Here is a 56,465-nt window from a genome sequence, read left to right on the forward strand (position 1 = left end):
AATTGGTTATTCCGTATGAGCACAGCCGCTTCAGATGATTGGCTTGTTGCAGCACTGACGACTAGAGAACAGTTTCACGAGATGCTGCTGGACTGGCTTAAACAGCCTGCAGGGGAAGAGGAAAGGTGATGGTAAATGCGCATTCGTGTGGAACCGGATGTGCTTCGGGCACTGAGCAGGCAGATTCAGTATGCGGCGGAGCAAATACAGCAAAAGATGACAGTATTGGATCAGGCAATTCATTCGTTAGACTGGGAAGTTGAAGCTCGTGCTGCTGTGATGAGTGAATGGAACCACAGTAAGCGGGTCGGCGAAGATGCAGTGCGTCGTTTCATGGACTTAAGCGTGCAACTGGGACGCAAGGCCGTGGTATTCCAACAGGTTGATATGGAGTACCGCACGGTGCTGGGTCATGTGAACACAACTTACAGCAATGCGGTTAATATGCTCCATGTGCTTGAGAACAATCATGCAGGAGAGATCTTACCCGATCATTCCGCAACTACTGCTATTGTATCCGATCCCCTTTCCGCGGTGGCGGCAGTGTATCGTGTACAGGATGCCGCTCCACCAGCTGGTTCCCCAGCGACATTAATTCAGGCTATGCAGCCTGAACCTGTAGCATGGAGATTCACAGATCCTTCCTTTCGAGGAAGGAGAGGAACCGAACCTGTTGTTTCTTAGGCTTGTAGGATAGAGAGTCCCGAGAACAGCACAGTAGAAAGTGAATTGTTTATGTAAATAGTCTGTTAGGGGAAGTTTCATTGCCTGAAAATGGGGTAAATAGGAGTAGGTCCTTCGGCTTTTGTCCGATCGATCTTGGTATAGTACAATTTGAACAAGCAAAAATTTAATTGCACAAACCAAGGAGGAATTTACACATGGCAGGACGTATTTTAGTTACCCCAGAACAGCTTGATCAGGTTTCCAATCAATTTAAACAAAGCGGTGAGCAAAGTCAGCAAATCGTATCTACATTGACTCAATCCATCACTAGCATGGAAGGACAATGGGAAGGTATGACGAAGCAACGCTTCTTCCAAGAATTCCAAGAAGCAAGCAAACAAATGCAATCTTTCGTTCAAACGCTTAATAGCATTAGTGCGGAACTGACAGCTATTGCTAACAAATTCCGTACGGCTGACCAAACTCGCTAATCTGCTATACATAGATCAGGCCGAAACGTTGTCTGAGTTCGCCCTGAATATATGCAGGCAGCTAGTTGAAGATGTGAAACTGCAACAAAAACCGGGCGTTTTACGACACCCGGTTTTTGTTGCACTATGACAGAAATGATAGAGAGAGGGATGAGCATGTCTTTTCAACCGAATCCCGGGGATGAAGTTGTAATCAATGATATAGCCTATACGATTGGACAGCATCCTGCTGCACCAGGTTTGGCTTATGCACAAGCCGGAAGGCAAGGGATTGTCTACCAATTGATTCCCCGTAATGGTTCTATACATGGGGCCAAAGCACTAAAAGTGTTTTTTCCAAAATTCCGTATTCCAGCTATGGTCTATCAGTCTGAGCATATGGAGCCTTATAGTGAACTGCCAGGTTTGCAAGTATGCAAGCGTGATGTGCTCACTCCGGAAAGAAACGGAGCGCTCATTGGAGAACATCCTGATTTGTTGTATGCGGTATTAATGCCGTGGGTGCAAGGTCTGACCTGGTTTGATGTAATCAGTGATCAGAAAGAGCTAACCGCAGAGGAAAGTCTGAAGTTAGCGAGAGCACTAGCAGGAACAGGTTCGGCCATGGAGCAGCGTGGGCTTGCTCATTGCGATTTGTCCGCACCCAATGTGATGATTCCGTTTTTTTCCGAAGTGGAGAACCTGGGAGGATCAGCCGTTGAGCTTGTTGACGTAGAACAGATGTACAGCTCCAAGATGGATCGTCCGGATGCGCTCTTGGCAGGCTCACCTGGTTATGCAGCACATCGGACAGTGCATAGTGGATTGTGGAGCTCCTATGCGGATCGCTTTGCTGGGGCTGTTATTATTGCAGAGATGCTAAGCTGGTCTGATCCGATAATCGTCGAGAAGGCATGGGGCGAAAGTTATTTTGATCAACATGAGATGCAGACAGTCAGTGAGCGTTATTACGCGATGCGAGACTCATTGAATAAGCGTTGGGGCTCCAAAATGGCGGATCTATTCGTCAGAGCATGGGAAAGTCATGATCTTAGCAGTTGTCCCACATTCGGAGAATGGTATGTCGCACTAGCTGCTCTAGATGCAAACCAAGTACCTACTATACCTACCGTTGTGGAGGAAGATGCTGCTGATCAATCTCATTTGCCAAATGATCAAGAGACAACAGTGGCAGGTGGCATAAGTGGAACATTGGCATCTGACGGAGGCTCTGACCAAAATTCAGAAGCATCGACTCCGCCACCTGGTCAAGAAGCAGTGGTTCAACGTTTATTTCTTCAGGCACGAGCATTAGAAGAAGATGGTAAGCCTGCGGCTGCACTTGAGGTGTATCGTTCATTGCACCACTTTATACCGAACAACAGTGCTATGCAGATCGAGGTTGCGGCAGCCATCAAAGAGTTGGATGAACGTTTGAATCCTAAGGATGACGAAGGACAGCCTGTTCGGCTCCCTTTTTATAGATCCAAAAAATTCATGATCTCTTCGGCTGTGCTCATTGTATTGCTGGCGGGCTCTGTACCAACGGTCAAAATATTGGCTGATCAAGCAGAGGTAAAACAACAGGAGCAACAGGAGGCAGCTAGACTCGCAGAGATTAAGGCGGCGGAAGAAGCCGAGGCAGCAAAGGCTGCAGCGCTCAGGCAACAGGAAGAAGAGAAGAAACAACAAGAAGCTGCTGCAGCAAAACTAGCGGCTGATGAGAAGAAAAAGCAGGAGGAAGCAGAGAAGCAACTTGCTGAGGCCAAGAAGAAGGAAGAAGAGCGTAAGGCGCTCCAAGCCAAGTATGATAAACAGGCCAAGTACGAAGCGTATCTTGCGAAGCAGGAGCAACAGAAAAAAGAAGCTGAACGTAAGGCACAGCAGGAGAAATATGATAAACAAGCGAAATATGAGGCTTATCTAGTTTGGAAAAAAGAGCAGGAGGCTCTAGCTGCCAAGCAAGAAGCTGCACGTAAAGCCGCAGCTGAAGCTCAGCGCAAACAGGAGGCTGCCCAAAAAGCTGCGCTTAAGAAAAAGCGTGCTCAGAACGTAGTCACACTGATTGCACACTACAACAAAGCGTATAACGCACAAATTGGTAAAAAGACGGATAATGCTCTATCCTATGCTCGGGATTTCAAAAATCTCTATAATACCGATGCTGCCTACTTCAAAGGGGTAGGTAAAGTTGCAGCTCGAATGAGCGCGATTAACAAGTTCCTCAGCAATAGCGATTATAAGCTACCAAACCTGTAATTATAAATGTGAACAACGACGGAGGTGACCTCATCCCAGATGAACTATACAATTCAAGCATCCCAGCGCACACCTGCATTGATTATCTATTTAATTGATATTAGCGCCTCCATGAACATGGTTCTGGAAAATCGTAGACGGATTGATGTGGTCTATGATGCATTGGCTCTGGCCATCCGCCAAATGGTCTTTCGTTCGACCAAAGGCAATCGATTGACACCTCGTTACCGTATTGCGATCCTTGCGTACAGTGATGATGTATATGACTTGCTTAACGGTATTAAAGGCATCGACGAAATCGCTGCCGTTGGTTCGTTGCCTGACCTTACACCTAAGCGGTTCTCGGATTCGGCCAAAGCTTTTCTACAAGCGGAGAAGATTCTTCAGGCTGAGATTCCTAATATGCAGGACTGTCCAGCGCCGCTCGTTTGCCATATGACAGATGGCGTGGCGACAGGTGAAGATCCTGAGCCGATCGCTAAACGAATCATGGGCATGAGTGTTCCGGATGGTAATGTGTTGGTGGAGAATATCTTCATTTCCGATCACTTGCTGGAAACTCCGATCTCGGAGCCAAGACGTTGGAAAGGAATCTCTTCAGAAACAGTACTGCAGGATGAACATGGGGAGAAGCTACGGAATATGTCTTCCGTGTTGCCAGAGAGTTACCGTGAGATGCTAGTTGAAGCCGATTACCTGCTTGCCCCTGGTGCGTTGATGATGCTTCCAGGTACGTGCGCAGAACTGGTATCCATCGGCTTTCAGATGTCCGCTGCTACGCCTGTTAGATAGGAGGGGGTTTCATTTGAGGACGATGCGTTTGGCCACACTGCCCGAAGGAGATCAGAGAGTGCAAGCGAAGCAGAGGCGCGGCGACTTTCGTTATGTGAGTGTTCAGACAGGAGAACAGCCGTTAACCCGATATCAAGGTGTTCTTCAATGCCGTTATGGATATGGGAGAGCGGCTGAAACCGTGAATCAAGGAGATACAGGTCAAGATTTTGCTGCTGTTCGGTTGAACGGCAATGTATGTAACTTTGTTTTATGCGATGGCGTGGGTATGAGTTACCTAGGTGATTTCGCTGCAAGGTTTCTAGGTAATTCGCTGCTCGATTGGTTGGAAACCACATCTGTGCCGAGTGCAGAAGGGATCGAGAAGCTTCTTCAAGATCTCACGATCCCTGCATCGGAACAGTTAGAGAAATTGCAGCCCCTAGATAATTCGCCATTGCTTCTACGTGAAGTGTTAATGGAGAAACGAAGCAGGGGTAGTCAGGCTATGTATGTGTGTGGTCGAATCATACTTTCTGGTGCTTCCAGAAGGAGTCGTGTCTGGATTGCCTGGCAAGGGGATTCGCGTATTCGTCTGTGGCGAAACGGACAAGAGCAATCGGCTACTTTTCAGAAATACTGCCGTACCAATGAACGGTGGTCTACACGTGAAGGGACAGTGGGCGGCAAACCGCATATTTTCGAGGCCAAGATGTCTGGGAGTGAAAAGGTTCGCCTACAGCTCTATACGGACGGTCTAAATGATCTTGATGCGATACAAGCCTATATTCCGGATGAGCATATTCAAGTGTTGCTTGATTCCAGGCATACCGGAGGGCTTGAAGATGATGCCGCTTTCATAGAGCTAGAATGGTAACGAGATGAATGAATGAAGAAGGATCGATGTGTGACATGATTTTCTTCTGCATGCTGATATGTAAAAAAATAGGTCATGCTTGATTTAAAAGACGCTCTTTTTGGGTAATCTTGTGAAGAATATGCTTCATGATCATTATGAAGCAACACGTACATTCTTACATAATTGCTGAGAAAAAAAGGAGTGGAATAGATAATGACACAACATAACGGTAAATCACGCTTCGCTGGCAAGGTCGCCATTATTACGGGAGCAGGTTCAGGGATTGGAAAAGCTACAGCACTTAAGCTTGCTAGCGAAGGGGCTCACGTTGCCTTATTTGATCTGGTCAATGATCGCATTTCGAAGACAGAAGATGAGATTAATTCAGTCTACAAAGGTGCAGCACGAGCATTCGATGTCGATATTTCTGACGCATCCCGTGTGGAAAAGGCTGTTCTGGAGACCGTTGAATTATTTGGAGGTCTGGATATCGTATTTGCCAACGCTGGCATTAACGGTGTATCTGCACCTATTGAAGAAATTCAGGTTGAGGATTGGAAACAGATCATTACAACGAATCTGGATGGCACGTTCTTCACAATTAAATATGCATTACCACATCTGAAGAAACGTAGCGGAGGCAGCATTATTATTACGAGTTCCATTAACGGGAATCAGCGTTTCTCAAGCTTCGGGATGTCGGCTTATAGTACGTCCAAGGCGGGACAAGTCGCTTTTGCCAAGATGGCTGCCTTGGAACTCGCTAAATTTAAGATTCGTGTAAATGTCATTTGCCCGGGTGCAATTGCAACCAATATTGATCAGAGTACGGTCAAAACCGATGATTTGCAGCAGATTGTCATTCCTATTGAGTTCCCAGAAGGGCAACAGCCACTTGCAGATGGACCGGGTCAGCCGGAACATGTTGCCGATCTGGTTGCTTTCCTAGCTTCAGCAGAATCAAAGCATATTACAGGTGCAGAGATTGTGATCGATGGTGCAGAATCACTGCTCAGCTAACAAAGAAACATTGTAGATGAGCTATGAATGTAATCAATGGTTAAGGTTAAATACGGTTTGTATTAGGGTCGTTCCTTGGGAACGGCTTTTTTTGTTATAATGCGACTATGTATATTTAGGTGAGACATATTTACACGGATATTTATGAGGGTATCTCTACAGAACATCTTAATCTCCTCGATCAATAGAAATCGAACTTACTAAAGTGATATGAGACGGATGGATAGGAGCAAAAGAGCAGGATGGCTTGGTTATGAGAGTGATCTGCATAATGTGATGCTCATGGTCTGTAGTCCGTTCAATATGTGTGCAAAAGTTAGTGTGACATCAAGTGGGAGCGATGATATGAAGATAGAATTACCGATACAACAGATTATTCCTGAACTGAAGCAGCAATTGCGGGAACAGGATACGGCTGTTCTGATTGCAGAGCCGGGAGCCGGTAAAACAACCGTTGTTCCGCTCGAACTCTTGGGTGAGCCATGGGTTAATGATCGGAAAATATTGATGCTGGAGCCTCGCCGTCTGGCAGCTCGATCTGCGGCAGCTCGGATGGCGGCTTTTCTCGGGGAAAACGTGGGGGAGACCGTTGGATATCGGGTACGCATGGATACACGAGTAAGTCAGGCTACCCGGATTGAGGTTGTAACAGAAGGTGTATTAACACGTATGTTACAGCAGGATCAGGGGTTAGAGGATACAGCGATGATTATTTTCGATGAGTTCCATGAGCGGCATTTACATGGGGATCTGGGTCTTGCACTGGCGTTGGAATCCAGAGCGATGTTGCGTCCTGATCTGAAGTTACTTGTGATGTCGGCTACGCTTGATCCGGTGCCTATCTGTACATTGCTTGGTGAAGGGACGAGCTGGTTGGATTGTCCTGGCCGTACCTTTCCAGTGGAAACACGATACGTCCATAGGCCAGCTTCTGCGCAGCTTGAGGAATTCGTTGCGCGTGCGATAGCTAATGCTGTTGCTGACCAAGAAGGTGACATGCTGGTATTTCTTCCTGGGGCGAGAGAAATTTATCGAACTGCCCGAGCACTCGAAAGCATGATGCTTCCTGCTCATGTGTTAGTTCAATCGTTATATGGCAGCATGCCATTAGAACGACAGGATGAAGCGATTCGCCCTGCAGCGCAGGGCATGCGCAAGGTTGTGTTATCCACTTCTATAGCCGAATCAAGTCTTACGATTGCAGGCATTAAAGTGGTTGTGGATGCCGGGCTTAGCCGGGCATCCGTATTCTCGGCACGCACAGGGATGAGCCGTCTGATGACGATGCCGGTATCTAAGGCATCGGCAGATCAACGGCGGGGGCGTGCAGGGCGAACTGCCCCAGGGGTGTGTTACCGGCTATGGAGCGAGGAGGCTCATGGTGCGTTGCCTGAGGCAGCGCGCCCAGAGATTACCTCCGCGGATCTTGCGCCGCTGGCGCTGCAGCTTGCCGCCTGGGGAGTCCAGTCCCCTGCAGAACTGCAGTGGCTGGATACCCCGCCTGCCGCTGCCTTCGGCCAGGCACAGGCGCTGCTGCGCCAGCTGGGCGGCCTGGATGACGCAGGCCGCATCACGCCCTTTGGGCGGCGGATGAACACGCTGGGTGTTCATCCACGACTGGCCAGCATGCTGCTCCGCGCGGCGGAGCTTGGGCTGGCCAGCTACGCCAGCATGCTGGCGGCGCTGCTGCAGGAGCCTCCGGGCCTGCGCAGCAGCGGTAGTGCCAGCGCGGGCACGGATCTGCGCCCGCGCGTAGAAGCGCTGCTGATGGCTGACAGCAGCGGCATGCCGCAGGCGGCAGCGTCTGTCGCAGACGCAGCTGCCGTGCGGCGCATGCTCCAAGAGAGCCGCCAGCTTCGCTCGGCGCTCGACCCGGCGCAGCATTCGCTCCGGCCGGATGAGGACAGTTGCGGATTGCTACTGTCCTTTGCCTACCCGGACCGAATCGGGCAGCGCCGGGAGGATGGCCGCTATCTGCTGAGCAGCGGCCGGGGTGTGCGGCTTGCAGCGACAGAATCGCTGAGCCGTTCAGCCTGGCTGGTCGCAGCGGAGGCAGACGACCAGGGTGCAGATGCACGCATCCTGTTAGCTGCGCCAGTGCCGGAGCAGCTCTTGCTGGATCATGCTGCACATTTGTTGCATGAGGAAGATCGCATCGTGTGGGATCGCAGCACACGAAGTGTAAGAGCACACCGTTCCCTCCGAATTGGCGCAATTGTTGTGAAGGAGAGTGGCATTACTCATCCTGCGGAAGATCAGGTCATGGAGGCGATGATCAGTGGCATTCGTTTGGAAGGCTTAGCTTGCCTCCCTTGGAATAAATCTTCTCGGCAGCTTGCAGATCGATTACGCTTTTTGCATACACACTTACCAGGTTGGCCTAATCTGTCTGCTGACGAACTAACGACTGATTTTGCAGCAAGGCTACGACCATTTTTGAGTGGAATGCGATCTGTCACAGATCTCAAAAAATTGTCGCTCCAAGATGTACTGCTAAGTGAACTGAGCTGGGAGCAGCGTCAGCAAATGGATCAAGAGGCGCCTACACATATTCAGGTTCCAAGTGGATCTCGGATTCCGATTGATTATAGTCGTCCTGAAGACCCTACGTTGGCAGTTAGACTCCAAGAGATGTTTGGGCAACAGGAGACACCTCGGATCGGTGGTGGACGTGTACCTCTTACTGTGCATTTGCTATCACCAGCGCAGCGTCCTGTACAAGTGACGCGGGATTTAGCAAATTTCTGGCGTGAGACCTATTTCGAAGTGAAAAAGGATCTCAAAGGTCGTTACCCGAAACATTATTGGCCAGATAACCCTTTAGAAGCGATGGCAACCAATCGAGCTAAGCCTCGCGGCAGTTAATCGTTCAAAGTCTCATCAATGGGAAGTGGTTGATTGTATTTTATTATACGAACACATATTATTTCGGACAGAAACGTTTGAAAGAACTGAAGACGGGTAATAACATAGCGAACCACTCAAACCAATGAGGAGGGATTCACTATGCAGAAAAAAATCGTAGGTGTTTTTGATACAGAACGTGAGGCATCGCAGGCTATTGAGAGTCTGAAAGCTCAAGGATTCAGTTCAGATGAAATCTCAGTTGTTACACAGGATCGAGATGACCTGAAAGCTATTCGTGAAGAGACTGGCACTAAAGCGCCAGAAGGGGTAGCTGCAGGAGCTGCAACAGGTGGCGTACTCGGTGGTGTCGCTGGATTGCTCGCAGGTATTGGAGCGCTCGCCATACCAGGGATTGGACCAATACTGGCAGCGGGACCAATTGCGGCGGCATTTACGGGTGCGGCTGTTGGTGCAGGAGCCGGCGGGCTTGTAGGTGGACTTGTCGGACTGGGTATTCCAGAAGAGGACGCCAAACAATACGAGGAATATGTGCAAGGTGGTAAAATCCTGCTTCTCGTTGACTCGTCGGATCGAGACGAGCATGTCTATGATGTATTCAGTAACCACAGCCAGTTGAACCGCGACAGATACAGTGCGGATCGAACGGATGTGCCTGCTGAACGAGCAGATCTTGATATGGAAGAGCGTAGACTCGAAGCTCAGACGAAGGCAGCACGCTTCGGCAATAATACATTCCTATAAGAGGTTGAATTGAATCTATCATTCATGACGACTTCTAAGATTCATAAGATAGGCATTAGCCGGTTTCCCTCAAGGAAGCCGGCTTTTGAACCTGTATAGGGAACGCAGGGGCTGGACTGAAGGATGTGAACACTATTCACTAGGGAATAACAATACATACAATAGAACGGCCAAGGCGAGTCCGATGACGAGTATGGTAATGGTTAAGAATTGAATTAAGTGCGTAGTAGCTTGGAACGTTTGTTGATTTATTTGTTTGCGTTTGCGATGATAGGAGCTTGCTGAAGTGAGAATAATGAGGATACCGCTCACCAGAGACGTCACTCCTGTAATGATTGCGGCAATATGAGCAATCTGATCATAGAGAGATGAGCTGAAGCCAAATCCAGCAGCAAGAAAGCCAATACCAACTAGGGCAATCCCCGTTCGCACCCAAGCTAGAAAAGTCCGTTCATTCGCTAGATGCTGCTGTACATATTTCGAATCAATTGTAGTTTGTTCTTCCTTAGAATCCATGATGTGAATCACCCCGATCGGCACGAAATGTGTACTGCCATATTGTACATATTTTTTAACGTAAAACCAAGAAAGGCGGCTGAACGTTATGCCTCGAAAAGAACGAATTGTGGAAATTGAATCCCTTCGGGGGATGGCTTTTGCGGCCGTTGTGTTACAACATTCGATTGCACACTTTTCAATTGTTCCAGAAACCAAGCTAGAGGATGGCGTGTTATTAGCAATCCTATTAATGCTTACAAAGTTCGCAGTGCCTTTATTTATTTTTATTACAGGCATGGTGCTCTTCTATAACACAGGAGATCAGTTGAACTACAGTCGTTTTATGCATAAACGATTAACGGATGTGATCATCCCATACGTGATTTGGACACTGATTTATTTTGTCCTTACGCCAAATGGAATTAGAGGAATCGGGTGGCAGCAACTACCGGAGCTGGGGTTGAAATTGCTAACAGGAAAAACGACCTCTCATTTCTGGTATATTATTATGCTGATTCAATTCTATGTACTGTTTCCACTATTCCTGCGCGCCATTCGTTATGTATACCATCGATTTGGATCGAGAGGAAGGGGGATAGCACTACTTATTACTGGCGCGGTATATCTTATCCTTACGGATCAACTTGGCAACATAGGTGCCTTCATGGAGAGACTGCACATTCCTGTATTGACCGAAGCGTTTACGACCTATGCAGACCGAAATTTCTTATATTTCTTTTTCTATTTTGTACTAGGTGCGGTGGCTGGACTTTCAGTGCAACACTGGAATATGTGGATATCACAGTTACGCTGGGTGTACTGGATCGTGTTTATTGTACTCGGATTACGGTTTACATATCTATTAATGCTAGAATATCAAAAACCGGAAGGCATTCGTATCACTTTTTACACCGTGAGTCTAATCAGACCTGACATGGCAATATTCCTCATTGCTTCGATAATGGTAATGTATCAACTGGCGGGCAAGCTGCGTAATCCTTTTGCTGTTCGGTGGCTTGGATGGATTGGTGGGGTATCCTACGGCGGTTATCTGATGCACATGCTTATGCTACGATACAGCTACATTCCGGATGAACTACTTTATGTTGCTTGGGGGATCAACCCGACCATTCGTATGATACTTACATGGATTCTCGCCCTGGCGTTATCTTGTGTACTGACATGGCTTATTTCGCGAATCCGTTGGGGGAAATGGATTGTCGGCACCGTACCAGGTGGTAAGAGTAATATCCGAACAAAACAACATATGAAAAATTCATAATAGTTTCAATTGGACTAAACCGTGGAGAATTCAAGTGAGCAATCTGTGCCCTATTTACGTTTTTTGGATTTTCCACCATCGGTTTAAGAGATCCAGATTTCAGGTACATTAAAATCAAAATTTTAAAAATTCAACATCTGAAAAATTCACAATAATAAACCCGTTCCTTCCAGCCGCTGTCCTCTCTATTTCTTCATGATTCGTTCTTCCAAGTAATCGTTAGACTAAAGGAGGGTCGAATAAAGTCCAACAGGATAGAAGAGTCGAGAAAAACGGAGAGAGATGGCAGAAACCGAACATAAGTTTTATAATACACACAGAGAGGTTAATGGATAGGAGGGGAACCAACGTGGCCTTTATGATTGCACAGCGAGCATTTATCAAACTTTATCTAATAACGATGGTAGAGCAGCATAGAGGATATGGGTATGAGATGTTAGAGGAAATGAAGCAAGAATTCAAGGATTATGGTTATGTACCACCTCAGAGCGAGATATACCGGGCACTACATGAACTGGTGCAACAGGGAATCTTTTATCGAACGAAAAAGCTCAAGGGCAACGATCCCAAAGTCGACTTTCAAGAGATTGTCTTGTATCACTTTACAGATGACGGAGCAGAAAAGGCCGAGTTGTACAAAAAACAGGTCAAAACAGACTTGGATCGGTGTCTCGGCATGCTCCATAAGGCAGAGCAGGATAACTACGGTACGAAAGGAAGATAAGCATGAGCAGACTATTACAGTGGGGCATTCTGGGTACCTCGACGATTGCAAGAAATGCGGTTATACCGGCAATACAGCAGTCTGAGCGTGGCGAAGTGCTTGCCATTGCTAGTCGTAGTAAGGAGAAGGCTGAGGCCATTGCAGAAGAATTGGACATTCCTAGATCCTACGGTAGTTACGAAGAGCTTATCGCGGACCCTGAGATTGAAGCAGTGTATATTCCACTTCCGAATCATATGCATAAGGAATGGACAATCCGAGCAGCCCAAGCTGGAAAGCACGTTCTATGTGAGAAACCTGCAGCATTGAATGCGGATGAGAGCTCCGAAATGATACAAATATGCAAAGAGTATGGCGTTATCTTCGCTGAAGCGATTATGTATCGCTACCATCCTAAGCACAGACGGGTAGAGGAGATCATTGCCAGTGGTGAGATTGGAACCGTTCGAGCCATTCATGGTAATTTTACGTGCAATACCGCAGATGATAAGGAAAATGTGAGATTCAAACGTGAAATGGGCGGCGGATCATTGTTTGACCTAGGTGTTTACCCAATCTCCGCAGCACGTATGTATCTTGGACAGGAACCAGAGGCGGTTACGGTGCATGCGCTATTTTCCGATGAACATGATGGTGTAGATATGATGGCCTCAGGCTTAATTGAGTTTCCTGAAGGTGTAGCCTTAACCTTTGATTGTGGAATGTGGGCTTCTGGTCGAGCTGAAATGGAGATTCTCGGTACAGATGGGCGTATTGAACTACCGAAGGTGTTTGGCTGGGAGAACAGTGATATTCCACCACAGATCATTGTGCATACCGATTCCGTAAGCCGGGAAGAACGTGTATCCGTATCTAATTCGTTTGTTCTGCAAGCAGAGACTTTTGCTTCGGCTGTGCTTGAGGGTACGCCTTTACCTTTTGAACCCGAAAATACAGTGAATAATATGCGTGTCATTGATGCTTGTCTGGAATCGGCAAGAACACGTCAGCGGATAGTGATTAACAAAGTATAGATTTCCATACCTGCCACCTTTTGCGATATTAACTTGGCACTACCATATAGCTCAATACAGGCTCCATCCTTCGGGATGAGGGTCTTTTTTGTATGTTTATTGACGCTGGGTGTAGAGAAGTAATAGGGAATTGTTGCTGGAGAAGAGTAGTGTAAACAATCGTTTTAAATACTAACGATAAAATTATTTTCACGAAGGGGTTGTTTTTCGTTAAAGATTCGTTAAAATAATATTAACATTAAAAATATTTTAACGTTGAAGGGCGGGCTAACAATGAGTGAAGGTATAGTGGTACGCAAGCAGGGAATTGGAGAATTGTTACGGATCAGACCGTACGTGCAGTTTATGCTAGGCAAGGTTATCGCTAGGTTTGGTGATTCGATTGATTCAATCGCTTATAGCTGGATGGTGTATATGTTAACGGGTTCGAAGTTGCTAATGGGGACACTGCTCGCGGTTAATTTCTTGCCTAATATTCTGCTGGGTCTGTTCGCAGGAGCACTGGTTGACCGAATGTCGCCTAAAAAAGTGATTGTACTCACCAATGCGGGGCGTGGATTACTTGTTGGTATAACAGCGTTGTTGTTCAGTTTGGGTCAATTGCAAGTATGGCATCTGTTCGTTGTAACCATCTTGATCTCACTTCTAGAGTGCTTCACTTCTCCTGCAGAGGTATCCAGTGTACCGCGGTTATTACCTCAATCCATGTTGCTTTCCGGTAATGCGATGTCGTCTTCAGCGTCAAGAGTGGCAGAGCTTGCAGGACTTGCGTTGGCAGGGGCGCTCATTGCAACAGCAGGCATTGCATGGACTATTTTTATCGATGCTGTATTGTTCGCCTTAAGCGCAATATGCATGAGTCGTGTTGTGTATCCAACCAATACATCGTCTACGCATGAGAATCGAGCTATACATGATGATTCGGTGAATCCATCTGCTAATACCAAAAGTATATTTGCCGAAATGATGGATGCTTTTCTTTTTGTTCGTAAACATGTCCTTCTACTCATCGTCTCCATCTTGTTTGCCTTCGTCAATTTCTGCCTTATGCCTTTCAATGTTCTACGGACGCCGTATGTCATGGAGACACTCCAGGCAGGAGCGGGCGGATTGAGTCTGCTTAGTGGACTGATGGTAGGGGGGATGGTGCTTAGTGGACTATGGATGTCACATGCAGGGGCGAATTATCGTAAAAGCATGCTGGTCATTAGCGGCATCGTCATGCTCGGTCTTAGTTATGCATTAACTGCACTGCCTGCCTATATGTCGGACTTCCAATTGCCTACCGCTGCCGCATGCTGCTTGCTGATGGGATTCGGGATCCCACTCGCGACGACACCACTGGCCTCTTATCTGATGGAGGTTACCCCTTCCGAAATGCTCGGTAGAGTATCAGCTCTTCAAAGTATGTTATGTCTTAGTGTTGTTCCGCTTGGCAGTTTGGCTGCTGGAGCGCTGGCAGAGTGGATTGCATTGCCTGTACTGTTCATCGTATTTGGTCTACTACTTGCGTTGTCTGTTATTATGATTCTATTTAGCAAAAATTTTCGGCAGATGTCGTGAATGAATGACATGGATTCCCAAAGTCTAAGTTGTGAAAGTTCACGTTCGTTCTACGAAACAACACTAATGAGTCTTTGACCCTTTCATATCCCGGAGCATTTTGACCAAAGCCCTGTTGGAACGCTATAATATAGAGATAAGCCCGGAAATGAGGATATAAGGGATGCAGCACATTGTACTTTCAACAATAGAAGAGATCAAAGTGTATTCTGACCCGTACCGTATACAGATCATGAACACATTTCGTAAACAGGGAAGACCCTCTACGGTGAAAGAAGTGGCTGACTTGATGGGAGAAGTGCCTGCCAAGGTACACTATCATGTGAAGAAGCTGGAGAAGATCGGATTGCTTACCCTCGTCTCCACACGCGAAATCAATGGGATTATTGCCAAATACTATGATCCTTTTGAAGGCGAGATTCATCTTCGGCATGAAGATGAGGGGGAGTCAACGCTCAAGCAGGTCTTTCAATCGGAAACATTAAAGTTATTAAATGAAATGTATGAGCAAAGTCGTGAGAGATTTATGAAACAGGCTAATCAAGGTGATCGTATGTTCATCTCTGACATGACCTTATATGCAACGAATGAAGAAGCAGAGCAGCTCTTTAAGGATATTACGAAGTTATGCGAGCCTTATTTTACAAATGATAAGAAAAAAGATGATCAAGAAGAGTTTCGGTTATTCTCCAGTTTGTCCAAACAATTGGAGGATGAGCCGGATTCAAAGACCGAAGTAAAGCCGTCTAAGAAAAGGAAGTCCAGTTCTAAGCCGAAGTCATGATCAGGTTCAGTCTAGAGGAATTGGATTTGTGCGGACGTCCTGATTAACCAACCGCAATGTTATCTGAAGATGAGCGAGGGGTACCATAAGACAAGTGGATGTGTACGTAGAAAAAAGCCGCCAATGGCGGCTTTTTCATGCGTGCTCAGAACAATAGTTAAGCGCAAGGAATGGTATCGCTGACCAACAGAGCAGTTAACCAATTCCTGTAGAGAATTATGATTGAAGACTACATGTTCTCATCATAATCTCTTACTTCACGTTTGGCTGCTGTTGCTGGAGAGTTGGACGTGCCATACTCGCTGACCGCTTCCCAAGCGTCTGCATGATCGAATTTACCTGCATTGCGCTGTCTGACCTCACCAGCACCAGTTGGAGGCATGGTCATTACTTCTTCCTCGACAGGGCGATCGTTGCTTAGATCACGCTGAGGGGTATCGTCGATACAGTAGGCGGTGTAGGGAATGGCTTCCAGTCGTTCAAATGGTATATCCTTACCACAGGTGATACAGGTTCCATAAGAACCATCTTCAATTCGTTCCAACGCCTCGTTCACCTGATCGAACTCATCGCTCAAGGTATCATCTACGGCAAGATCCCGGCTACGCTCAAACGTTTCTGTACCTGCATCTGCTGGATGGTTATCGTATGATGACAGCTCACCGGTTGAATCCTTGAGAGATTCTGCTGGAGCTCCATCCTCCATGCTGGATTCAAAATGGCGCTGTAAATTTTCACGTTGCTCCAAAAGAGCATCCTTTAATTGGTGAAGTTGATCTTTCGTTAATGTACTCATATCGACTTGCTCCTTTCCCGTAATGGGTGTGTAGTCAGTCCTTACCCGATTTTAACGAGGAGCAATCATGTTTTGCTTGAAATAGAGGCTACGCTGGTTTCATATCTGAACGATAATGTGTTATAAAAAATAGAGAGAGAAATGCCGCAGACCCATAAAATTCATATGGAAGTTGCTGTGCATTTGATATAATGGAGGTTGTCATTATGGATGAACATATGAAACGAAGATTGGATAAACAAAGACAATTGTTTAAACAACTTGGCGTGCAGCTCGATGCATTGTCAATTCATGAGAAACAATTTAACTATAAACTTCGCGGATATGACCCTGACGAGGTAGATGCTTACCTTGACTTGGTTATCAAGGATTATGAGCGGTTCTATGCCAACATAGCCGATCTGATGGATAAATGGCAGGAGCAGCAGATCGTCATCCGGGATCTGAAGTCGACGGCCAAGCCCGTAGATGATCCAACGAAGATTGACCGTAAACAACTAGATGATATCGTGAAGCAACTTGAATATAGTGTACGGCAGCTCAAAATCAGGGCACGTCCTGAACAGAACCTATTTCCTGAATAAATAAACAGCGAGTTGTTCTTCTAAATTGTGATGGATTGAACAAGCATCTGAAATTACTGTTTGGAAATGTTAATAATAAAAGTGCGTGTTCAAAAAGGACGGTTTTCAGTACCGAGAAGATGGGATGAAGTTAGAAATGGAGTAGCGGAGTGTAGGATAAACGACGTGAGCAACTACATTGTTTCCGAAGGAAACAACCTTCGTGAGCGTCTACTTATTTCGGCTGAGTTCCATATTTGACGCTGAGATGCCAACAGGCATCCCTCGTAATCAAAAGCGTTTTTTTTGAACAACCTCTAAAAGGTGGTTAATCATGAGTACTCATTTTTCGGTCAGTGTGCATTGCTTGTTACTGTTGTCCTTGGATGCCCCTGAACGAATCACTTCTGCAGAGATTGCAGGTAGTATTAATACGAACCCTGTCGTTGTTAGACGGATTCTAGGTGGGCTGAAAAAGGCAGGTCTTGTGGATTCATCTCCAGGAACAAGAGGATTCTATCTAGCAAAACCTTCCAGTGAAATTACGTTAGCCATGATCTACGAAGCTGCTAAGGATGAAGGGCCTCTCTTTCCGATTCACGGCAATTGCAATCCAGACTGTAATGTAGGTTTACGGATCGATGGATTGCTGAACAATCTATATAAAGTAGCTGAAGAGAAGGTACAGCAGTTTTTTGCATCAATTACCCTTGAAGATATGGAACGCTCTTGTTTGGAGATGGACGAGGTTTCAACGCCGGCGCAGTGATGGAAAACCCATTCTAGGTACAGAGATAGAAAGGTGTGCAGTAACATGAAAATTATCGTGGTCTCGGATACGCACTTACCCAGAAGAGCCCGTGAATTGCCTGAGCCTCTAGTACAAGAGCTGTCAGATGCTGATCTTATTTTGCATGCAGGCGATTGGTCTGACTGGAGCGTGTATAAACTACTAAGCAACTATGCGCCAGTAGCTGGTGTTACAGGCAATACGGATCCTCCTGAAGTTGCGGATAAGCTTGGATTTTCTCGTATTGTTGAGGCCGATGGTCTTCGGATTGGGCTCGTGCACGGTCATCAGGGCTCTAAGTGGACAGAACAAAATGCCATTCAGACCTTTGCGGGACAGCAAGTGGACGCTATTGTATATGGACACTCCCATATCCCGGTTATGCATTCGGTAGATGACGTGTTGGTGTTCAACCCTGGTTCACCTACGGATCGACGTTTTCAGAAGCAGTATTCGTTTGGCATTATGAAAACACATCTTGGCAAGTTACAGGCAGAGCATGTATTTTTTGATCGGAAGTAAGTAGTTGTGAGATGAGATAGTTCACATTCCAATGCTATTAATTTTGTGATTAGACAAAGTGCCGATATTCTCTTGAGAAGAGAGTATCGGCACTTTTTTTAGTGAAAAGCTCTCTATGTATTTCTACGTTCTAAGCTTTTTTTATATAAATTGATATATTTGTACACATGATCAATGAGAAAAGGGATTGTACGATTTTTTATTACATACCTGTGCCCCTCTTCAATGGTACCAACGTATTCTGCATATGCATCTAGAACCGCAAGTTTTCCTAGTTCTCCATGGACACATTTGTTTCTAATCTCTCGCAAAATTTTTGATTCTTCATACCATACTCTTGTTACGATCTTTTCCCTTTTTAATCTTCTAATGATATCAGATATAGCTGTAGATTCTGTTTGTTCATTCAATCGAATCAAGCTCTCGTATAACGTATAGACGTAGATATAAATTGAGTTATTATGTATTTCTTCTGGTGAAAGTGACGTTTCCGCCTCGATAATACGTTCCATATTTTGTTTGCTTTCACTCATCCTGTTAACGATATGATTCTGGTACATACCGAACTCGTTCATTTTGTTAACAAATTCCTCCGTCTTCTCATCATCTAGCAGATTTTCCTCATGATCCTTTTTCAATTTTAAAGTTAATTGATGTTGTCCTTTTATGATATCTGTTGCTGAGTTCACCATTGAAGTTAGAGAATCAATTGTTTCTATCATTTCTTTGTGACGTGATTGGTTGAATTTTTTCATATACCGCTCTACAGCTTCAATTTGTTTTGTAATCGTCATTGATTTTTCGTTAAATTCAGATAATAGCAATCCATGTGCCTCCATTTCAATGATGTAATTACTACATCGTGAGATAATTTAAAGTTTTTCAAGCCTCTATATTGTATCAGCTCCGCATGAGAAATCCACACTCGCTTCTTTCTTGATAACAAAGTGTTATCTCTGAATGGGGAAAATGGTCTAACTGTTATCTCTCATTCATCTGTTAACGAAAAGACCTGTTGACTCTGTTCAGGGAGTGATACAATGCGCTTACAACCTTAAAATGAATACGTTTACATAAGGAGATGATGGGTTTGAAATGGTCAGTATTTACGGTGGCAACTCCTGATCTCAATGCGGAAGAGTTAGCAGCAGCGGCAGCTTCAGCCGGAATAGAAGGGATTGAATGGAGATTTCGCGGAATACCGGAAGATGCTTTGCAGGAAGAGCCGTCTTATTGGCGGAACAATCGGTGCTCCATTGATCCCACTTCATGGGAGGAACAAACTCCGATATTCCGTGAGGCAGCACACAAGCATGGAAGGCAATCGATTGCACTTGTACCTTATCTGAGCTGCGGTGACTTGCTAGCAACCGAACAGGCATTTCAGGCGGCTAATTCGCTCGGTGCATCCATGATGCGTGTCGGTGTGCCGGGATATAATCGCACCACAAGTTATCCTGAGTTATATCGGGAGGCCGTGCGTTATCTGAGTGAAGTTCAGGAGATGGCTAAGCAATACAAGGTGAAGGCTTTAGTAGAGACACATCATCAGACGATTGCCCCAAGTGCTTCTTTGGCGTATCGACTGGTTCAATCTTTGGATGCAGAGCATGTAGGTGTGTTATATGATCCAGGCAACCTGGTGCATGAGGGATACGAAAATCATCGGATGGGTCTAGAGTTACTAGGTCCTTATCTCGCACACGTACATGTTAAAAATGCTGGATGGTTTCAGGAGGAAGCTGTTGCGACGTTTTCATCTGAACGACGGGGTGAAGATCAGAGTTCCTCATTAACAACGAAATGGCATTGTCCATGGCTTTCTTTGACAGAAGGTGTGGTGGATTGGGTACAGGTTGTACGAGATTTACGAGCGGTTGGATACGATGGATATTACGGTATTGAGGACTTCAGTGGTGCGTTTAGCTCCGCTAAGATGTTACAGCATTTTGCAGATGTATTTCAGGCGATTAAGCAACAACTTGAAGAGGAGGTTAGGGTATGAGTTTAGTTCGGGTCGCAGTCATTGGAATCGGAAACATGGGAGCAGCACATGCCAGAACGTTAATCGCGGGAGAGGTGCCCGGTGCAGAACTTGTAGCGGTGTGTGATGTGAGACAGGAGATGGCCAAATGGGTATCGGATAACTTTCCTGCTTCGGTAGTTTATTGGCAAGATGCAGAGCAGATGATGGGGTCAGGCACCATTGATGCCGTAATTATCGCAACACCTCACTACGACCATCCGGAGCAGGCCATTCAGGCATTTCGACATGGTTTACATGTCATGATTGAGAAGCCGGCAGGTGTGTACACGAAGCAGGTACGAGAGATGAATGAGGCAGCCAGTGCCAGTGGAAAATGCTTCTCCATCATGTACAACCAACGGACCAATCCGTTATATATCAAGCTTAGGGATCTTATCGCTTCAGGCGAACTGGGCGAGGTTAGACGGACGAACTGGATCATTACCAATTGGTATCGATCTCAGAGTTATTATGATTCTGGTGGCTGGCGTGCCACTTGGGCGGGCGAAGGTGGGGGCGTTCTCATTAATCAAGACCCTCACCAATTGGATCTGTGGCAATGGACGATCGGCATGATGCCTGTTCGTATGCGTGCGTTCTGTTCCTTTGGAAAATACCGAAATATTGAAGTTGAAGATGATGTGACCGCATATGTGGAATATGCTAACGGCGCAACGGGGGTTTTTGTAACTACAACAGGCGAAGCACCGGGTACGAATCGATTTGAAGTGAATGGTGATCGTGGAAAAATCGTAATTGAGGATGGAAAATTAACGTTCTGGCGTCTGCGTGAATCCGAGCCTGAGTTTAATCAACGTTTCACCGGTGGTTTTGGACAGCCGGAATGTTGGAAATGTGATGTTCCGATTACCGGGGTCGAATCAGGTCACCCAGGATTAATTCGGAACTGGGTCGATGCAATCCGTACAGGTGTACCTCTTATCGCTCCAGGTGAAGAGGGCATTCACGGACTTACACTGTCTAATGCGATGCTGCTCTCCACATGGACAGATCACTGGGTGGATTTGCCGATGGATGAAGATCTGTTCTACGAACATTTACAAGAGCGGATCGCACAATCCATCATGAAGAAGGATCCGGGTTATAGCAAGAATCAACCAGCAGACCTGACACAAACGTTTAAGTGAAATGGGATTGAAGCTGATTAAATATATTCAAAATAAAAGCGGAAAGAAGGGAATTACGTGGCAAAAGACGGAATGTTCTATGCACCCAAAAGTGTAAAAAAAGAGGTCGTATGTGGTGAAGGCGAGTTCACCATTGCTGCTGTAGCATTGGATCATGGACATATCTACGGTATGGTTGGTGGATTAGTTGAGGCGGGAGCGACTCTTAAATGGGTATATGACCCGGATCCGCTCAAGGTAGAGGCATTTCGTAAACAGTTTCCCCAGGCTCAGATAGCGCAATCTGAAGAGCAGGTGTTCGCTGATGATGAAGTGAAGCTGGTAGCTAGTGCGGCAATTACTTCCGAACGTGCACCGCTCGGTATGAGAGTTTTGGCGTCAGGCAAAGATTATTTTACGGATAAGGCACCATTTACAACATTAGATCAACTGTCTCGCGCGCGTGAAGAGGTCAAGCGTACAGGAAAGAAATACATGGTCTATTACAGTGAGCGGCTGCATGTCGAGAGTGCGATCTATGCTGGGCAGTTAATTGATGAAGGTGCAATTGGAAAAGTGGTACAAGTGATGGGCACCGGGCCACATCGATTAAATGCGCCAGCTCGGCCAGACTGGTTCTTCCGTCATGAACAGTATGGTGGTATCCTCTGCGACATCGGTAGCCATCAGATCGAACAATTCCTGACGTTTGCCTCATGTACGGATGCAGAGGTGGCATTCAGCCGTGTGCATAATTTTAACCATCCCCAATACCCTGAGTTGGAGGATTTCGGAGAAGCATCTCTGATTGGTAACAATGGAGCGTCAGGCTATTTCCGTGTAGACTGGTTCACACCAGACGGGCTCAGCACTTGGGGCGATGGTCGTACCGTAATCCTCGGGACAGACGGTTACATTGAGTTGCGTAAATACATTGATGTAGGTCGTGAGTCTCAAGGAGATCAAGTTTATCTAGTCAATCATGAAGGTGAGTACCATTATGGTGTGAAAGGGCAGGTGGGGTATCCCTTCTTCGGGGATCTGATTCGCGATTGCTTGGCTCGGACAGAGAATGCGATGACCCAAGAGCATGCCTTTAAGGCAGCTGAGATCTGCCTGATTGCCCAGCACAAAGCGATGAGTGAACGAGTTATCTGGAGCGGTGGAGCGAAGTAGAAGCTATTGTTTGTATGAATAAGATGGTTAGATTAATATGTTGGGAAAATCTTGAAGGGCAGCCGGGTGTAAAGGCTGCTCTTTGATATGTAATTGTAACTTGCAAATGGAACAATATGGTTTAAACTAGATTTAGTTCTGAAATAGTTCGGGACTTGTAGTACTTACGAAGTTCGTAAATTTGAAGTTATATAAAATATCTGCAAAAACTAATTTTATAGAATAAAGAGAGGAAGTATGAATGAAAAGGTATATCGAATTCTCTTTTTATCTACCGTTTTTCGATTTGATAGATGATGAATTTGAAGGGTCTGATTTAGAAGAATTAACGAAGCAATTAAATATAAAGATTAATTTTACGGAACTATATGATCATTATTTATCATATGGTGAAGGAGCTAGCAGAGCAGGAAAGGGAGATATTTTTGTATTCTTTACGAAGGATAATAGTGATGATTTTATATTAATCGATTTGTTTAGCGACTTTACTGACCAGCATAACATGGTGAAATTAGGAGTTCGGTATGAGATTAAACAAGATAACGATAAACGGATAAAGAATATCCTTAATAATTTACATTCAAGGGCAGAGATTAAAAGTAAAATAGAAGAAAGTAATGAAGATTCACTAAAGTTAGAGATTAAGAACGAAGAGTACCCAAAAGAGATTCGTTATGGGGATCAAACCTATTTGAAAAATATTCATTATAAGACCTTATAAAGCTCATGCCAGTAATTCAAGAAGGCAGATATATCATATAACATAGTATTCACGCTGCAGGCATTCGCCCTTGATCCGGCATTCGCCGGACATTCAGCATGCGCTGAGTCGTGAATACAGGAACTTTATGTGCAATTGCCTAGAGATTTTCAGATTATAATCATTAAAGAAAAATGGAGTTGTATACATGGAGGTAATTCATTTCACTATAGAATATTCCGAAGAGCAAGATGCTCAAATCTTAGGTATTTATATAAACGGCGAGAATCTGAACGAATTAATGAGAAGATATGAAATCCAGTTTGAACCTTCAATTGCTGGGGGATATGAGGGTTTGAATATAGCATATTTAAAAGACATTGAAGAACATTTTTTTGGAAAACTTAATGAAAATGATATTTACAATTACGATGGGAAAACGCTAGTGTTGGGATGTAACTGTGGCGAGCCGGGATGTTGGCCTTTGATAGTGAGAATAACTGAAGAAGATGAAGTTATTATCTGGAGTGAATTTGAACAACCGTTCAGGGGTGAGGAATCAGATGGGGGTTATTGGGATTATACTAACCTCAAATCATTAGAATTCAATAAAAAGTTGTATGAAGAACAATTAAAGGCCATTTGTAAGAAACTCAGAGAAGTCGGCAACAGCACATAACATAATATTCACGCTGCGGGCATACGCCCTTGGTCCGGCAGTCGCCGGACACACGACATACGTCGGGTCGTGAATACAGGAACGTTAGACGAAACTAATTAATAGGAGTGAAGATATGGGGAAAATTGAGACTTGCGAGGTGCAACAAGCCCTTTTAGATATAATTGAGGAGTTTAAAACTAGCCCAGACGATTTCAACGAACTTGCGTATATCTCAGCGACTAATAAAAGCGAATCATATCTTCGGGATAAGTTAGCTATATATTTTCAAAAAAAATTTCCAGAACTGATAGTATCGAGAAAGTATCTACATAAAAGTGGTCTACTTTATGATACGAGCGAAAGATATGATATTGCAATTCTTGAGAGGGTAAACAATATAAATGTTGAACCAGTATTGATAATAGAATTAAAGAATTGGTATTGTCATGACGTACCAAGCAAGAAAGTTTGGAATGCAGTAATTAGTGATGAAATGAAAGTAGATCTTCTATCAGAAAAATTGGGACGGATGATTGACGTTATTCAAATTATAACGTTCACACATATCACTAATAGAGTAACCGATGACTTACACAATGGAATTATTAAATATCAATCATTTATTAATGACGATATACAGAAGGGGAAAAAGAAGTATCCTGATGAAATAGATATGTATTTCAACAATTGGATTAAAAATGATAAAAAAGAGTACGTGAAAATAGAAACAGGACCAGGTAAGTATCAGAGAAGAGAAATAAAAAATTATTTTTATGTGATTTCAAAGAAGAATTAGATTCGTCTAACATAATATTCAAGCTGCGGCTCCTTTGAAGCCTAGGTCTGCTGGATGAAATTCGAAGGGGCAATTCGGCAGACAACCTCTTCGGGGTTCATAAATACATAAACGTTATCAGAAAGAATATGAGGGAGGAACAAAATGAAGCTTTTTCGTGGAGAAGAAGCCTTAATTCAAGAAATTGATAGTTTACAACCTTCAATCTGTACGCCTCTTGGAACAATTGATTTTTTACTTTCTGTCTCTAACGAATGTTATTTTCCCACTGACTGCTTTCGACTCAAGCAGGGTGGATTCTTCTACCAATATCAGTATGAATCCTTTGATTGTGAGTTAGTAATCTGTAAGCCGAAGCTCGATTTTGCTTCACAACAGGCAGTAGAAGAATGCTGGGGAGCGGTATTTAGAATCAAACCCAATGTAAATCATTCGATCAGTACCTGTAGGTTTTCTGCTTTTTGGCAAGAGGGATACAATTGGGAGGATTACGGATCTAACACAGGGGAAAATCTTGAAGCCATTGAATATGAGAATGAAAACTATCGATTACATTTAGGAACTCAGGACGCAGCATTGTTAATAGCAAGAAGAGATCAAGGAGATATGATCCCTAAATCTTTACGTATAAATCCTGATTTTGAGAAGTACGGTTTTATTATAGGTTCAGATAAAGGCATTGAAGTACCGATGACATCAATTGATGCTGAAGAAACATGTCAAATACACTTTGTAATATCTTGGAATAGAAATATAGAAGAAGACGTTTCTACGTGGCTAACTGTAGATCTAACTTCGAAACAAATATTAAAGAGAGAAGAAACTTGGTAAGCATTTTCGAAGCGGCCATAGTCCATCTGATAACATAATATTCAAGCCGCGGCTCCTTTGGAGCCTTGGTCTGTGGTAGGATTTCGGAGAGGCACTTCAGCAGACAACCCCTTTGGGGTTCATGAATACAGAAACGTTATACGAAATAACACAAGAACTAGAAACTTTAATTAAAAGGAGGATTCCTTGAAGAAAAAACTCGAAGAAGTTTTAGAATTATATCAGCAGTTCCAGCACAGTGGAAAATCGCTGTATCAAGATTTTGAAGATTTACAATACAATTTTGCAGAAGAGTTTAGAAAGCATGTCCCACAAGATATAATTTATGCAGATTTTAGTACCTATACGGCATTTACTTATGGGTTATCTTCAGGAGGTATAATCCAAAAACTTGAAGATCCATTAGAGCGATACAAAACGAGAGAATGGCTAAAGAAGTCATTTTTTGAATGGTTTCCAAAATACAGATTTATTGAAAGATATCAATTAAGTGAATATAAAACTCTTGATAAAGAATTGGAAACGATTAATAAATTGAGAAAAAAGCTGATTGAATTAATTGATTTGAAAGACAAAGAGTGAATTTGAAGCAGCTCAAGAAGAGTGTTACTTCAGATAACATAATATTCAAGTTGCGGTCATTCATCCTTGATCCGACATACACCGGACACCCAGCTTACGCTGGGTAGTGAATACAGGAACGTTATATGTAATCCCTGCATGAGCATGAAGATAAAATTACCATGGAGTGATTTATATTATGGGATCCAGAATCATGCATTTGATTATCGGTCATAAAATTGCCGAAAGATTGAATATTGAAGATAGAACTTCGTTTTTACTAGGCAGCGTTGCTCCAGATGCTGTTGCTACAAAAGATGAATCTCACTTCTATAGAGGAGAACATCAGAACTTTACAAGGCACATAGATTATAAAGAATTTTTAGATAAGTATAATTCCTATTCAGATAACAGATATGTGCTCGGATATTATGCACATTTAATTGCAGATGAGCAGTGGATGAAGGGATTCTATATGCCTTGGCTGAGGAATCGAATGGAGGAAGATCCTGGAGTGTATCCGCTGTATCATAATGATTTTAAATTACTGAACAAAAGGCTGTTAGAGCACTATGATTGTACGGATGAAATGAGGAATGCAATCCATAATAAAGCTAGTAAAGTCATGGATTTGGATGAAGTAAAGTCTCATGATGTACTCGACTTCATTCCTTATGTATTAGGGGATATGGAATATGAAGAACAAGGCATAGTGGAAGTACTAAATGTCTTTAGTTTTATACAGATTAAAGGGTATATCGAAACGTCAGTAAATGTTGGAATAATGAATTTGAAAAAATATATGTAAGAAAGAAAGGAGAATAGGTTAATCGCCTTGGGTTATGCAGTAGCCGGACACTCAGCATGCGCTGAGTCGTGAATACAGAAACGTTATGTGAAATTCTCAATTAAAATATAAAACAAGGTGAATGAATGAAGCAAATAAAAACTACTGAGATGCCTCCATACTTTAAGATACTCAATTGTAATACCTTGAATGTTCTAGAAAAATTTCTAATTGACGATAATTCAATTATGTTTTTGGATGTATATCACGAAGAAGATGTTGATACATTTTTGACCAACAACAATCTAACTAAGTTGGATCACGTCATACAAGTTATTAATTATTCGAATAAAATTTGCTTTTTTCCAGATATCAAGTCAGCGAAGGAATTGAGAAAAGAGTTTATGAACCAAGATTGGGGATTTTGTTGTATTGTTTTCGATAATAATTTAAAACCTCTTCTTTATATCAGAGGAATAGAGGAAGAAGGGGGACATGGAGTTAGAATTAAAGAGTTGGAGACCGATGTTTACAACAAATATTTAATGAATTATCAAGAATAATAGGCGAAGTATTGCGCTGATTTATAAATATTGTAAGAATTAGAGGTGAGCTATGGGAATTCACTCAAAGAAAGATGAGAAATTCAAACCAGATAAATTGTCTATGGAGATGAAAATAGAGACTGGAAAAGTATACAAAAATATAACAAAAGTCAAAGGTCGAATGATTCCTAGCGTTGATTGGAGACTAATGTTATACATCAATGAGAACAAATTAGATGAAGATGAAGTATTTGTCGTAGAAGAATTTTATAAGTCTTTACTTAGTCCAGGAACATATCCTTTATTCACATGCAGCTGTGGAGTATTTGGTTGTGGTGGTTACTATGTTGAAGTCGTTCATGAGACTGAAAGAATAATTTGGTTAACTGAGCAATCTCCTTTCAATGATCATACTATCGAGAGCTCTAACAAGTTTATTTTTTCATGGGTTCAGATTATGAAATTTTCTAAAGGATTAATACAAGAATTCGAGCATCTTAAAAGCATAATGAGTGCCAATGAATTAGAATTTAATTTTGATATTGAGAAATATAACCGGATAATTACTGAAATTAAAAAACATTAACGTTAGGTGAAATACATGTAAAGTCAATTCGGGAGGGATTAAAGAAGATGAATAAGAAATTATTAGAACAGTTTGGAAATTTCAATTATTTTGTAGAATCAATTGATGATGTAACTTGGCAAAAGCTGATCTCGCCTGGAAAATGGACGGTGAAGGAAGTCGTGGCTCATCTATGGAATTGGGATACATATACGTTGAATACGATGCTCCCACACATCAAAGATCAAGTGAAACTTCCAGAGTTCGTCGATCATGATACTCATAATTTAAAAGCGATAGAGAAGGCTAAAGAGTTTAAAGAAAGAGAAAGTATAATTAAAACCTTTATCGAAACTCGAACTCATTTAGTCAACCAATTTCATAAGGTAGCTCATTCAGAAATTCGATTTTTTATAGGAAATGATAAACGACCTTATACCTATGAAAGATATCTAAAAATATTCGTACATCATGATGAACATCATAAGAAACAAATAGAAAACCTATTAAGGTGATTCATAGAAGAGATGGACATTCTATAGCAGAATATGGGTAGACGCCCTTGATCCGGCGTTTGCAGGATACTCGACATGCGTTGGGTTGTGCATATAGGAACTTTAATTGAAATTGATGTGGTATAAAAAACAAAAGTCGGAGGAGATCACTATGCCATTTAAAGATGCATTTATTACTTTCCTAAGCTTGAAACTGAAAGATTTATATTGAGAGAATTACGTTCTGAGGATGCGAAAGAGTATTACGCTTATTTCCCGGATGATGAAGTGAAAAATATTGGGATATAAAGGACTCAAAAATATTGAGACAGCTTCAAAGATATTTAGAAGGTTTGAAAACGAATTCACTAGAAAAGAGATGATCACTTGGGTAAACGCTACCAAAGAAGATGACAAAATTATTGAAACGAGCATATTAAATGATTTTGTTAGAGCATCCATGGTTGATGCATCGTGCATGCACTTTTGAGAACGGAGTGGGATTCAGCATTAGCAAAAGGAGTATATAGAGGAAATTCCCAAGAGAAGGATGGATTTATTCATTGTTCACCTATTGAGAAAATTGCATCTGTCGCCAATTATAATTTCAGAGGAGTAAAGGGATTAATATTACTTTGCATTGATGAATCAAAAGTAAAGTCTGAAGTTAGATGGGAAGATTTGTACAATGAAGGAAGAAAGTATCCACATATATATGGTGAGATGAATATAGACTCAGTAATAAAGACTGTTGATTTTGAGCCTAATGAAAGCGGCACGTTTTTGTTACCTAAAGAATTAGAAGAGATGATATAAATTTAGGATTATAGACCGGAATTTTGAGGTGATTCATTGTATGGGATCCAGAATCATGCATTTGGTTATAGGCTATAAAATTGCCGAGAGATTATGTATGAAAGGTAGGATACTCTTATTCATTTTTATTACGATAATGCTTTCATCTTGTCAGAATATTAGTCAATCGACTACTTCGAACAGCGAAACTGAAACAATAAGGAATTCTGAACCGTCTCATGATGTAGTGAGTACAGGCAGTGGAACAGAATCGAAAGAAATAACGGAAAATTCATCAGAAACTTCTAATAATAAAGTGTTACCCATGAACATCGGGAACCTTGAATTGAAAGGAGATTTTTATGATGAAATGCTTCGAAATCCTATAGATCATGATTATGAAGTGGAATTTAATGGATTGCAAGACTCCAAAGAGGTTGTTACAACCATGGAATGGGGGGCGTTAGAAGGTAAATATACGGAGATATGGGATAAGGAGTTGAACCAAATATATAAAAAGCTTCTTTCTACGTTGGATGGAGAACCAAGAGAAGCCTTAATTGAATCACAGAAAGATTGGTTACAGTATCACTTAAAGGAATCAAAATTTGTAGAGGATACATTTATTTATAATGGTTACCTTGGATCAAGAGGACCGGTAAGCTTAGCCACAGCTATAAAGGAGAGAATAAGAGGCAGAACAATACAATTATTTGAATATCGATATTTATTAGATTATGAAGTTGAGTTTTTATACCAAGCTACAAAATAGAGTTGGAATCTTGATCAGAAGTTTTTGGGTGATGATGCTTTGAGAACAGTAAAGGCATATAAGGTAGCAGCACAGCAGGAAACTGATGGTGGATGACAGATTAATTGGGAACCACCTGGGGAAACTGCGCGATTAGAATGGAGAGCGTATGTTACCCTAAAGAACTTAATGATACTGGACTCTTATAAGTCGATTAATGTATAAAATACTTCGGACAAAATGCTGGAAACTTATAACACCAAATCATCGCTCGAATCATGGCGGCTTCTCAAACAGCGCAAAGAGATTAATAATCTAAAAAAAGAACGAACAGAAAACTCGTGGAATCAATTGGTATTGATCAATGGAATGGTTCCACATTTAATTAAAAGTGCAATATTTTCCCTGTTTCGCGAAGTTGGTAATATCATATGAAAGGCCTAATCCGTCAATTATGGGGTGTTGATTGTGTGGGAGAAACTATCAGATTGCTGGAAAGCTAGTTTTGAAGAGGCATGGGAAGCTTATGCTCACGGTTCAATCCCTATCGGTGCAGTTATAATTGATGCCAATAATAAAATAATTAGTCGAGGTAGAAATAGAATCAATGAAAAAGCTGCTCCAAACAAGCAAACGTGCTCGAATAGATTAGCGCATGCAGAGATAAATGCTTTGTTACAAGTAGATAATTTAGATTCAGAAGATTACAAAGGCTATACACTTTTTACAACGACAGAACCCTGTATACTTTGTTTTGGTGCAATTATCATGTCAGGAGTTAGGAAAGTAAGATTCGCAGCAACTGATCCTATTGCAGGAGGTGCCAATCTAAATGAAGCAGAGAATTCATTCATCAAGTCAAGAAACCTCGATATCAAATGTGCTGATACATATCTAGGAGAACTTCAACGCGTGTTAAGAACTGATCAGGTTATAAGGGCTTTAGGCGAAGAGCATGCAAATCGATTTTTGGATAAGTACAGAATGAAGTACCCTAAAGCTATTGAATTGGGAATAAAATGGAATAGAGAAGGCAGATTACAAGAGGCAGTAAGGAATAACGATCCCGTTGGATTGATTATTAATAATATATCTGCTGAGATTAAAAATTTTCAACGATGATTAACTTCAGGAAAGTGGGGGATGAACATGGAAGAAGTCATTGTATCTGAATATAATCCAGACTGGAATATTGAATTTGAGGAAGAAAAAAATAAAATATTACATGCTTTAAGTGGTCTGGAAGTAGTTATCGAACATATAGGGAGCACATCAGTCTCGGGATTAGGAGCAAAACCGACGATTGATATTATGGCGGGATTACCTAGTTTAGATTTAATGGACGAATCCTATATTAAAAGCTTAGATAATATTGGCTATGGATACGTTCACAAACCTGAATTTCCTGAGCGCTTATTTTTTAGAAGAGGACTATGGCGAGCAGGAACACATCATTTACATATATATAAATTCCGAGGGCAAAATTGGAACGAGAATGTGTTGTTTAGGGAGTATTTAAAGCGATATCCTGAAATTCTTAATGAATACTATAATCTTAAAAAGCAATTGGAAGGACAATTTAAATATGATAGAGTCGCTTATACGATGGGTAAGGCAGATTTTATTACAGAAGTGATTAATAGAGCTAGTAACGATGAAGAACTAATTAGGCTTCTCCAAGAAAGAGGCTCACTTTAATAGAACCTTTTCTTGCATCGGTCATTCTGATTCAAATGAGAGCGCTTAATCCATAGGCATATAGAAGGGATATGATTTCAATGAAAAGAGTTGACGTCGTTTACTCACTAATAACAGACCAGTTTAAAAAAGTTCTTGCAGTTAAAAATGCTGATCGAGCAAGTTGGTCTCCTCCTGGGGGAGCCGTTGAGTTAAATGAAACATTAGATCAGGCTGCGATTCGCGAGGTAAAAGAAGAGACAGGACTTGAAGTGAAAGTCCATGGGATTGTTGCCATCAACGAGTGCAAATTTGAGGATATCAATGAACATGTCATTTTTTATACGTTTAGGGCAGAGATCGTAGGCGGCGAGGAACAAATTATTAGACCAGATGAAATTTCAGAAATTGCATGGTTGGACATAGAAGAGGCGGACGAATTAATGCCGTATTATAAAGGTGGATTTCAAAATTTAATTCATGGAAATGAGAGTATGTATTTTAATGAAGGAAGAAAGGTACTGAAGAGTAATACGGTTGAATTGGAAGCAGATCAGGCAGCCGAGCTAATTAAAAAAGAATTTAATTTGTAAGATAGAGTCTCCATTAAAAAGGGTGGAAATTATGATTAAAGGCATATTATTTGATTTGGATGGGACATTGCTTGATCGTGAGCAATCATTAATTGCTTTCGTTCGTAATCAATATCATCGAATTCAGGCTTTTCAAAGCGTCGAGGAACCCATTTTTGTACAGAGATTTATTGAATTAGATCAGAAGGGGTATGTCTGGAAAGATAAAGTTTATCAAGCGCTAATTAATGAATTTAATTTAGATCTGAATTGGAATGAATTATTGGAGGATTATATTCAATCATTTCAACACCATTGTATTGGTTTTCCCGGATTAATAGAGATTCTTGACCACTTGAAAGACAAGCAAATGAAATTGGGGATAATAAGTAACGGGTTTGGTAGATTTCAGATGAACAATATAAAAGGACTACACATTGATCATTATTTTGACGGAATATTCATTTCTGAAATTGAGGGTTTGCGTAAGCCAGACATTAAGATTTTTAATAGAGCTTTAGATCGATTAGGATTAGAACCTCAAGAATCAATATTTGTAGGAGACCACCCAATCAATGATGTCGATGCAAGTATTCATGCGGGTATGAGAGGAATTTGGAAAGAAGATGATTACTTTGGTAAACCTTCAACAGATTATATGTCCATTAAGGACTTAGTAGAAATAAAGAGCATCATAGAACGTATTTCAAAGTGAATTTTAATTGTACCGGAGAGATACATTTACAGAAATAGAGAGGTGACTGTTTGAAGGTATTTAGGAAGCAAGTTCGGAAAATAACTACAAACGGTGTTTTGTACTTATATGTAGTTGATGAACAAGATTATAATATCGTTTTGCGCATCTATTCGAATCAGTTTAAATCCACATTTGCTGAATATTTCATTCGTTGGGGAGATAGCTGGGATATTGGTGTTTACGAGCCAAAGTTGATTGCAAGACTAATCGAATATGCAGAATCAATCGGCTGGGAGAGTAATACAAGAAATAATAAAATAAAAATTGAGAACGCTTCAATACTTATAAGAGAAATGCTGAAAGAAAACTTATAATCTTTAAGGGAAATTAACAAGGAGCAAACCAATGAAAATGATCTCTTTGGAAGAGGCAAAAAGCTTAGGTGTAGAAACGGCGTATCACCTTATGGATAATGGTGAAAAGCGATTTAGACTAATCAATAACAATGGTAGCTCATATATCCGAACGGTAGGTTCCGAGAAGGGCGCGTGGCAGAACAGTCATTATCACCAAGCATTAAAAGAATTATATGTTGTACAACAAGGTTGGATTGCTTATGCAGAACTTGATGAACAGAATCAATATTCTTTGAGAATTTTAAAAAAGGACGACAGCGTCATGGTTCCTCCATTAAGACCGCATAACATCTACATGTCATCATTAGCCGTTACCCATGTTATTAAGTTTGGTGGAAATCGCGAGATCAAGCCAGATTGGTTTGCTTCACCTCAATTAGATCTTCTGACCAAGCATATTTCCGAGATAGACTTACTTACAAGTAAAGGATGATAAGAGAAATGGAAAAAGGAAAAATTATATTTTTGAATGGTGTAACCAGCTCAGGCAAAACATCCATCGTAGAAGCAATGCAATCATACACTGAGCCGTTTTTTTATGTTGTAGCTAATGATCTTTTTGAAAATACGATTGGGGATAAGCATCTGCAAACAGACTACTGGAAGTACTTAAGTGAAGCGATTATTATGATGTATCACACAGCAAAACTATTTTCAGATCATGGAAAGCACGTATTAATCGATGGAATACTTGTTGAAAGACCAGAGTTACAACCGCATTATGAACAAGTCCAAGAGATTTTTGCAGGGTATCCTCTGGATATCGTTGAGGTGCATTGCCCATTAGATCTATGTCGGAAGCGAAATGTTGAGCGTGGTGATCGTGGTGAAGAACAATCAGATGAGCAATACAAAATAATGGCTAAAAACATTCATTATAGCTATTCCGTAGATACGAGCTTGAACACGCCAGAAGAGTGTGCTAACAAAATTATCAAGCATTATTTCCACAGTTAAGTTATTATTCGAAAGATTTCGAGGGAATCTATTTGAATGATGAGGAATAAAAGGAGCGAAGCATATGATAGATATCTCTCATATTGCACCAATAGATCCAATTAAAATTATTATTGGTGCTTCTTCACAAAGTTATGAAGGGTGGATACAAACTCAAGAGAACGAATTGAATTTACTACGATTGGAAGATTGGGAGCAAAGTTTCAAAGATCGAAGAATCGAAGCTATTTTATCTGAGCATGTCTGGGAGCACATGACTTACGAAGAGGGAGTTCAAGCCGCTAAGATATGCTATAAGTATTTACATACGAAAGGGTATATTCGCTGCGCGGTTCCTGATGGTTATTTTGCAAATGAAGATTATCAGAATCTGGTTAAGATTGGTGGCCCAGGAGCACTCGATCATCCAGCGGCAAGTCATAAGATCGTACATAATTATAAGACAATCACCCAGATGTTTGAGGAAGCCGGCTTCGAAGTTGAGTTATTGGAATATTGGGACGAAGATGAACGTTTTCATTCTCGAGATTGGAATCCAGAAAAGGGATACATCTATAGGTCTAAGCGATATGATCATCGAAATCAGAATGGTAATTTGGGTTTTACCTCACTAATTGTAGATGCGGTTAAGAAATAGTTACCTTAAAGCTCGCCGATTCAAGAGGAGTTATGGTTGTGCCATCCTGTGCAATTAAAGAAACAGTGACCTCAAGAGTGCCTTGATTCTCTAAATCGTCTAAATCAATAGAAATGGATCTACGTTGAAATTCATCAAATATCCCCTCTGTTTTCATAACGGTATCATCGTTAAATATCTGGCCTTGTGTATCCTGAATCGTAACTTGGAAAATCCGATCAGGAATGTTTGCAGTTTGATTAGGTTGATAGTCCTTTTTACGGTACCATAATCCAAACTGAAGTTTCTTTGACTTCGGTAGGTAGTAAACTTCTGTGAGATACACATCCGGATTGGATAACGTTTGATTTTGCGCTGTAAGTTGAATCGGTTCCTCATCGTTCTCATAAGGATCATCCCACTGAAGCGGCGGAGTTGTGCCTGTTTTGAGAGCAATGATTTCCCTGTCTGTATATAGATAAAGCCCTGTTAAGATAACGATTACTGAGAGTATAGCAATCAGAATTTTGTATTTCACCAGACATCCCTACCTTTTAAATGAAATAGCCTAGCTGTCTGCCTATCGAAACTTAGGTTTGATATATACCGTTCTTCATGATTGTTAGTTCAGTTCACTTCCCCCTCTATAGTAGAACTCGGTAAACTTGGATGATGAAATTCCTTAGCGTTATATCTCGTTATTATCAGATTTTGATTATAATTATGATTAAACCATAAAATGGTTTTTAAATACTTTGAGATTAGAACGCTATCACGAATAAACATAGTAATAACGATGTTCTTAGGAGGAATGAAATGAACAGCCTATTTGAAAAAGTTCATGCTAATGAGATTGTGGAGCGTCTCAAACAATTACGTCCAGATGCTCAGCCGCAATGGGGGAAGATGAATGCATCACAAATGCTGGCTCACTGCTCAGGTTTTCAGGAGATCGCAATGGGGAACTCTACATCTGCAAGAAGCTGGCTAGGATTAGTCATCGGTAAACTAGTGAAACCCGTATTTTACAACGATAAGCCACTGCCACAAAATATGTCCACGATCCCTGAGATTATGATTGTAGATGAGAGGGAGTTTGAATTAGAAAAGAAAATGTTAATCCAGAAGATCATTACGTTCCAACATGATGGATCTGAGAAATGTACAAGAAAACCGCATCCTTTCTTTGGTAAGCTATCTCCTGAAGAATGGGGTAAGGGGCTCTATAAACATCTAGACCATCATTTAAAGCAATTTGGCGTGTAGGTAAACGAAAGAAGGGGCTATGTGATGGCGAATGAGATTCTGTTACGTAAATTTCCAAATGTAAAACTAACTGAACTCACAGGTGGGTACACCAACAAGACAATATTACTTGATGGTTCTCATCCACTTATGGTTGCGAAAATTTTTTATAAAAATAATAAGGATGCTAGGAATGAAATAAGTATTCTACATCTCTTGAACAGTTCAGATGTATCTCCCGGTATCCATGATTATTTTGAGGACGACACCTCGCTGTACATTATCATGGACTACATACAGGGGGGCAATGGGCAGCGATTTCTGGATTCAAATGACATGGATGCTGCTAGAGAAATCTACAGGTTGCTGGGCATTCTGTTATCATCCGAAATTCATTCGATACGTTGGAAAGATCAGACATCAGAATTACCAATCATTGAGCTTGAGGATGACCGTTTAGATTCACTGGATTTTGTGCCCAGTGATCTGAAAAATGAAGTGAAACGTATTCTAAATGTTCATGTTATGCACGATGTGAAAACAATAATCCATGGAGACTATGGCCCATATAATACGATCCTAACTGAGGATTCGCTGGTAGTTATCGATTGGGAGTGGGGAGGATGGGGTCACCCGCTTCAAGATATTGCATGGGTCGTATGGTTTGTCCACCTCCATTATCCGGATGTAGCTGATGAACTATCTGGCATTTTCTTAAAAGCGTATCGTGAGCATTCAGCCGTAATAGTCACAGAGGAATTGATCAAGGCCTTTGCACTATCTAGAGTAATCAATATATTACATCGCATTAAGAATGCTGATATGAGCGTGCAAAAGGAGTGGCTTAAAAGATTAGAGTGGACATTAAAAACCACTTTTCTGGGTGATGTAACAAGGGAAATATGTGGTAAAGACTAGAGAAGATATTAAGTGCTAAGTGTATGCATTTAACCAAGAGAGGATGTCGAAGACGAATGAGATATAAAATCTTTTTTTATGGTAGCTATAGATGCGATTGGTGGCTCAGGGAAGAGTGAACCATATGAAGAATACGATAAAAGTTTTGATCAAGTGCAGTGAATTGATGAATTATTAAACTCTCTTAATATACCCAAGGCTGATATTTTGTGGGGTATCCTACGGTGGCTATTTATCCTATTACTACACCCTTAAGAGAAAAATGTCATACATAGTGCCGTCTGTTTAGCAGGAAGAATTCCCACAACTCAAATGGAAGTTATAAGCATGATCTATTGTCCAACTATCCTAAGGCTATACAAAAGCTCGATAAGAACCAAATTCAATATAAAATCATAGCTGACACAGGTCATGCGATAAATCATGAACGTGCTGAGCGCGTTAACAAAGAGATCAGTCAATTCATTTTACGGTAGAACGATAGAAAGCAATATATTCAAATGAGGTGGAACCCATATGACGATATTTGGACTTATACGACATGGTGTAACGGATTGGAACTATGAATATAGAGCGCAGGGACATACGGATATTCCTTTAAATGCCGAAGGAAGAAGACAAGCAGAATTACTTGCTAGACGAATGGAGAACGAAGAATGGGATGTTATATATTCAAGTGATTTATCCAGAGCACTCGAAACAGCAGAAATGGTAGGCAAACTGAAGAACATTGAAGTGAGAACCGACCTACGTTTAAGAGAAATGAATGGTGGACTTACTGAAGGTACAACCGAACAAGAGCGAGTGAATCAGTGGGGATATAGCTGGTCGAAACTAGATTTAGGTATAGAGCCACAGGCGGATATTATTAAAAGAGGAGTAGACTGCCTCGCAGATCTAGCTGAGAGACATCCGAATCAAAAACTGCTGATTGTAAGTCATGGAGCAATACTTGGGCTGATCTTGAGAAAGCTCATTCGGCATGTGGATATGCAAGAGAGTCTCCATAACACATCGGTGACCATAATAAATAAAGAGCAAGTGAGATGGAATTGTGAACGTTATAACTGTATATCTCATTTAGACGGTGCTTAACATTCATATATAAAGGGAGAGACGATGAATAAAACACAGGTGAAGGCTTATTACAGCCTATTTGGTGATCATTTTGATCCGGATGAAGTGACTTCGAAGCTTGCAATTACGCCAACAAGTATTACTAGAAAAGGGGATACCATTAATGCGAAACATAGTCATCCAGAAACATCTTGGACATTAAGCACTGAATATGAAGAATCTCTCGATGTTAATAAGCAGTTGAATAAAGTTATGAATTCACTAAAAGATAAAGTAGATGAAATCAATACAACCCAGGCACAAAATCAACTGAAGTCTAAATTTTATATTGTCATCGTGATGGAAGAGGGATACACACCTGCTCTATATTTTGACTCTAATTTTATTAAGTTTGCTGATTCAATTCATGCTGAAATTGATGTCGATCTGTATGCAAATCCGTATTCAGCGGATACAGTCTGAACAAAAGTGAAAGAGGAGGTGAGTTGATGTTTGAAATTGTGGTTCAAGCAATTTTCAAAATCTCTGGGAGAGGTACCGTTGTCACAGGGGAGATATTAAATGGGGAAACGAACCTAAGGAATGGGGATGTATTAACAAGTAAAGATAATATACAACAGAAGGTATTAGTGAAATCAATTGAGTTAATAAATTTTGGGTCAAGAAAAATATTAACCTTAATCAAATGGGTTTCCTAACAGATATGACAGAAGAAGTAGGCGCTACGTTGATAGGGAAGACGTTATATAAAGATTAGTTACATATTATTTTTTACCGAGAGGATGAAGTTATATGAGTAAGTTGCCTTTATTTGTAGTTACAGGTGCCAGTGGAACGGGCAAATCCACGGTTAGCGCACTGGTACGTGAGAGCCTTCCTGAATTTGATGTATTTGATATGGACATTATCGACAATGTTGACTGGCAAATTGCGAAAGCAAATTGGCTAAGAATTGCTTATAGTATTTCATTAAGTGGCCGCGGTACCATTTTGTGTGGAACAATGGTTCCAGAAAACATTCAATCTGCTGACCATAAGGATAAGTTTGAGACGATTCACTACATTAACTTACATTGCGATGACGAAACACGTGCAGCAAGATTGTTAGCGCGAGGCTGGGGTGATGAAGCTGTCCAGGAACATAAGAATTTTGCCAATTGGTTGGTGCAGAATGCAAGTGCAGCTTTTACGCCTCCAATGCCAACAATCAACACAAGTGAAATTACACCTGAAGAAGTAGCAAAAAAGATTAAAGAGTGGGTATTAAATAATTGGTGAATTTATGAAATTCATCATATCACTTGAAAGTGAGTTGATCAGCTATGGCTTCCTCAGGCATCGGACTTGATCTAGATCGTATCATTTTTATTGGAAGAACTTTTGAAGAATATAAAGATATATTTAATCTCTCTAACGAGGATATGCTGAATAACAAAATACTAGATTGTCCTGCTGGCGCTTGCTCCTTTACCTCTATAGCGAATCAGTTAGGAGGAGATGTGACAGCTGCTGATATTGCATACTCTTATCCGGTTCAGCAGCTTAAGAACAAAGGGCTGTTAGATGTAGAACATGGCATTGAGAACATTCAAAAGGTAAAACAAAATTATGTTTGGAATTATTTCAAAACAGTTGATGAGCTGAGATCAAGTCGGATGAGAGCTTTGACAGATTGCACCGATGATATGTTTGCAAATCCTAACCGTTATCTTGCCGCAACGTTGCCACAGCTACCATTTCAGAATAACCAGTTTGATATCACATTGTCCGCGCATTTCTTGTTTATGTATTCTGACCGACTAGACCTGAGTTTTCACCAAGCGACCATACGAGAACTTATGAGAGTAACACGCAAAGAAATTCGAGTTTTTCCTATTATGGATTTAGCAAGTGAGAGATCAGTACATTTGGACTCTATCATCAACTTGATCGAAGAAGCCGGGTGGAATTATGAAATCCAGAACACAGGTTATGAGTTTCAACGAAATGTGAATCAACTGTTGCGGATATACAATTAAGATAACTGTATTTAAATAGGGAACCGTGGGAAAGTTCCAAATGTTTGGAGTGTATAACATGTTACTATCCTATCAGGTGGAACGAGCAAAGGTACGGATGAAATCGAAAGAAATAACCATCGTTGTGTTACAGCAAAAAGACATTCATATTGAAATTAGAGAAGAATTGGGCCGGGTATTGTTAATGGATGCGGCTGACTGCCAAGAGATGTTTCTCCTATCGAGTCTTTTTAGGCATAGCATGCAAACTCGCGATGTTATATTTTTAGAATCGAACATGGATTTATTTATTTTCAATGGAGCTATCCATCCACTCACAATGAAGGATTTAAGAAAAATCAAGGCTTCTACTCAATTTACCAAAACAGAATTATACCGTCTAACCTTAGAAAATGGTCATGATGATTCAATGTGGGACACTTGGGAGCAATGGAAGTACGAAGAACAATTGAGGGTTAAGACAGATCAAGATATCGGGGTCATCAATGCTTCGCAACTGGGATTGGAACTTCTGTTTCATCAATGCGCCTATCTTGCGAGTTTATTTACTGGACATTCTCATATAGATTGGAACTCCACGCAATCCTCCATTGAATTAATCATTCGAAATATAGCTCGAAATGATTAATAGCGAAGCATTTCTTACTAATAATCTGACCAGAGTTCTTATCGCTTAACATTCGCAGCATTTAACCAAAGAGCAATTCACCTTTACGAGAAATTCGAATTCATTACAATCAAAAAGGAGCGTGATGGAGATGACCAATGAACAGCTAATGCTTCTGCTAAATGCTTACGATGTGGATCAGCCCGAACCAACGTTTCTGAGACATAACGAAAATAAGACTTACCGGGTTCAGGACAGCGCTGGCAAGCAGTACTTACTTCGTATTCATGATCCCTTTGTGCAGGAGATGAAAGGATTACAGCACACTGAAGCAGGTGTTTTGGCGGAACTGGATATGTTGGAGCAATGGGGTCAATGGTACCAGAATGAAGTGCAGAAGCCAGTGCGGAACCAAAGCGGCCAACTTGTCACGACTCTTGAAGGAGATGGATACAGATTGAATGCATCGCTCCTTACTTGGGTAGAAGGTCGTGATCTGACTAAGGAAGATACACAAGATGCAGAAGTTATCAAGAAACTGGGTACGCATATGTCGGAGTTGCATTCCTTTTTTGGTCAGTATAGTCCAGTCGGCATGGAAGCACGACCGAGTCAGGGGAAAGCTTACAACGAACGAATGGCACAGTTGATCTATTCAGGTGTTCCCCAAGGTCTTTTTACATTTGGCGATGCAGTAATTATTGATGATACGTTACGATTGATAAACTCTCGTTTATCGGATGAAGGTGGGAATGAAGGGCCAGATCTCATTCACGGCGATGTAGGCTTGGGGAATGCGATCTTGACGGCGAATGGCGACTTGCGGTTTATCGACTTCGGGTTCTATGGAAAGGGATACGCACAGACAGATGTGGCAATGGGGGCTCTGATGCTACCTTCAGATCGCCGTGATGCTTTTCTTGAGGCGTATTATGGTGGAAAGGGTTGCTCGGAGAATGAGTTGTTGCAGTTGGAAGGTTTTATGCTTGCAGCGATCATCGGGTTCTATGTTTTTCAGTTCGGGAACGAGAAAATGCATGATTGGATGCGTGAACGAATGCCGATATTGTGTTCCGAACGCTGCAAACCTTTTTTGCGAGGAGAACGGATTTTATATCAATAATGGATTTTCTAAAATACGTATTATATTGACGAAGGGAGAATGCATGAGGTATTTAACGAGAGAATGGTACGATCTCTGCCAGCAGACACACCTTCATTTTGGGATGAGAGTACATAGGGGAGCTCAGATTCGAGATGAAGTTCTTTATTTGCGACTTTACAAAAGAAAAGGAATTTATTAATTTGCATCGTGACGTTTATAATGTAGATCCTCGCTATATGCTGGAAGGTGACGGGGCGGTTATGATTCCTGTAGAACAATTTGTCAGTGGGGATATCCGTCAAGAAGATACGATAATTTATCATATGCCTGACGACGAAAAAGAGGAAATACAGAAAAAAATTGCTGAATATGATGCAGGCCCTCCGTTTGATGTGGTGAACTGTAAACAAGAATTCAAAGACAATCTAGAATGGAGTTGTGCAGATAAAGGTAACCAATTACCGAGCGAGCTTCTTGCTAAGATCGCAGATATTCGCGTATTTTCGCTAGGTTACTGTACCCAAGAGGTTATGAGAGAGTTGAAGAAATTAAGTAATGAAAACAAAAGAAAAATGGAGCATATATCTAATGAGTATGTTCAGATGCAGCAGTCGGAGGATATCCCCCAACATATTCGGAGTCGATTCGGTTTTCACGATTGCCAAGTGACTGAAATACTCTTTGGTAAGGACATGATCATTCGACTTGAAACGCGGAGTGGATTCACCGATTTCAATAAAATTACGCTTGTTGCTGCGGAAACCATTAAACAAGAGGGACAAATCGTAGGCAGTTACTGGATTTATGACGAATTGTATCGTACAGGTCGTGGATATGAAGTGCATATACTTTTTTCTGGTGCAGGAGATCCCCAATGCATTATTCGTTGTGAGGATATTATTATAGAAGAAGAGTGAACAATATTTTAATGATAAATTTTACATAAGCATGATCCAGAATTCATTAAATTCTACACCACCTTGGATATACTTAGTTTGCTTGAATATAGCGAATGAAAAGGACTAGGTGGTAGAAAAAATGTTGAAAAAACGTGACTTACACGAATGCCATTCACTTTATAGCTTGATGACAGATCCTATGGTGTTTCCTTACGTTCGTTATGCATGTCAGACTTATGAAGAATACTTGTTTGTAACAAAACAGTTGATTGCTGAAGAAGAACAAAACACCTCTATTTCGAGAACCATTCTGAATGAAACGGGATCTCCGATTGGTACGATTGATCTATATCATATCGTGAATAGAACGGGTTTCTTAGCCACATGGATTGGTAGTCCGTATTTTGGAAAAGGATATAACCAAAGAGCGAAAGAATCTTTCCTGGTTGAACTGTTTCTTGAACATCATATAGAGACGGTATTCATTAAGATTCGTGAGCAAAATATTCGTTCGAGAAAGGCGATAGAGAAATTACCTTACGTGAAGCTGGCGAATGAAATATATTCGGATGTTTATCATACGATTAATCGAACAGAGAAGATCTATGATCTATACCGTGTCGAGCGCGTTAATTTTATAGGAAGCATTAAGGAGATCCAACACGAGATTGCGACGTAACAGCCAATTTTAAGAACGCATAAGAAGCGAATAGAGCGGATCATAAAGTACCAAGGAGCGTCGTCAGTGTTGACGGCGTTATTTTCTTTTTCAACAAAATGGACGGTAATTCTATTAATATATGTGCTACAGGAAAAATTAGGTTTATAATAACATAAATATAAAAATCAATATGAAACTGGAATGTATGAGAGCCCTGTTAATGGCAAGGAGGGATAGTCTTGACGGATCATGAAGAGGTGCTTGCGGGTGGTAACGTGAACGAAGTAATCAAAATCGGGGGCACCGTTCGCCGTAACTCACAAAATGCATACGTGAATGCATTACTGGTGCATCTTGAAAAGGTTGGGTTGCCTACTGTCCCTAGATATCTAGGTGTAGATGAACAGGGAAGAGAGATTTTTTCTTATCTTGAGGGCGTAGTTCCCGGTAACCAGTATCCTGAGATCGAAAGGGTTATGTGGTCAGACGAAGTTTTAATGCAACAAGCGAAGCTTCTGAGGAGCTACCATGATGCAACTGTCGGGTTTACAACGTCACTGAAGTCTCAGAATGATTATCCTGATCCAAGCCAACATGAGGTTGTCTGCCATAACGACGCTGCACCCTATAATATGGTGTTTCGAGACAAGCTTCCTATGGGAATCATTGATTTTGATATGGCGGGCAAAGGGCCGCGGATATGGGATATCGTTTATACACTCTACACTTCTGTTCCACTTGCGAGGTTCTCGCCAGGTGAGGCTGATCACATCGTGCTTCCCTATAATCCAACAGAGCATGCTCTTATGCGGAAAAGAAGAATTATGTTATTTTTTGATACCTATGGTATAGATATACCAACAGATCTTAAGAAGTGGGTTGTACAGCGCATCCGCACAATGTGTAATACACTGACTTCTCGCGCAGCATCTGGAGATCCAGCTTTTGTTAAGCTCGTTGAAGAAGGCCATCTAGCTCATTATGAGGAAGAAATACGATTTCTTGAAAAGCATTTTGATGACTGGAGTTGAAAAATCACGAATTATTCACCGGTACAAGACAATTCATATGAGACTAACTCCTCTACATTTACTTGGATCCGGATTATTGCATTAATCATAGAGTTAGCTTGATATCAGGACTGAATCATCGAGTTCATTCTATGGAAGAGGTTGTATTTCAACAAAGCTATTTAGAAATGAAGGAGTTGATTGTTTGAATCCAATCTTAATGGAGTTCCCAGACCAATTTACTACCGAACGTTTGTTAATTAGATGCCCTCTACCTGGGGATGGAAAGGTTGTCTATGAATCGATCGTTTTTTCTATTCAGGAGTTGAGAGAATGGCTTCCTTTTGCTCATAAGGAGCAACGAGAAGAAGTGGTGGAAGCGAATCTGAGAGAAGCTCGGTTAAACTATTTAAAGAGGGAAGACCTTAGATTGCTTATTTTTCATAGAGAGACGAATGAATTTATCGGATCATCGGGGTTGCATCATCCAAATTGGGATGTCCCCAAATTCGAAATAGGTTACTGGATCGATAGTCGTCACAGTGGGAAAGGTTACATGACTGAGGCGGTAGAAGGCATTACAGAATTTGCATTCAATGAATTGAAGGCGAGAAGAGTACTCATACGATGTGACACATTGAATAACAAGAGTAGAGCCATCCCAGAGAGGTTAGGCTTCACATTAGAAGGTATATTGCGAAATGATGATACAAGTGTAGATGGAAGTACACTTCGAGATACATGCATATTTGCCAAAGTGAAATGAAGAGACTGGAAGTGGAAAATGATTTAGTTTACGCGTTCATTTGCTTGGATGCCAGGGAGGAATGACTTATGCAATATACAGAATGGTCTGCGGATATTCCTGAATACGCTTTATCAAGTGAATACGCTATTCAATTAGCGGATCCTGAAGAGTGGGGCAAGTATTGCTCCGTTTATTATAACATGCGTTATATCGGTTTTTTTAGGGAAGAGGGCTTTAACTCTTCTCAACGAAATGCTTACTGGATCTATCGAGGAGAGTCAAGAGTAGGTGGAGTAAGAATAGCGCCTAATGTTATGTATCATTTATTTTATATTCCCCCGTTCCAGGATTCATTTGAAGTATTGAGTCTTCTCAAACAACTCTTAATGAGTTGGTCTGATCGGACTAAACCAATTAAAACGTATGAGATTCTTTCTGATCAGGTTGATTTATACGCTAGAGCTGGGTTTTGGCCAGATGAATTCAGGTGTCGATGGATGCAACGTCCCACGGAACAGTACAACATCGTATGGGATCATAATTTTAGCATTGAACGCCCACTGATTATTGACAATCAGCAGGGGGCCAAGAAATTTAGTAAAGAAGATGAAATTGCAAATTGTGATTTTAATAGCTTTGAAGGGAGCCTAGAGGCAGTAAGGAGAAAGAAGTTCTTGCTTGAAGATTTTGTACCGCATGAAGATCCTAATTATACAAACGAGATATTAAATCAAGCGTCTACCCTTGTGTACGATCAAGAAACAGGTCAGCTTATTGCGAATTGTCGGCTTTGTTTGCAAGATAATCAAGCGGCTGTTTACAGTGTTGGTGTTATTCCTACATACCGAGGAAGAGGCATTGCTACACGTATGTTGCAACGAGCCTTGTCGGTTATTAAAGATCATTATCCAGTACTGAGATTGTATGTGATGGAGGGTAATGATGCGGAGTCTTTGTACTACAATCTCGGCTTTGTTCAAGGTGAGTTGGAGGTACAGACGATGTACATCCCAGCGATTGAATCATAGGTACATAATGATGCGTCTATGAAAGGGTAATCTCTTGAAACGTTGAACATGAGGAGGGAAGAAATGAACAGTAGATTGATTCTCATTGATGGGATGCCTGGTTCGGGTAAATCCACAACAGGTCTTGCTATACATGAACAATTGAATGAGCTAAAGATGGCTAGTGTATTTTACCATGAATTAGATGACCACCACCCACTTCGCATTTACGACCGGCAATTCACTTCATTTTCTATTGTAGAAGAGGCAGAATGGTTTATTGCAAAAGTGGAGCAGCTGTTTACTGAATTTGTCAATAATCCAATTCATCGTAATCAGATTACAATTGTAGAGAGCAGCATTTTTCAAAATACAATTGGCTTCGCATACAACATGCAAATGAGCGAAGATCGAATAATGGATCTGACCCAGAGGATTCAAAATATACATAGCGCTCTTAACCCTGAACTTATCTATGTATATCAAGACAATGTAGAGCAACATTGGAGATGGATATGTGATGTTCGTGAACCTGAGTTTACGCAAGGCCGCTGTGGACTCTATACCGATGATGATTTTGTAGAAGCAGGGAAGTTTTGGACGAAAAATCAAGATTTCGTTTGTAATATCGTTCAACGTTGGGATATTCCCAAACTCATCATACAGAACAAAGGATATAAGTGGGATGAATACAAGCTCAACATATTTGAATTTCTAAAGTTAGCAGATTCTAAATAACAGTCCACAATACAATTTCAGTAGGAGTATAGCCAATGAATTTAAAAGAAAAGTTAATCTTGATTAAGAAAAATGATTACGAAGCACCTCCAGATGCCTTCCTATTGGTACAAGAAATGATCAGCCAGATCGGTTCATTGGATGCCGAATTACGAGATGATCTCATTTATACAACGTTATCACATTGGATCCCTGGCAACATACTAGCTGTAAACGAGTTAGAGCAACTTCTATCCATTGTCCTGGATCATAACCATTTGCTATATAGGCTGGGTGAATCGAACTCAGATTCTGTGTTTACAAGATCATTCTCTATGCTCGTTATCCCACTTTTAATGGCGAGACATAATGAATCACCGTTTCTCTCGAGTGAGCAGATCCATCAGATAAAAGAGAACGTATTCTACAACGTACAACAAGAGCGAGACTATCGTGGTTACGATGAAGACAAAGGCTGGGCCCACGCCATAGCTCATGCAGCAGATGCTTTGGATGATTTGGCACAGTGCCCTGAACTGGACAAAAAGGATCTGTCCACGATGCTTGATCTAATTTATGAAAAGATGACGATAACAGATCGAGTCTACTCTGATGGGGAAGATGAACGTATGATCAGACCCATCATTCAAATTTTAAATCGTAGAATCCTTAGTCGGACGGAGCTAGAAGAGTGGATTCAACGGTTTGGTACGGTGGAAAAAAGTTCAGAGTTTCTTCCTGCCTTCAGGCAGAAAAATAATATAAAGAACTTTTTAAAAAGTTTATATTTCCGCATTAAATTTTATGAGACCGATGGCGATCTTTGCTCGATCATTGAGCGTACGTTATATCAAGTAGAGCCCGTATATTACTCATAAAATGTAAGAACAGAGGTGACCGAATGTTATATGATCTTAGCCGATATCATCAAGCTCATATTAACCAGCTTAGAAAGTGGTATAGCCAACAGAGCTGAGCAAGTAAAGGAGAACCAGGTTGAAGAAATACATTGAAATTGGTTTCGGCAATACTTGGTTTATTCGAACTGAGTTGGAGCATGAAGATGGAACTGAAACGGAAATTAAGGGAATCTATTCGCCTTTCCAACTAAAATCAATATATATCCGAGTATGGTTCGGTAAACGCGTGTTCATCATGGATACGAGAGAAGGCATGAAGTTAGCAAAGAAAGATAAGAAGAAATACAAGCTCATTCTTGGATTTTACGGCATATAGATCACGAATTGGAAAGGGGAAAAAGATGATGAGAGCCATTAAAAAATGGCAGAGTATCTGTATTGCACTCTTTCTCGCCATCATCGTAATTTCTGGGTGCCGAGCAATGGATGATAGTACCGGTTCTATTTCTAGCTGGGCGTATTCGTTTGTTGTGTGGAACAATCACACGTATAACATTACCAATGAACCACTAACAAAAGACGAAATCGATCATGATATCGGACATGTGAGACAGTACTCTGACAAAGAGGGTTCATATGAAGATGGCTTCTCCAACAAATATCCAGTAGGCACGAAATTATATAAGGTCAAGGGTGTAGAGACAGCGGAATATATAGCTGTAGAAATACAAGAAGATCAATTCATCAAAGCTACCAATGAAAATTTATCCGGGGATAAGTAGCGCTTGGAAGGAGAAATGAATACATTCGAGGAGTGGAAGATGAAAAGAACAATCATTGGATTACTCAGTGTAATTATTGCGTCTAATGTCGTTTGGGGCTGGCTGTACTTCAATAAGGTAGATGACCAACCCAACCATGTTTCAAGTAATATAGCAAACAAAGCTGTACAAATATATAAATTGAATGGAACAGGAGATCTGTGGGACGTTTCAGACTATAAAATTATTATCACACCGAATCAGATCCAACGAGGTCATGCAAGCTTAACGTTTAAAGGTGATCCAAGAAGTATCGCAGATAGCAACTATTATAAATTAGATGTTCAAGAAAAAGATCCTGACGGTAATTATGGTAAGGTTATTTCGCATGTAGCCACCTCTCACGATGGTTCTATTACGATTCTCAATAATGATAATCTTAAGAATATAGGCTATGTAACTAGTGATTATGCGTATGATGAGCTGAAGAAGGATCGACAGAATTATGCGAGTACGTTTCTTAGGGTCACATGGAATGATAATGACGGAAAGCTACATTCTGAGGATATTTATCTTACGATAGAAAATGAAATCATACTAGAGTAACCAGTGGGAATGAAGATTATCGAACTGTCTATTACACTAGGGGAGAAAAGGAGAACAACTATGACGTTACATATAACCAATGTGAACAATGATGAAATGAAAAAATATGTGAGAGACCATGTGTTCTATTATAACATGCAGCACTTTCCAGATGAGATCAAAGGTAGATATCAAGAGATACACCTATTTCTTCAAGATGAAGAAGGTCAAGTATGTGGTGGAATCCTGGGTGAGACGTGCTGGAACTGGCTTGAAATTCATTATTTATTTGTCGAACCTAGCCTAAGAGGCCAGGGGTATGGGAGGAAACTGATTCAAGAAGTAGAGAAGATTGCTCTGGAGAAAAAATGTGATTTCATCAAAGTAGACACATTAAGCTTTCAAGCCTTGGATTTTTATAAAAAAGAAGGCTACGAGGTGTATGGCAAGCTTGAAAATGCAGGAGGCTACACACACTATTATATGAAAAAAGATCTTAATTCATAAAATATGGTGACAATTACAGTCGTTTAAGCGTTCTAGTATAGAGGTGAAAAATATGAGAAAAGGTAAGCTCTTCATCATCGTTGTACTTCTATTCCTACTATCCGGCACATTGAACGTATATCAGTATGACCGAGCTAAAACACATGAGAAATATGAGTTAGCCATTGAAATTGCCTTGAGTTATTTTAACTCACAATATAGGGTGAGAGCGCTTCAAGAAAATTTAGCCTACGCAATATCTAACAACAGGTTATACATTGGTGATCAGGGCGGATCCAGCAATATCGTGTCCAGGGATTTGCAACACTTAAGTGTGATGCACCGTGAATTAACACTACTGTACGGTCCGATCAGTTCTTACGCAAATTATAATGAAGTTAGTAGTCTAAGGGAGAATAGTATATTTAGTATGTATGTCGATTTTTCATTGTTTTTTGAGTGCTTAGGTATGCAGCAAGAATGGATTGTATCGGATGCAAGTGGGCGATATATCGACCTAGAAGGACTGGATAATGAATTATATCGTGGAGTACGAATTATTGAAGAAATTACGGGGCAACTCGAATCAATCCGCAATCGCAGCTATGATAACAAAACGGGTAGTGATCAAGAGGCGTTATCAGATTATTTAATTCAAAGCGCAGAGTACTTCAAGTCCCAAGAAGTTCAGGAGCATTATCAATCCATCCTAAAGATGAATAAAGAATTGATTGCGATAACTAGTAGTTAATTGATCCGAGTATATCAAAGGGAGCTGAGACATGTTGACTGAATATTATTGGGACAAGCAAATAGAGTACCTCAGAAATACACGGGGGCTGTATTATAACGATGATTATTTACAATTTCTAGTGCAGTCTGTCTGGAAAATCACAAAGCCGGTGAATATGATCGATTATGGTTGTGGGTTCGGATATTTAGGTCTTAAACTGCTTCCTTTGTTGCCTGAGGGCTCAACCTACACGGGGATTGATAAAGGGGAAGGGTTGATTAAAGAGGCTCGGGAGATATATTCAAAACTCCAATATAATACTCAGTTCTATGTGTGTGATCTGGAGACAGCTGTTATGAAAAGAAAATATGACATGGCAGTGAGCCATGCATTTTTACTTCATATGCATAATGCGAAGCACATCCTTCAGAAGATGAAGGAGAGTGTGATATCTGACGGGAAAGTGATTTGTTTTGAACCTCATTGGATCGGTGGCATGGCCAATTATTATGTTGAAAACATGCAACAAAGCGAAGTCGTTCGATTAGGAGAGTTACAGAAACTGTTCGAGGAGGATCTGAAACGTACGGGGAAGGATGGCAATATCGGGATGCGGCTGCCTATCTTAATGAGTCAATTGGGATTGAAACATGTGGAATGTCGAATCAGTGATAAGGTCAACTTCCTGGATCAGAATATGGATGTAGCGCAGAAAAATAAATTATATTATTCCCTGAAGGAAGAAGGCATAGGTCAGAACCCTGGTGATGCAAAGCAGAACGTCGATAATCTGATAGCTAGAGGATTAAGTTCGGATGAAGCCAAGCGACAATATGAGGCTGAACTCGCCTTCTCCACCGTTTTCAATCCAGATTCTTGGTTGATGTATGCACCAAACATGAAAATTTCGTTTGGTACGGTAATGAGTTTAGAATGATGTAAAGAATTGAATGAAGGAGTTAGTTATGAACTTTCCATCGAATAGCAATCAAGAAAAACGCAGTGATTCTCAATTGAATCTGTTACATCGAGCACAGGAAATGATACCTGCTAAACCGCCAGAACCTTGGCGTCATGAAGTGGTGATCCCTGCGGCAGGTTGTATAGCTTGCGGTTGGAACTCAGATGAGAATCTTGTGCTTATTAGTAGTTCAGGCTACAGCTTGAATGATTCTGATACAGGTCTAACCATCCATAGGGATCGAGATGCCAACAACACCTATGAAAGTATGAGTCCAGATCAGTTAACATTCCGTATCCCATATAATGACGAATCCGTTCCTATTTTTGGATTCGATTCCGGCGATGGGAATCGCGTCACTCATGATGGTTGGAGTGTGGAAGTGATCTATCCGTGGTGGCCTCTAGCATCAGTCATTATAGAAAATGTATTTCGACCTAACTATAACTATCTAGAGGGTGCAACGATGATAGATTTGAATCGACTGGATGGATCGATTAAATGTGGTTTTTCCCCTTCTGGAAAAAAGCTAGTTATTCTGGGATCTGGAGGAGCGCTGATCTATACAAGAGAATAATGGATTAAAAGGTCATATCAACAGACTGGAGCAGGCGATGTTTATAATCGAGGTTGAAGATGTTTTTGAAGTACAAGGTAAAGGTGGTGTGATTGCGGGTAGAATTTTGAACAACAGTTCAATACTGAAGGTTGGAGATAACCTGATTAGTTCTGAGGATGATGGAGTTAGCATTCTCGTAAAACAAATCGAATTGATGAATTATGAAGTAGGCATACAGAATATAAAACATATAGGTATTTTAACCAATCTATCGGTAACTGGTTTGAGAGAACATGTTGGAAGAAGGCTCCATAAGGAATAGGAAAATGAACAACATGAAGGACGTGACAAGGATGAGAGCATATATACAGGTCAATCAGGATGGCATGTTCTACAATGTGAATGCATTTACTGCATATGAAGGCTTTGCTTCATTGGGATGGGAGATTGTTAAGTTCAATGATATCCAAGAGCTTGATGAGAAGAATCCAGAACATGTTGTTGTAGGTGGAATTGGTAATGTTAGAAAACGTCTTGAGTTATTGGGAATCGAGAGAAAGCAAGGAGAAATTGATTATCCACCGTCTTTATCCCAGTATTATGGTCGGAAAATATGGAAAACAACCATTCAAGATATTTTTGCCAATCCTCAGAATTGGAATGTATTTATTAAACCCAAGGATACAACGAAAAAGTTTGCTGGAAAAGTAGTGAGAGAATACAAAGATTTTATAGGACTTGTTGAAGAAAACGAAGATACGACCATTTGGTGTTCGGAGATTGTGGATTTCAAAACAGAGTGGCGTTGTTTTATCCGATACGGACAAATTCTTGATATTAGACAGTACAAGGGTGCATGGGATTCCACATTAGATGTAAGTGTGGTGCAACGTGCGGTTGAAGATTTTGTGGATGCACCTGCTGCCTATGGAATGGATTTTGGTATAGATCAAGATGGACATATGAAACTGGTCGAGATAAACGATGGGCATTCTCTAGGATCGTATGGGATCAGCTCGTTAAATTATGCGAAATTTCTTGCAGCTCGATGGTCAGAACTGACAGGCACTACGGACGAATTGAGACATATGTAGATTGGTAGGTGGTATGGTCATGGAACTAAAGTCATCAGATGATATCTTAAATGAAATAATAGCGCAGATTGAAAAGGTTTATGGCTGGACTACGTATCGTGCAGAACCTAATCATTTTGGATACGCCAATCTCAAATGGAAGTTACATACGGATGCAGGAATACGCTTTGTGAAGCAATATAACGCAGTACGATATTCAGATCATTTGTTGCACTCCGTTGAAACGGCATTAGGATTACAAGATAGATTACATCAAATCGGCATTCCGTGTCCTAAGATTTTCTCTGATCAAGGTCGTTATATTCAACGAACTCCATCTGGTGAACGATTCATGGTCACAAGTTATTGTGATGGTTATATGGTAAACCCAGGAGAGGTAAATGTAGATCAAATGTATCATTTAGGTCAAATTACAGGTAGGCTGCATCAATGGCTACGTCTGAACGCTCCGTCCAATTACCCTTTGCATTGGCAACCAGAGTCTAAGGCATCCACGTTAGCGACTTGGGAGAAGAACTGGAATGATGCTTATACTGTAGGGGCGGATAAGTACATTTCTGCATTAGAGACACAGCGGGAAATTATAGATGGATTTAACCTCAATACGTTTCAATCGTGTGAAGAGGGTTGGGTTCATTGGGATCTATTTGTAGATAATATTTTGTTCCATTCCAATCAGGTGTCTGCCATTTTGGATTTTGATCGAATGCACTATATCTATCCGGAGTTTGATATTTCGAGAGCTATTCTATCTGGCGCGATATTAGAGAATAACATCAACTTAGAATCAACAAAGGCATTTGTGATGGGATATCGTGAGAGTAGTCCGTTAACTGTGGCAAAACTTATTCGATCTATCCAGTTGACGTGGTGGAAGGAAGCAGCCTGGTTAAGTATTAAGTCGGAAGAATATCGAACCTTACGGAGATTCGCCCATGAATTAATGTGGGTGAGTGATAACTGGTTTGCTCTAGAAGAGATATTGAATGAGATATAGCAGTAATCATTGAATGATGAATGAGCTGGATATTAGGAGAATGTGAGGGGACGATTATGTTTAGAAGCGCATTCTCGAACTGAATTTGAAGAAGATCTATTTCAATTATTACTTGAGTTGTTTAATTGCCTAACTGACGCAGGCAGAACGTAAGGTATTGAATAAGTTCTAAAATATAAATTCCAATGAAGTGTGTTGGTGAGAAAGTAGGTAGAGTCATAAGAGACAGAGAATAATTATTGATTCCATAGACGAACTGGTAAGTCACGTTATCAATGTTGGATTATTGAGGCAATCGTTTCAAATGGGAAAGGGAGGCGACTCCATGAATATATACCAAAGGATGGTTATTCTCGTTCTGTTGTTACCATTAATTGGATGTAGTACCTCGATAACAAATGAAAACGATCTTATGGTTGAACAATATGTCCTTGATCGAGGGTATGCGATTGTTCATAATGAGGGCATTGTTCATGAATACATGTTACATAAGAAACAACTGGTGAAGATGCCTTATGTACAATATTGGAGCGTTCAGGATGTAGATCCCTTAATGTATGTTGGTGAGAAGATTAGCACAAGTAAGTTCATAGTGTCGGGTCATCCGCTAGATGAGAATAGTGATTATGATAATCCACAAACAACTGTTTATGTTATGAGTTCAGCCACGGGGATCATTGGTGGGTACAGCTATCCGACGCACAGTGAGATGAACGATGGATGGGTATATACGATAGATGGCCAAACGCTTGAGCAGCACACGGGAATATCTTATAGTGCCTGGTTAGAACAATGGCAGGATAAATATAAATAATGTTTAGTAGAAAGAAGGTAAGTAATGAAAGACTACGCCCAGATCGTCAAAGTTTTAGAGGATGAGAAGTCCATACTAAGGCAACTTATCGAATTATATGAATACGATTTCAGTGAATTTAATGGAGCTGATGTGAACGCACAAGGCTTCTATGGGTATAGCTATCTGGATCATTATTGGACGGAAGAGAAGCGACAAGCGTATTTTGTAAAAGTCGATGGACAATATGCAGGCTTTGTACTGGTCAATGATGTTTGCTATCTGGTTCAGGAAAATGCTAGATCCATTGCTGAATTTTTTATTATGCGAAAGTACCGTCGAAATGGATTAGGACAACAGGTTGCTAGATTGGTTTTTGATACGCATAAGGGCAATTGGGAAGTTCTTCAGCATGGAAATAATGACGCTGCACAGCACTTCTGGAAACGAGTCATTCATGAATATACGAATGGTGACTATCGTGTTGAGGATGTGAGAACAGAGTATTGGGAAGGTAAAGGTATGGTGTTTAACACATCTGCAGAACAAGTGAAAGGCGACGTATAATATGGGACTCGACTATCGTTATGTGCTTGTTATTCAAGAAAATCAGCAAGCAGAGTTGCTGAAGTATGTCAGTGAACATGGAGTTATAAATGGGACAGATTGCTTTTCCATATATTTTAGTGTAGATTCTTCTGTTCTGAAATATGTAGAAGGTGGGTTCAGTTGGAAGCCTAAGGATGATCAAGATGAGGTTAAGCATGATTTCAATGCTGATCACCAAGCCCAAATAGGTTGTATCTATTATTCTATGGAGAAGATGGATACGAACTGCAATGAGCTCATCGTTAGTTTCACCGCAGCAACATCGGATATGAGTCTATTATTTGAAGAATCGAAGGTGGTACAAAAATGGTTTATCGCCTTGAGTCACCATCTCGATGCTCGAATTGCTTACTTAGATATGGAATCTGAGGGACATAGAATCTTCTATCTGAATGGCATTGAAACATGGTTGGAATTTAAGGGTGAAGGTTTCTTTTACATGAAAAGGGAGAACTACCTCAGCATTATGGATGAGTTTAGTGTTCTTCTCTCGGGTCTGCTCCGTTCCTATATAGAGAACAATGACAAGTTTGAAAAGAAGTATTCAGTCGTCATGAGCAAAGATCATGTTAACCAATTGTATCAATATATTGAGCAGCATGGCTATTGGCATCAGGAACAGAATCAACTTGGATTGAAGGTAGATGTAGACTCTACCATACTTAAATATCTGGAAGACGGTCATGGGGAAAGGGAGTATGGTATATCGCAAGGAGTAATTCCACGTTTCCGCCAAGAACTCGTCTATAAATACATCGATGCCAATCACCAAGTGCAGCTAAGTCCAATCGAATATAATCAAGAACTCATAGCAGAGGATGAAGAGAATATTGTCGTACATTTTACAGCAAAGAAATGGCAAGTGGATCAATTGTTTGAACAATCTCTATCCATTCGCCAATGGTTTGTAAATCTCAGTCTCGCAGTTTCAGCCAAGCTGACTTTCCAAAGTGTATGGCTAGATGGATATGCTCATCGAATCATTGTTTATGAAGGTGAAGAGACGGATGTTGCATTCACAGGACATTACGATCTAGAGGTTGAAACCTTCAGTGGGATTTACAACGCACTGGCTA

Annotated in this window: 72 protein-coding genes (2 of these 72 running past the window's edge); 68 read left to right on the forward strand and 4 right to left on the reverse strand. The window is 41.1% G+C overall.

The genetic code is table 11. The features are described from left to right. The 9 genes from J2T19_RS07370 to J2T19_RS07410 form a co-directional block, all read left to right on the forward strand. Positions 1–129 carry the 3' end of a hypothetical protein gene (locus J2T19_RS07370; RefSeq protein ID WP_307214307.1) on the forward strand. It extends 702 nt beyond the left edge of the window, so only the last 129 of its 831 coding nucleotides appear in the window; its start codon lies beyond the left edge, outside the window; its stop codon occupies positions 127–129. A gap of 6 nt (positions 130–135) precedes the next feature. Continuing rightward, positions 136–684, forward strand: a complete 549-nt coding sequence (locus tag J2T19_RS07375; RefSeq protein WP_056700790.1) for a WXG100 family type VII secretion target — start codon at positions 136–138, stop codon at positions 682–684. A gap of 197 nt (positions 685–881) precedes the next feature. Continuing rightward, positions 882–1,157: a WXG100 family type VII secretion target gene (locus J2T19_RS07380; protein WP_056700792.1), complete on the forward strand. Its 276-nt coding sequence runs from the start codon at positions 882–884 to the stop codon at positions 1,155–1,157. 156 nt (positions 1,158–1,313) lie between these two features. Next, positions 1,314–3,395 (forward strand): protein kinase family protein, encoded by a 2,082-nt coding sequence (locus J2T19_RS07385; protein ID WP_307214308.1) that lies wholly within the window; start codon positions 1,314–1,316, stop codon positions 3,393–3,395. Between the two features lie 39 nt (positions 3,396–3,434). Continuing rightward, entirely contained in the window at positions 3,435–4,187 is a 753-nt protein-coding gene (locus tag J2T19_RS07390; protein ID WP_056700796.1) for a vWA domain-containing protein, read from the forward strand. A gap of 22 nt (positions 4,188–4,209) precedes the next feature. Continuing rightward, entirely contained in the window at positions 4,210–5,043 is an 834-nt protein-coding gene (locus J2T19_RS07395; RefSeq protein WP_307214589.1) for a protein phosphatase 2C domain-containing protein, read from the forward strand. Positions 5,044–5,238: 195 nt separating this feature from the next. Continuing rightward, a complete protein-coding gene (locus tag J2T19_RS07400; protein WP_145046461.1) occupies positions 5,239–6,045 on the forward strand; it encodes an SDR family oxidoreductase in 807 nt (268 codons plus the stop codon). A gap of 345 nt (positions 6,046–6,390) precedes the next feature. Next, positions 6,391–8,910: an ATP-dependent helicase HrpB gene (gene hrpB, locus J2T19_RS07405; protein ID WP_307214309.1), complete on the forward strand. Its 2,520-nt coding sequence runs from the start codon at positions 6,391–6,393 to the stop codon at positions 8,908–8,910. A 141-nt stretch (positions 8,911–9,051) separates the two neighbouring features. Further along, entirely contained in the window at positions 9,052–9,654 is a 603-nt protein-coding gene (locus tag J2T19_RS07410) for a general stress protein (RefSeq protein WP_239289421.1), read from the forward strand. Between the two features lie 132 nt (positions 9,655–9,786). On the opposite strand, the gene J2T19_RS07415 is transcribed toward J2T19_RS07410, so the two are convergent. Then, positions 9,787–10,170 (reverse strand): YidH family protein, encoded by a 384-nt coding sequence (locus tag J2T19_RS07415; RefSeq protein ID WP_056700806.1) that lies wholly within the window; start codon positions 10,168–10,170, stop codon positions 9,787–9,789. A gap of 88 nt (positions 10,171–10,258) precedes the next feature. On the opposite strand from J2T19_RS07415, the gene J2T19_RS07420 reads away from it, so the two are divergent. The 5 genes from J2T19_RS07420 to J2T19_RS07440 all read left to right on the forward strand — a co-directional run bounded on the left by J2T19_RS07420 (position 10,259) and on the right by J2T19_RS07440 (position 15,518). After that, positions 10,259–11,434 (forward strand): acyltransferase, encoded by a 1,176-nt coding sequence (locus J2T19_RS07420; protein WP_307214310.1) that lies wholly within the window; start codon positions 10,259–10,261, stop codon positions 11,432–11,434. Between the two features lie 349 nt (positions 11,435–11,783). Next, a complete protein-coding gene (locus tag J2T19_RS07425) occupies positions 11,784–12,158 on the forward strand; it encodes a replication termination protein (protein WP_056700809.1) in 375 nt (124 codons plus the stop codon). Between the two features lie 2 nt (positions 12,159–12,160). Continuing rightward, positions 12,161–13,171 carry a Gfo/Idh/MocA family protein gene (locus tag J2T19_RS07430; RefSeq protein ID WP_307214311.1) on the forward strand — a complete coding sequence of 337 codons (1,011 nt, stop codon included), beginning with the start codon at positions 12,161–12,163 and terminating at the stop codon, positions 13,169–13,171. A 273-nt stretch (positions 13,172–13,444) separates the two neighbouring features. Then, positions 13,445–14,734 (forward strand): MFS transporter, encoded by a 1,290-nt coding sequence (locus tag J2T19_RS07435; protein WP_307214312.1) that lies wholly within the window; start codon positions 13,445–13,447, stop codon positions 14,732–14,734. A gap of 163 nt (positions 14,735–14,897) precedes the next feature. Next, the gene (locus J2T19_RS07440) at positions 14,898–15,518 is read left to right on the forward strand and encodes a winged helix-turn-helix domain-containing protein (RefSeq protein WP_307214313.1); all 621 of its coding nucleotides are present in this window, start codon (positions 14,898–14,900) and stop codon (positions 15,516–15,518) included. Positions 15,519–15,747: 229 nt separating this feature from the next. Here J2T19_RS07440 and J2T19_RS07445 read toward each other — a convergent pair whose 3' ends face one another. Next, complete coding sequence (locus tag J2T19_RS07445) at positions 15,748–16,314, reverse strand: TraR/DksA C4-type zinc finger protein (RefSeq protein WP_056700816.1); 567 nt, start codon at positions 16,312–16,314, stop codon at positions 15,748–15,750. A gap of 206 nt (positions 16,315–16,520) precedes the next feature. Here J2T19_RS07445 and J2T19_RS07450 point away from each other — a divergent pair, with 206 nt between their 5' ends. From J2T19_RS07450 to J2T19_RS07460, 3 genes are all read left to right on the forward strand, one after another. Further along, positions 16,521–16,898, forward strand: a complete 378-nt coding sequence (locus J2T19_RS07450; protein ID WP_128101499.1) for a DivIVA domain-containing protein — start codon at positions 16,521–16,523, stop codon at positions 16,896–16,898. A 313-nt stretch (positions 16,899–17,211) separates the two neighbouring features. Beyond that, the gene (locus J2T19_RS07455) at positions 17,212–17,646 is read left to right on the forward strand and encodes an Rrf2 family transcriptional regulator (protein ID WP_056700820.1); all 435 of its coding nucleotides are present in this window, start codon (positions 17,212–17,214) and stop codon (positions 17,644–17,646) included. 45 nt (positions 17,647–17,691) lie between these two features. Continuing rightward, positions 17,692–18,189, forward strand: coding sequence for a metallophosphoesterase family protein (locus J2T19_RS07460; RefSeq protein WP_307214314.1), 498 nt, complete (start codon positions 17,692–17,694; stop codon positions 18,187–18,189). A 113-nt stretch (positions 18,190–18,302) separates the two neighbouring features. On the opposite strand, the gene J2T19_RS07465 is transcribed toward J2T19_RS07460, so the two are convergent. After that, entirely contained in the window at positions 18,303–18,983 is a 681-nt protein-coding gene (locus J2T19_RS07465) for a hypothetical protein (RefSeq protein WP_307214315.1), read from the reverse strand. Between the two features lie 296 nt (positions 18,984–19,279). Between J2T19_RS07465 and J2T19_RS07470 the strand changes: the two genes are divergently transcribed. The 22 genes from J2T19_RS07470 (at position 19,280) to J2T19_RS07575 (ending at position 34,960) form a co-directional block, all read left to right on the forward strand. Then, the gene (locus J2T19_RS07470; protein WP_307214316.1) at positions 19,280–20,194 is read left to right on the forward strand and encodes a sugar phosphate isomerase/epimerase family protein; all 915 of its coding nucleotides are present in this window, start codon (positions 19,280–19,282) and stop codon (positions 20,192–20,194) included. Continuing rightward, positions 20,191–21,363: a Gfo/Idh/MocA family protein gene (locus J2T19_RS07475; RefSeq protein WP_307214317.1), complete on the forward strand. Its 1,173-nt coding sequence runs from the start codon at positions 20,191–20,193 to the stop codon at positions 21,361–21,363. Before J2T19_RS07470 ends, J2T19_RS07475 begins: the two co-directional genes overlap by 4 nt. A 72-nt stretch (positions 21,364–21,435) precedes the next feature. Next, positions 21,436–22,518 (forward strand): Gfo/Idh/MocA family protein, encoded by a 1,083-nt coding sequence (locus tag J2T19_RS07480; RefSeq protein WP_370874838.1) that lies wholly within the window; start codon positions 21,436–21,438, stop codon positions 22,516–22,518. A gap of 241 nt (positions 22,519–22,759) precedes the next feature. Then, on the forward strand, positions 22,760–23,239 hold the full coding sequence (locus J2T19_RS07485; RefSeq protein WP_307214319.1) for a hypothetical protein: 480 nt from the start codon (positions 22,760–22,762) through the stop codon (positions 23,237–23,239). 187 nt (positions 23,240–23,426) lie between these two features. Then, positions 23,427–23,897, forward strand: a complete 471-nt coding sequence (locus J2T19_RS07490) for a hypothetical protein (protein ID WP_307214320.1) — start codon at positions 23,427–23,429, stop codon at positions 23,895–23,897. A 115-nt stretch (positions 23,898–24,012) separates the two neighbouring features. Continuing rightward, positions 24,013–24,675, forward strand: coding sequence for a hypothetical protein (locus tag J2T19_RS07495; protein WP_307214321.1), 663 nt, complete (start codon positions 24,013–24,015; stop codon positions 24,673–24,675). Between the two features lie 144 nt (positions 24,676–24,819). Beyond that, positions 24,820–25,506: a hypothetical protein gene (locus J2T19_RS07500; RefSeq protein ID WP_307214322.1), complete on the forward strand. Its 687-nt coding sequence runs from the start codon at positions 24,820–24,822 to the stop codon at positions 25,504–25,506. Between the two features lie 186 nt (positions 25,507–25,692). Further along, complete coding sequence (locus J2T19_RS07505; RefSeq protein ID WP_307214323.1) at positions 25,693–26,088, forward strand: YxiJ family protein; 396 nt, start codon at positions 25,693–25,695, stop codon at positions 26,086–26,088. A gap of 193 nt (positions 26,089–26,281) precedes the next feature. Next, on the forward strand, positions 26,282–26,875 hold the full coding sequence (locus J2T19_RS07510; RefSeq protein WP_370874832.1) for a zinc dependent phospholipase C family protein: 594 nt from the start codon (positions 26,282–26,284) through the stop codon (positions 26,873–26,875). 125 nt (positions 26,876–27,000) lie between these two features. Next, the gene (locus J2T19_RS07515; RefSeq protein ID WP_307214325.1) at positions 27,001–27,417 is read left to right on the forward strand and encodes a hypothetical protein; all 417 of its coding nucleotides are present in this window, start codon (positions 27,001–27,003) and stop codon (positions 27,415–27,417) included. A 52-nt stretch (positions 27,418–27,469) separates the two neighbouring features. Continuing rightward, positions 27,470–27,985, forward strand: coding sequence for a hypothetical protein (locus J2T19_RS07520; protein WP_307214326.1), 516 nt, complete (start codon positions 27,470–27,472; stop codon positions 27,983–27,985). Between the two features lie 47 nt (positions 27,986–28,032). Next, positions 28,033–28,479 (forward strand): DinB family protein, encoded by a 447-nt coding sequence (locus J2T19_RS07525; protein ID WP_307214327.1) that lies wholly within the window; start codon positions 28,033–28,035, stop codon positions 28,477–28,479. Positions 28,480–28,944: 465 nt separating this feature from the next. After that, the gene (locus J2T19_RS07530) at positions 28,945–29,274 is read left to right on the forward strand and encodes a DUF952 domain-containing protein (RefSeq protein ID WP_307214328.1); all 330 of its coding nucleotides are present in this window, start codon (positions 28,945–28,947) and stop codon (positions 29,272–29,274) included. A 97-nt stretch (positions 29,275–29,371) separates the two neighbouring features. Then, positions 29,372–30,025 (forward strand): lysozyme inhibitor LprI family protein, encoded by a 654-nt coding sequence (locus J2T19_RS07535; protein WP_307214591.1) that lies wholly within the window; start codon positions 29,372–29,374, stop codon positions 30,023–30,025. A 447-nt stretch (positions 30,026–30,472) separates the two neighbouring features. Further along, the gene (locus J2T19_RS07540) at positions 30,473–31,126 is read left to right on the forward strand and encodes a nucleoside deaminase (RefSeq protein ID WP_307214329.1); all 654 of its coding nucleotides are present in this window, start codon (positions 30,473–30,475) and stop codon (positions 31,124–31,126) included. A 27-nt stretch (positions 31,127–31,153) separates the two neighbouring features. Continuing rightward, positions 31,154–31,702: a GrpB family protein gene (locus J2T19_RS07545; RefSeq protein ID WP_307214330.1), complete on the forward strand. Its 549-nt coding sequence runs from the start codon at positions 31,154–31,156 to the stop codon at positions 31,700–31,702. 80 nt (positions 31,703–31,782) lie between these two features. Further along, positions 31,783–32,274, forward strand: a complete 492-nt coding sequence (locus J2T19_RS07550) for an NUDIX hydrolase (RefSeq protein WP_370874833.1) — start codon at positions 31,783–31,785, stop codon at positions 32,272–32,274. 31 nt (positions 32,275–32,305) lie between these two features. Continuing rightward, complete coding sequence (locus J2T19_RS07555; RefSeq protein WP_307214331.1) at positions 32,306–32,968, forward strand: HAD family hydrolase; 663 nt, start codon at positions 32,306–32,308, stop codon at positions 32,966–32,968. A 50-nt stretch (positions 32,969–33,018) separates the two neighbouring features. Beyond that, positions 33,019–33,324, forward strand: a complete 306-nt coding sequence (locus J2T19_RS07560; RefSeq protein WP_307214332.1) for a hypothetical protein — start codon at positions 33,019–33,021, stop codon at positions 33,322–33,324. Positions 33,325–33,355: 31 nt separating this feature from the next. Beyond that, positions 33,356–33,799: a cupin domain-containing protein gene (locus J2T19_RS07565; protein ID WP_307214333.1), complete on the forward strand. Its 444-nt coding sequence runs from the start codon at positions 33,356–33,358 to the stop codon at positions 33,797–33,799. A gap of 8 nt (positions 33,800–33,807) precedes the next feature. After that, positions 33,808–34,323, forward strand: coding sequence for a phosphotransferase-like protein (locus J2T19_RS07570; protein WP_307214334.1), 516 nt, complete (start codon positions 33,808–33,810; stop codon positions 34,321–34,323). A 64-nt stretch (positions 34,324–34,387) separates the two neighbouring features. Continuing rightward, complete coding sequence (locus J2T19_RS07575) at positions 34,388–34,960, forward strand: class I SAM-dependent methyltransferase (protein ID WP_307214335.1); 573 nt, start codon at positions 34,388–34,390, stop codon at positions 34,958–34,960. Here the strand turns inward: J2T19_RS07575 and J2T19_RS07580 are convergent. After that, complete coding sequence (locus tag J2T19_RS07580; RefSeq protein WP_307214336.1) at positions 34,950–35,477, reverse strand: hypothetical protein; 528 nt, start codon at positions 35,475–35,477, stop codon at positions 34,950–34,952. The genes J2T19_RS07575 and J2T19_RS07580 overlap by 11 nt on opposite strands. A 278-nt stretch (positions 35,478–35,755) precedes the next feature. Here J2T19_RS07580 and J2T19_RS07585 point away from each other — a divergent pair, with 278 nt between their 5' ends. The 29 genes from J2T19_RS07585 to J2T19_RS07725 form a co-directional block, all read left to right on the forward strand. After that, positions 35,756–36,205, forward strand: coding sequence for a DUF1569 domain-containing protein (locus J2T19_RS07585; RefSeq protein WP_307214337.1), 450 nt, complete (start codon positions 35,756–35,758; stop codon positions 36,203–36,205). 24 nt (positions 36,206–36,229) lie between these two features. Beyond that, positions 36,230–37,102, forward strand: coding sequence for a phosphotransferase family protein (locus J2T19_RS07590; RefSeq protein WP_307214338.1), 873 nt, complete (start codon positions 36,230–36,232; stop codon positions 37,100–37,102). Positions 37,103–37,618: 516 nt separating this feature from the next. Continuing rightward, complete coding sequence (locus J2T19_RS07595; protein ID WP_307214339.1) at positions 37,619–38,197, forward strand: histidine phosphatase family protein; 579 nt, start codon at positions 37,619–37,621, stop codon at positions 38,195–38,197. A gap of 24 nt (positions 38,198–38,221) precedes the next feature. Beyond that, positions 38,222–38,641, forward strand: a complete 420-nt coding sequence (locus J2T19_RS07600) for a DUF4279 domain-containing protein (RefSeq protein WP_307214340.1) — start codon at positions 38,222–38,224, stop codon at positions 38,639–38,641. 26 nt (positions 38,642–38,667) lie between these two features. Next, complete coding sequence (locus tag J2T19_RS07605; protein ID WP_307214341.1) at positions 38,668–38,877, forward strand: hypothetical protein; 210 nt, start codon at positions 38,668–38,670, stop codon at positions 38,875–38,877. A gap of 94 nt (positions 38,878–38,971) precedes the next feature. After that, positions 38,972–39,457: an ATP-binding protein gene (locus J2T19_RS07610; RefSeq protein WP_307214342.1), complete on the forward strand. Its 486-nt coding sequence runs from the start codon at positions 38,972–38,974 to the stop codon at positions 39,455–39,457. A gap of 44 nt (positions 39,458–39,501) precedes the next feature. After that, the gene (locus J2T19_RS07615) at positions 39,502–40,197 is read left to right on the forward strand and encodes a class I SAM-dependent methyltransferase (RefSeq protein WP_307214343.1); all 696 of its coding nucleotides are present in this window, start codon (positions 39,502–39,504) and stop codon (positions 40,195–40,197) included. Positions 40,198–40,255: 58 nt separating this feature from the next. Beyond that, on the forward strand, positions 40,256–40,825 hold the full coding sequence (locus J2T19_RS07620) for a hypothetical protein (RefSeq protein ID WP_307214344.1): 570 nt from the start codon (positions 40,256–40,258) through the stop codon (positions 40,823–40,825). A gap of 130 nt (positions 40,826–40,955) precedes the next feature. Continuing rightward, on the forward strand, positions 40,956–41,927 hold the full coding sequence (locus tag J2T19_RS07625; protein WP_307214345.1) for a phosphotransferase enzyme family protein: 972 nt from the start codon (positions 40,956–40,958) through the stop codon (positions 41,925–41,927). 134 nt (positions 41,928–42,061) lie between these two features. Next, complete coding sequence (locus J2T19_RS07630; RefSeq protein ID WP_307214346.1) at positions 42,062–42,826, forward strand: DUF4085 family protein; 765 nt, start codon at positions 42,062–42,064, stop codon at positions 42,824–42,826. Positions 42,827–42,947: 121 nt separating this feature from the next. Then, positions 42,948–43,487, forward strand: coding sequence for a GNAT family N-acetyltransferase (locus J2T19_RS07635; RefSeq protein WP_307214347.1), 540 nt, complete (start codon positions 42,948–42,950; stop codon positions 43,485–43,487). Positions 43,488–43,708: 221 nt separating this feature from the next. Beyond that, positions 43,709–44,500 (forward strand): phosphotransferase, encoded by a 792-nt coding sequence (locus J2T19_RS07640; RefSeq protein WP_307214349.1) that lies wholly within the window; start codon positions 43,709–43,711, stop codon positions 44,498–44,500. Positions 44,501–44,699: 199 nt separating this feature from the next. Beyond that, on the forward strand, positions 44,700–45,245 hold the full coding sequence (locus tag J2T19_RS07645; RefSeq protein WP_370874839.1) for a GNAT family N-acetyltransferase: 546 nt from the start codon (positions 44,700–44,702) through the stop codon (positions 45,243–45,245). 68 nt (positions 45,246–45,313) lie between these two features. Beyond that, entirely contained in the window at positions 45,314–46,255 is a 942-nt protein-coding gene (locus J2T19_RS07650; protein WP_307214353.1) for a GNAT family N-acetyltransferase, read from the forward strand. 63 nt (positions 46,256–46,318) lie between these two features. After that, positions 46,319–46,972 (forward strand): P-loop NTPase family protein, encoded by a 654-nt coding sequence (locus tag J2T19_RS07655; protein WP_307214355.1) that lies wholly within the window; start codon positions 46,319–46,321, stop codon positions 46,970–46,972. Positions 46,973–47,007: 35 nt separating this feature from the next. Then, complete coding sequence (locus tag J2T19_RS07660) at positions 47,008–47,829, forward strand: DUF2785 domain-containing protein (protein WP_307214357.1); 822 nt, start codon at positions 47,008–47,010, stop codon at positions 47,827–47,829. A gap of 118 nt (positions 47,830–47,947) precedes the next feature. Then, positions 47,948–48,187 carry a DUF3977 family protein gene (locus tag J2T19_RS07665; RefSeq protein WP_307214359.1) on the forward strand — a complete coding sequence of 80 codons (240 nt, stop codon included), beginning with the start codon at positions 47,948–47,950 and terminating at the stop codon, positions 48,185–48,187. 28 nt (positions 48,188–48,215) lie between these two features. Further along, positions 48,216–48,593, forward strand: a complete 378-nt coding sequence (locus J2T19_RS07670) for a hypothetical protein (protein ID WP_307214361.1) — start codon at positions 48,216–48,218, stop codon at positions 48,591–48,593. 39 nt (positions 48,594–48,632) lie between these two features. Further along, on the forward strand, positions 48,633–49,178 hold the full coding sequence (locus J2T19_RS07675) for a hypothetical protein (RefSeq protein ID WP_307214364.1): 546 nt from the start codon (positions 48,633–48,635) through the stop codon (positions 49,176–49,178). A gap of 60 nt (positions 49,179–49,238) precedes the next feature. Then, positions 49,239–49,664 carry a GNAT family N-acetyltransferase gene (locus J2T19_RS07680; protein ID WP_307214366.1) on the forward strand — a complete coding sequence of 142 codons (426 nt, stop codon included), beginning with the start codon at positions 49,239–49,241 and terminating at the stop codon, positions 49,662–49,664. Between the two features lie 52 nt (positions 49,665–49,716). Continuing rightward, on the forward strand, positions 49,717–50,394 hold the full coding sequence (locus tag J2T19_RS07685; RefSeq protein ID WP_307214368.1) for a hypothetical protein: 678 nt from the start codon (positions 49,717–49,719) through the stop codon (positions 50,392–50,394). Between the two features lie 34 nt (positions 50,395–50,428). Next, complete coding sequence (locus tag J2T19_RS07690) at positions 50,429–51,313, forward strand: methyltransferase domain-containing protein (RefSeq protein WP_307214594.1); 885 nt, start codon at positions 50,429–50,431, stop codon at positions 51,311–51,313. A 28-nt stretch (positions 51,314–51,341) separates the two neighbouring features. After that, positions 51,342–51,914 (forward strand): hypothetical protein, encoded by a 573-nt coding sequence (locus tag J2T19_RS07695; protein ID WP_307214370.1) that lies wholly within the window; start codon positions 51,342–51,344, stop codon positions 51,912–51,914. 37 nt (positions 51,915–51,951) lie between these two features. Further along, positions 51,952–52,218 carry a hypothetical protein gene (locus tag J2T19_RS07700; protein ID WP_307214372.1) on the forward strand — a complete coding sequence of 89 codons (267 nt, stop codon included), beginning with the start codon at positions 51,952–51,954 and terminating at the stop codon, positions 52,216–52,218. 31 nt (positions 52,219–52,249) lie between these two features. Continuing rightward, complete coding sequence (locus tag J2T19_RS07705) at positions 52,250–52,990, forward strand: ATP-grasp domain-containing protein (protein ID WP_307214374.1); 741 nt, start codon at positions 52,250–52,252, stop codon at positions 52,988–52,990. 19 nt (positions 52,991–53,009) lie between these two features. After that, positions 53,010–53,987, forward strand: a complete 978-nt coding sequence (locus J2T19_RS07710) for a phosphotransferase (RefSeq protein WP_307214376.1) — start codon at positions 53,010–53,012, stop codon at positions 53,985–53,987. A 325-nt stretch (positions 53,988–54,312) separates the two neighbouring features. Beyond that, positions 54,313–54,801 carry a hypothetical protein gene (locus tag J2T19_RS07715; protein ID WP_307214378.1) on the forward strand — a complete coding sequence of 163 codons (489 nt, stop codon included), beginning with the start codon at positions 54,313–54,315 and terminating at the stop codon, positions 54,799–54,801. 24 nt (positions 54,802–54,825) lie between these two features. Further along, the gene (locus tag J2T19_RS07720; protein WP_307214379.1) at positions 54,826–55,347 is read left to right on the forward strand and encodes a GNAT family N-acetyltransferase; all 522 of its coding nucleotides are present in this window, start codon (positions 54,826–54,828) and stop codon (positions 55,345–55,347) included. 1 nt (position 55,348) lies between these two features. Further along, positions 55,349–56,465 carry the 5' portion of a hypothetical protein gene (locus J2T19_RS07725; protein WP_307214381.1) on the forward strand. The gene runs 26 nt beyond the window's last position, so 1,117 of the gene's 1,143 nt are visible here — the first part of the coding sequence; it begins with the start codon at positions 55,349–55,351; the stop codon falls past the right edge of the window.

This window comes from Paenibacillus tundrae (assembly GCF_030812775.1).
GTDB lineage: Bacteria > Bacillota > Bacilli > Paenibacillales > Paenibacillaceae > Paenibacillus > Paenibacillus tundrae_A.

What these genes read in the sequence shown, in the direction of transcription:
- J2T19_RS07485 (WP_307214319.1), top strand. Translation starts at nt 22,760, where the DNA reads ATGAAAAGGTATATCGAATTCTCTTTTTATCTACCGTTTTTCGATTTG.
- J2T19_RS07655 (WP_307214355.1), top strand. Translation starts at nt 46,319, where the DNA reads ATGAACAGTAGATTGATTCTCATTGATGGGATGCCTGGTTCGGGTAAA.
- J2T19_RS07635 (WP_307214347.1), top strand. Translation starts at nt 42,948, where the DNA reads ATGTTGAAAAAACGTGACTTACACGAATGCCATTCACTTTATAGCTTG.
- J2T19_RS07700 (WP_307214372.1), top strand. Translation starts at nt 51,952, where the DNA reads ATGTTTATAATCGAGGTTGAAGATGTTTTTGAAGTACAAGGTAAAGGT.
- J2T19_RS07410 (WP_239289421.1), top strand. Translation starts at nt 9,052, where the DNA reads ATGCAGAAAAAAATCGTAGGTGTTTTTGATACAGAACGTGAGGCATCG.
- J2T19_RS07575 (WP_307214335.1), top strand. Translation starts at nt 34,388, where the DNA reads ATGATAGATATCTCTCATATTGCACCAATAGATCCAATTAAAATTATT.
- J2T19_RS07475 (WP_307214317.1), top strand. Translation starts at nt 20,191, where the DNA reads ATGAGTTTAGTTCGGGTCGCAGTCATTGGAATCGGAAACATGGGAGCA.
- J2T19_RS07520 (WP_307214326.1), top strand. Translation starts at nt 27,470, where the DNA reads ATGGGAATTCACTCAAAGAAAGATGAGAAATTCAAACCAGATAAATTG.
- J2T19_RS07570 (WP_307214334.1), top strand. Translation starts at nt 33,808, where the DNA reads ATGGAAAAAGGAAAAATTATATTTTTGAATGGTGTAACCAGCTCAGGC.
- J2T19_RS07495 (WP_307214321.1), top strand. Translation starts at nt 24,013, where the DNA reads ATGGGGAAAATTGAGACTTGCGAGGTGCAACAAGCCCTTTTAGATATA.
- J2T19_RS07465 (WP_307214315.1), bottom strand. Translation starts at nt 18,983, where the DNA reads ATGACGATTACAAAACAAATTGAAGCTGTAGAGCGGTATATGAAAAAA.
- J2T19_RS07585 (WP_307214337.1), top strand. Translation starts at nt 35,756, where the DNA reads ATGAACAGCCTATTTGAAAAAGTTCATGCTAATGAGATTGTGGAGCGT.
- J2T19_RS07525 (WP_307214327.1), top strand. Translation starts at nt 28,033, where the DNA reads ATGAATAAGAAATTATTAGAACAGTTTGGAAATTTCAATTATTTTGTA.
- J2T19_RS07490 (WP_307214320.1), top strand. Translation starts at nt 23,427, where the DNA reads ATGGAGGTAATTCATTTCACTATAGAATATTCCGAAGAGCAAGATGCT.
- J2T19_RS07595 (WP_307214339.1), top strand. Translation starts at nt 37,619, where the DNA reads ATGACGATATTTGGACTTATACGACATGGTGTAACGGATTGGAACTAT.
- J2T19_RS07415 (WP_056700806.1), bottom strand. Translation starts at nt 10,170, where the DNA reads ATGGATTCTAAGGAAGAACAAACTACAATTGATTCGAAATATGTACAG.
- J2T19_RS07390 (WP_056700796.1), top strand. Translation starts at nt 3,435, where the DNA reads ATGAACTATACAATTCAAGCATCCCAGCGCACACCTGCATTGATTATC.
- J2T19_RS07385 (WP_307214308.1), top strand. Translation starts at nt 1,314, where the DNA reads ATGTCTTTTCAACCGAATCCCGGGGATGAAGTTGTAATCAATGATATA.
- J2T19_RS07675 (WP_307214364.1), top strand. Translation starts at nt 48,633, where the DNA reads ATGAAAAGAACAATCATTGGATTACTCAGTGTAATTATTGCGTCTAAT.
- J2T19_RS07600 (WP_307214340.1), top strand. Translation starts at nt 38,222, where the DNA reads ATGAATAAAACACAGGTGAAGGCTTATTACAGCCTATTTGGTGATCAT.
- J2T19_RS07400 (WP_145046461.1), top strand. Translation starts at nt 5,239, where the DNA reads ATGACACAACATAACGGTAAATCACGCTTCGCTGGCAAGGTCGCCATT.
- J2T19_RS07460 (WP_307214314.1), top strand. Translation starts at nt 17,692, where the DNA reads ATGAAAATTATCGTGGTCTCGGATACGCACTTACCCAGAAGAGCCCGT.
- J2T19_RS07545 (WP_307214330.1), top strand. Translation starts at nt 31,154, where the DNA reads ATGGAAGAAGTCATTGTATCTGAATATAATCCAGACTGGAATATTGAA.
- J2T19_RS07720 (WP_307214379.1), top strand. Translation starts at nt 54,826, where the DNA reads ATGAAAGACTACGCCCAGATCGTCAAAGTTTTAGAGGATGAGAAGTCC.
- J2T19_RS07590 (WP_307214338.1), top strand. Translation starts at nt 36,230, where the DNA reads ATGGCGAATGAGATTCTGTTACGTAAATTTCCAAATGTAAAACTAACT.
- J2T19_RS07375 (WP_056700790.1), top strand. Translation starts at nt 136, where the DNA reads ATGCGCATTCGTGTGGAACCGGATGTGCTTCGGGCACTGAGCAGGCAG.
- J2T19_RS07670 (WP_307214361.1), top strand. Translation starts at nt 48,216, where the DNA reads ATGAGAGCCATTAAAAAATGGCAGAGTATCTGTATTGCACTCTTTCTC.
- J2T19_RS07615 (WP_307214343.1), top strand. Translation starts at nt 39,502, where the DNA reads ATGGCTTCCTCAGGCATCGGACTTGATCTAGATCGTATCATTTTTATT.
- J2T19_RS07660 (WP_307214357.1), top strand. Translation starts at nt 47,008, where the DNA reads ATGAATTTAAAAGAAAAGTTAATCTTGATTAAGAAAAATGATTACGAA.
- J2T19_RS07630 (WP_307214346.1), top strand. Translation starts at nt 42,062, where the DNA reads ATGAAGTTCTTTATTTGCGACTTTACAAAAGAAAAGGAATTTATTAAT.
- J2T19_RS07445 (WP_056700816.1), bottom strand. Translation starts at nt 16,314, where the DNA reads ATGAGTACATTAACGAAAGATCAACTTCACCAATTAAAGGATGCTCTT.
- J2T19_RS07535 (WP_307214591.1), top strand. Translation starts at nt 29,372, where the DNA reads ATGAAAGGTAGGATACTCTTATTCATTTTTATTACGATAATGCTTTCA.
- J2T19_RS07435 (WP_307214312.1), top strand. Translation starts at nt 13,445, where the DNA reads ATGAGTGAAGGTATAGTGGTACGCAAGCAGGGAATTGGAGAATTGTTA.
- J2T19_RS07480 (WP_370874838.1), top strand. Translation starts at nt 21,436, where the DNA reads ATGTTCTATGCACCCAAAAGTGTAAAAAAAGAGGTCGTATGTGGTGAA.
- hrpB (WP_307214309.1), top strand. Translation starts at nt 6,391, where the DNA reads ATGAAGATAGAATTACCGATACAACAGATTATTCCTGAACTGAAGCAG.
- J2T19_RS07380 (WP_056700792.1), top strand. Translation starts at nt 882, where the DNA reads ATGGCAGGACGTATTTTAGTTACCCCAGAACAGCTTGATCAGGTTTCC.
- J2T19_RS07610 (WP_307214342.1), top strand. Translation starts at nt 38,972, where the DNA reads ATGAGTAAGTTGCCTTTATTTGTAGTTACAGGTGCCAGTGGAACGGGC.
- J2T19_RS07715 (WP_307214378.1), top strand. Translation starts at nt 54,313, where the DNA reads ATGAATATATACCAAAGGATGGTTATTCTCGTTCTGTTGTTACCATTA.
- J2T19_RS07550 (WP_370874833.1), top strand. Translation starts at nt 31,783, where the DNA reads ATGAAAAGAGTTGACGTCGTTTACTCACTAATAACAGACCAGTTTAAA.
- J2T19_RS07645 (WP_370874839.1), top strand. Translation starts at nt 44,700, where the DNA reads ATGGAGTTCCCAGACCAATTTACTACCGAACGTTTGTTAATTAGATGC.
- J2T19_RS07625 (WP_307214345.1), top strand. Translation starts at nt 40,956, where the DNA reads ATGACCAATGAACAGCTAATGCTTCTGCTAAATGCTTACGATGTGGAT.
- J2T19_RS07620 (WP_307214344.1), top strand. Translation starts at nt 40,256, where the DNA reads ATGTTACTATCCTATCAGGTGGAACGAGCAAAGGTACGGATGAAATCG.
- J2T19_RS07515 (WP_307214325.1), top strand. Translation starts at nt 27,001, where the DNA reads ATGAAGCAAATAAAAACTACTGAGATGCCTCCATACTTTAAGATACTC.
- J2T19_RS07710 (WP_307214376.1), top strand. Translation starts at nt 53,010, where the DNA reads ATGGAACTAAAGTCATCAGATGATATCTTAAATGAAATAATAGCGCAG.
- J2T19_RS07705 (WP_307214374.1), top strand. Translation starts at nt 52,250, where the DNA reads ATGAGAGCATATATACAGGTCAATCAGGATGGCATGTTCTACAATGTG.
- J2T19_RS07650 (WP_307214353.1), top strand. Translation starts at nt 45,314, where the DNA reads ATGCAATATACAGAATGGTCTGCGGATATTCCTGAATACGCTTTATCA.
- J2T19_RS07395 (WP_307214589.1), top strand. Translation starts at nt 4,210, where the DNA reads ATGCGTTTGGCCACACTGCCCGAAGGAGATCAGAGAGTGCAAGCGAAG.
- J2T19_RS07450 (WP_128101499.1), top strand. Translation starts at nt 16,521, where the DNA reads ATGGATGAACATATGAAACGAAGATTGGATAAACAAAGACAATTGTTT.
- J2T19_RS07605 (WP_307214341.1), top strand. Translation starts at nt 38,668, where the DNA reads ATGTTTGAAATTGTGGTTCAAGCAATTTTCAAAATCTCTGGGAGAGGT.
- J2T19_RS07430 (WP_307214311.1), top strand. Translation starts at nt 12,161, where the DNA reads ATGAGCAGACTATTACAGTGGGGCATTCTGGGTACCTCGACGATTGCA.
- J2T19_RS07500 (WP_307214322.1), top strand. Translation starts at nt 24,820, where the DNA reads ATGAAGCTTTTTCGTGGAGAAGAAGCCTTAATTCAAGAAATTGATAGT.
- J2T19_RS07685 (WP_307214368.1), top strand. Translation starts at nt 49,717, where the DNA reads ATGAGAAAAGGTAAGCTCTTCATCATCGTTGTACTTCTATTCCTACTA.
- J2T19_RS07555 (WP_307214331.1), top strand. Translation starts at nt 32,306, where the DNA reads ATGATTAAAGGCATATTATTTGATTTGGATGGGACATTGCTTGATCGT.
- J2T19_RS07510 (WP_370874832.1), top strand. Translation starts at nt 26,282, where the DNA reads ATGCATTTGATTATCGGTCATAAAATTGCCGAAAGATTGAATATTGAA.
- J2T19_RS07455 (WP_056700820.1), top strand. Translation starts at nt 17,212, where the DNA reads ATGAGTACTCATTTTTCGGTCAGTGTGCATTGCTTGTTACTGTTGTCC.
- J2T19_RS07680 (WP_307214366.1), top strand. Translation starts at nt 49,239, where the DNA reads ATGACGTTACATATAACCAATGTGAACAATGATGAAATGAAAAAATAT.
- J2T19_RS07565 (WP_307214333.1), top strand. Translation starts at nt 33,356, where the DNA reads ATGAAAATGATCTCTTTGGAAGAGGCAAAAAGCTTAGGTGTAGAAACG.
- J2T19_RS07695 (WP_307214370.1), top strand. Translation starts at nt 51,342, where the DNA reads ATGAACTTTCCATCGAATAGCAATCAAGAAAAACGCAGTGATTCTCAA.
- J2T19_RS07440 (WP_307214313.1), top strand. Translation starts at nt 14,898, where the DNA reads ATGCAGCACATTGTACTTTCAACAATAGAAGAGATCAAAGTGTATTCT.
- J2T19_RS07420 (WP_307214310.1), top strand. Translation starts at nt 10,259, where the DNA reads ATGCCTCGAAAAGAACGAATTGTGGAAATTGAATCCCTTCGGGGGATG.